Source organism: Bradyrhizobium sp. 2S1 (assembly GCF_011516625.5).
Taxonomy (GTDB): domain Bacteria; phylum Pseudomonadota; class Alphaproteobacteria; order Rhizobiales; family Xanthobacteraceae; genus Bradyrhizobium; species Bradyrhizobium septentrionale.
The window spans coordinates 2229197-2286867 of sequence record NZ_CP147717.1 but is presented as its reverse complement, the minus strand read 5'-3'; the positions used below and the strand labels follow the sequence as shown (position 1 = coordinate 2286867).

The window sequence follows — 57671 nt, the reverse complement described above, 5'->3', positions numbered from 1 at the left end:
AGGAAGCGCAGAACAAGGCGAGCGCTGCGGCGCGGCGCACCGAGCTGATTCGTTTTGCCGACGAATTCGAATCCGCCGTCGGCGCGATCGTTTCCAACGTGTCGGCTTCCGCCGTGCAGCTCGAGTCGGCCGCTGGCACGCTGACCCGGACTGCGGAGACCACGCAGAACCTGTCCAGCCAGGTCGCCGGCTCCTCCGAGGAGGCCTCCAGCAACATGCAGTCGGTGGCTTCGGCGACCGAGGAATTGTCCGCATCCGTCGACGAGATCGGCCGCCGCGCTAAGGAATCCAGCCAGATCGCCGATTCCGCCGTGCGTCAGGCCGAGCAGACCGATGCGCGGATCGGCAAGCTCTCGCGTGCTGCGCAGGAGATCGGCGACGTGGTCAAGCTGATCACGGCGATCGCCGAGCAGACCAATTTGCTGGCGCTGAACGCCACCATCGAGGCCGCCCGCGCGGGCGATGCGGGCCGCGGCTTCGCGGTGGTCGCCTCCGAGGTGAAATCGCTGGCGAGCCAGACCGCCAGGGCCACCGACGAGATCTCCAGCCACATCGCGGGCATGCAGGCCGCGACGCAGGAATCCGTCGTCGCGATCAAGGAGATCGGCGGCACCATCGGGCAGATCTCCGGGATCGCGACCAACATCGCGAGCTCGGTCGAGCAGCAGAGCGCGGCAACGCAGGAGATCGCGCGCAGCGTGCAGAACGTCGCACAGGGCACCCAGGAAACCGCATCGAGCGTCACCCAGGTCAACCGCGGCGCCACCGAGACGGGAGCGGCCTCCGAAGAGGTGCTGAACTCGGCACGCTCGCTGTCGGTCGAAAGCTCGCGGCTGCGCGAGGAGCTCGACCGTTTCATGGCGAATATCCGCGCGGCGTAAGCGCGCTGGCCTATCAATTATCGTCGTCCCGGCGCAGGTCGGGACCCATAACCACCACTCATTATTGTTGTACGTGCAATTCGCCGCGCGCCCATTGCCATGGCCGCGGGTCCCGGCCTTCGCCGGGACGACAAGACCGATCCCGCTCCAACTGTTCTCTGTGATACGGCTGTTTTCCTTGCTTATCCGCATTGCGGGAACCCTGGCCGGCCTGCGGCGTTGACGTCGCGTGGCGGGCACACCGTTTGCCGCAATCCTGGGAGAGTGAACCTTGGAACACATCGTTCCGGGGTTTTTCTCATTGGTCCAATCTAATGAACTTGCAGCGGACACAATTGAGCTCTGCGAAAACGACGGACGGGACTGCGTCGCCAGTTGCACAGAGCGACGACCGCGTCATCGAGACCTCGATCCCGCTTCGGCTCGACAATCTCGCCTGGAGCGGCTTCCACACCCGCGTCGTGCTCGCGCTCGGCATCACCTGGATTCTCGACGGGCTCGAAGTGACGCTGGCCGGTGCGCTGTCGGGTGCGCTGAAGGACAGCCCGGCGATGCACTTCACCAACGCCGATGTCGGCCTCGCCAGCAGCGCCTACCTCGCCGGCGCCGTGCTCGGCGCGCTCGGCTTCGGCTGGCTCACCGACCGGATCGGCCGCAAGAAGCTGTTCTTCATCACGCTCGCGGTTTACCTCTCGGCGACCGCTGCGACCGCGCTGTCGTGGAACGTCGCGAGCTACGCACTGTTTCGCTTCCTCACCGGTGCCGGCATCGGCGGTGAATACACCGCGATCAACTCGACCATCCAGGAACTGGTGCCGGCGCGCTATCGCGGCTGGACCGATCTCGTCATCAACGGCAGCTTCTGGATCGGCGCCGCGATCGGCGCGCTGAGCGCGATCGTCCTGCTCGATCCCGCATTGCTTGCGCCGGACCACGGCTGGCGGATCGCCTATTTCACCGGCGCGGTGCTTGGCCTCTTCGTGCTGCTGATGCGGATGTGGATTCCAGAAAGTCCGCGCTGGCTGATGATCCATGGCCGCCCCGAAGAAGCCCACAGGATCGTGGCCGATATCGAGACCTCCGCGCTGGGCCACGAGCAGTCGAGCGAAGGCTTCGAGAAAATCAAGCTTCGGATGCGCGATCACACGCCGTTGCGTGAGGTCGCGGTGACGCTGTTCTATACCTATCGGCAGCGCTCGCTGGTCGGGCTGACGCTGATGGCCGCGCAGGCCTTCTTCTACAACGCGATCTTCTTCACTTTCGCACTGATCCTGACCGATTTCTTCGGCATCGCCGCCAGCCATGTCGGCTGGTACATCCTGCCCTTCGCTGCCGGCAACTTCCTCGGCCCGCTGCTGCTCGGCCGCCTGTTCGATACGGTGGGCCGCCGCACCATGATCACGCTGACCTATGGCATCTCCGGCGTGCTGCTTGCGTTGTCCGGCTATCTGTTCTCGATCGGCGTGTTGAGCGCGCAGACCCAGACCATCGCCTGGATGGTGATCTTCTTCTTTGCGTCGCCGGCGGCGAGCGCCGCCTATCTCACCGTCAGCGAGACGTTTCCGCTGGAGGTCCGCGCGCTCGCGATCGCCGTCTTCTATGCCGTTGGCACCGGCATCGGCGGCGTGATCGGGCCGGCGCTGTTCGGCGTGCTGATCGATACCGGATCGCGCAGCAGCGTGTTCGCCGGCTACCTCCTGGGGTCGGCACTCATGATGGTCGCCGCAGCCGTCGCGTGGCGCTATGCCGTCGCGGCCGAGCGAAAATCGCTCGAATCCGTCGCGCGACCACTGGCATTTGTGGAGTAGACTAGTACCCAGAATCAGAGCTGAGTGATACGGCGGCCTTTGAAACGGCGTTGACGGACCTTTTTCTTGGTCCAGACGAAGGGCTCGGCTCTGTCGTTGTATGCGTTGACGTAGGCATCGATGTGCTCCTGAAGCTGCGTGAGGCTTGTGAAGGAGGTGCCGCTGAGCGACTGCCCCTGCAAGATCGAAAACCATACCTCGACCTGATTGAGCCAAGACGCACTTGTCGGCGTGAAATGAAATTGCACGTTGGGGTGGGCCTTGAGCCAATGCTCGTTCTTCTTGTGGGTGTTGAGGTTGTCGAGGATGACGTGAAGCTTCCGGTTCGGAAAAGCCGCGGTGACGCTGTTCATGAAGTCGAGAAACTCGACGCGGCGTCGGCGTTTTGAATGCGCCGCGATGATCTTTCCGGTGGCGACTTCGAGCGCCGCAAACAATGTTGTGGTGCCATGCCGCTTGTAATCGTGGCTCTGGCCGGTCAAGGCGCGGCCATTGGGCAACTTCAGATAACCCTGCGCTCGCTCCAAAGCCTGGATCGAGGGCTTCTCGTCCACGCACAGCACAATGGCCTTCGCGGGCGGGGCGACATAGAGGCCGACAACATCGGCGGCTTTGGCCGTAAAGTTCGGGTCGTTGCTCTCACACCAGGACTTACGAGCCGCGAGGTCAATCTTGTGGCTGCGCAGGAACCGCCAGACATATTGGACGTCAACATCGCCCAGCGCCCCGGCCAGCAGGGGCCCGGTCCAGCGTGCGAACCCGTCCGGCGGCGGCTTGTCCAGCAGCTTCAGAATCCGCTTGTCGGTGGCCTTCGTATAGATTGGCTGCTTGCCCGGTCGCGGCTTGTCTTGCAGCCCTTCAAGGCCTTGGTCGGCATAGCGATGCCGCCAAAGGCTGACAATCCGCGGCTGGACCCCAACTTCCTTGGCGATCGACCGAGTGCTGCGTCCATCCGCCGCCAACAGAACTATCCGCGCCCGCTTCAAATCGCGCTGCAACGTCACCGGGGAGCGGCAACACGCCTCAAGCACCTTGCGATCTTTCCTCGAAAGGTGGACTTCTCTTGCTTCGGGTATCATCCCGACCTTGAATCACGACTCACGCTTTAAGAACAGTAGGTACTAGGATGAAGCATGATTTGGCCGAAATGCCTGTGGATGATGATATCACCCCTGACCACGCGACCGACAGCATGCCGGCGCCGGCGTCGCTGATCCCGCCGCTGCGACAGACCGCGGTGCTGCTCGATATCGACGGCACGCTGCTCGATTTCGCGCCGACGCCGCGCGAGGTCTGGGTACCGCCGGAGTTGTCGACGACGCTGAAGCGATTGCATGAGCGCACCAACGGCGCGCTGGCGCTGGTCAGCGGCCGCTCGCTCAACGACATCGACCTGATCTTCGCGCCCGACCAGTTTCCCGCGATCGGCGGCCATGGCGCCGAGATGCGGTTGCAGCCGGACAGCGAGGCGGTCGCCGCGCACGCGCCGCCGCTGGACAAGGAATTGAAGCGCCGTCTCGCCGCGATCGCCAAGCTCAGCCCCGGCATTCTGCTCGAGGACAAGGGCTATTCGCTGGCGCTGCACTATCGGCTGGCGCCGCATGCGGAGAAGGCGATCTATGAAGCGGTGTCGCTGATCCGCGCCGAGCTGCCGAATGCGCCGATCGAGGTGCTGCCGGGCAAGAGTGTCTGCGAGATCAAGAATTCCGGCTTCACCAAGGCGACCGGTGTGCTCGAGCTGATGACGCATGAGCCGTTCAGGGGACGCCGCCCGTTCTTTATCGGCGACGACGTTACCGATGAGACCGTGTTCGGCATCATGCCCGATTTCAATGGCCTCGCATTCTCCGTCGGCCGCCGCGCAACCGGCGTCGCCGGACATTTCGACCGGCCGAGCGATGTGCGCGAATTCCTCGCGCGTCTGCTCGAAGACGATAGGGACGTCAGCCTGTCCTAACCAAATCATCTGCATCGCACGTCGCGTCGCGCACTCCTGAATGCGGTTGTTTTGCGTCGTGACGTGCATCTCGCATGAATTTTTCTTTTCGCGAGTTCCCGCGAGTTCCGTGCGCGTTCGCCAGAATTTGGTTTCAATTGGGAGATTCCTTGATCAGGAACCATCTTGATGAATGGTTGTTAATACGCGAGTTGACCAACAGGAGGGGACCTGGTGAACCTCGTCGTCGTATCGAACCGCGTCTCGCGCGGAAAACCCAATGAACCCATGACGGGGGGGCTGGCTGCGGCATTGTTGCCGGTGGTGGAAAAGACAGGGGCAATATGGGTCGGTTCCAGCGGACGTGTCCGCGACGGGAACCACAAGGAACCTTTCGCAGAGGTCGAAGCTCTCGGTGCGGGCGCGCTGGCGATGCTCGATCTGCCGGCCGCGCACTATGGCGGCTATTACGAAGGCTTTGCCAATTCGGCGCTGTGGCCCGCGATGCATTCGCGCGCCGATCTGATTCGCGCCTCGCACGAGGACTACACGAGCTATCGCGAAGTGAACGCGTTCATGGCGCGCGCGCTGCTGCGTTTCCGCAAGCCCGATTCCGTGTTCTGGGTCCAGGACTATCATTTCCTCGCGCTCGGCGCCGAGCTGCGCGATCTCGGTGTCACACAGCCGATCGGCTTCTTCCTGCACACGCCATGGCCGGCGCGCGCGGTGATCGCAGGCGTGCCCAACCATCGCGAACTGATCGAAGCGATGCTGTCCTACGACCTGATCGGCTTCCAGACCGACGAGGACTGCGAGAACTTCCTGAGCTACGTGCAGCACGAACTCGCGTTCGAGGTACGTGACGGCGTCATCAACTCGTCGTTCGGCCACACCCGTGCCGCGGTGTTTCCGATCGGCATCGATCCCGGCAAATTCGCGCAGCAGGCGACCAAGGCGATGATGCATCCCGACGTGACGCGGTTGCGGCGCAGCCTCAACGGCGAGAAGCTCGCGATCGGTGTCGACCGGCTCGACTATTCCAAGGGTCTCGTCAACCGCATCAAGGCGTTCGACAAGATGTGGACGCTGCACCCGGCGCTGAAGCGCTCGGTGTCGCTGCTGCAGATCGCAACGCCCTCGCGCGGCGCGATCGAGGCCTACGGCAATCTGCAGAGCGAGGTGGCGAAGCTCGTCACCGACGTTAATGGCGAGCATGGTGAGGTCGACTGGACCCCGATCCGCTACCTCAACAAGGGCTTTGGCCAGGGCGTGCTCGCAGGCCTCTACCGCACCGCGCAGGTCGGCGTGGTGACGCCGCTGCAGGACGGCATGAACCTCGTCGCCAAGGAATATGTCGCAGCCCAAAATCCGGCGGATCCCGGCGTGCTGGTGCTGTCGAAATTCGCCGGCGCGGCGAACGAACTCGACGCTGCGCTGCTGGTCAATCCGCACGACATCGACGGCATGGCGCGCACCTTGGCGACGGCGCTCGCGATGCCGCTGACCGAGCGGCGGATGCGCTGGGAAGCCATGATGGAGAAGCTCAACAGCGGCACCATCCAGCAATGGTTCGCGGACTTCATCGAGGCGCTGCAGGATACGCACAGTGCGGGAAACGCGGCGCTGCCTGAGCCACCAAGCCTGTGGCCGCGCCGCACGGCGGATCTTGCCGCGCGATATCACTAGTCGCATCGCATAGCAGGATGGGCACGTTTGCGCTTGCCCGTCCTCGTGCATCGTCGTCGTCCGATTCAACTGTCAAACAGCATGTTCGGTGTCATCACCCGCGCATGCGGATGATCCAGTATTCCAGAGACGCAGCGATTGAAACGATAGGCCGCGGCGTACTGGATCGCCCGGTCAAGCCGGGCGATGACAGGTGTGGATGAGGACGCAGCTTCGCATTCTCGCGACATAATCTGCCCGAGCTTTGCTCTTTCGTTCCGCCCTCTCTTGAACAGAGGGCGCAGGGAAAGCCGGGTGCCGATTGCACCCATGGGCCCTGTGCAACAAAAAAGCACAGGGGTAGGACCACAGGTGTAACCGGAGCAATTCCGGCTTTCCCTGCGCGATCGGTTACGGCTTATTTCGCGCTCTCCCCGGCGAGACTGTGCTTGTTTGTCACCGCCTCGCGAAGATGCTTCGCATCTCGCGGGGGTCACCGGCCGCTAGGGCGTCAGGACCACACGACTTCACCGTCCGCTTCACGCGCATTCGTCGACTGCGCGCTCGGCGTCCACCGCATCTCACCGCAACACCCGTGACGATGCGCAGCGCCCCTCGATCGGGTGAGATGGGAGATTCATACACTGAGTTACATTTCTGATAAAGCGAAATATTTTTGCGCGAGGGGCTTGCGCCGTCGGGCAACTCAGTGGCAAGGGACTGCGGCTCTATCGACCCCGTCATTCCCGGGCGCGCAATTGCGCATCTGAGGGCAGCCCGCAGGGTTGAGCCCGGAATCCATCGGAGCACGGAACAAGCGGCGAAATGGATTCCGGGCTCATGCTTCGCATGCCCCGGAATGACAGAGGACGGATCGGTCGGCTGTATCAATTGATTTGCGCCGGTCTTTGACCCGCAGCCGGCCAAAATCTCTCGCAGAGGCAAGCGAGGCCGCGGCGCGCGGCTGCCGTCACCGCAAATTTACCCAATCTTTTCAATCCATTGGGGAAATTTCGCGCTCCGGCCCCGCGCTCCCTTGCAAAATCCGCCCCGGCCCTTCAAGAGAGGGCCTCCCGGAGAGATGGCCGAGTGGCTTAAGGCGCACGCTTGGAAAGCGTGTGTGCGGGAAACCGTACCGTGGGTTCGAATCCCACTCTCTCCGCCATTAAACATTGATTTTGTTGGTGTTTTGCTGCTTCTTTGGACGAAACCCATCATGGAACCCATCAATGGGCGGGCCGATGGCTCGCCTCTGCGCGTGATCGCTGTCGGAGGTTAGGGCATGGAAAAGCTGCTCAACCTCAAGCAATGGCTGACCGTTTCCGACGCCGCGCGTCATTTGGGCATTCTGTTTGGGGAGGATGTTAAGGAACCCGACGTGCTGCGGCTCGCCTTGGATGGTCACCTGACCCTCTCTGTCGATTTCGTAAATCATACCGTAGGCCGTTGTGGGGCGCGCGTTCCTATTTCACAAGCGGCGCGTCGCGTTATTAGGACCCTAGATGGAAAAAATGAGATCCATACGTTCGCCGGTCTGGCGATGGATGATGAGTGGGTAATTGAGTGGACCCCCGAGATAGTGCCGATCGACGGCGTATGGGATTTGACGATGCTTGGGCCTGAGCGGATAGACGTTGAACATGAATATCAGCGGTTGACAGGTGGTCCAGGCGTAACACTGCAATCGTTAGAAGCCCCGCTTGTTTGTCGGGAGGACGGAACCTACTGCCAGCTCCAGTCGCACTTCAGCGACAACGAATTTTTCGATCCGAAGTCGTTGAAGGAACCGTACGAACACCCGGCTAACTATTACCCTGCTGGAGGGCTTCCTGGGGATAGCGTTCTCGTCGTCCGCACCTCGGCGCTGCGTGATCTGGTTTCGCGGGTCTCAAAACCGATCGAAGGGACCGAAAAACCGATCGAGAGACGCGAGCGCAATACCTTGTTGGTAGTTATCGCCGCTCTGGCTAACATGGCCAAAGTTGACGTGTCGAAGCCATCCGCTGCGGGCGCGGCTATAGAGAGCAAAACGGCTCAAATGGGTGCTCGCGTTGCAGCCCGTACCATCGAAAATCACCTGAAGCGCATTCCTGAAGCATTAGATAGTCGTTCCGAGGAATAGGCTTCAGCGCAGTTGCGGAAACAGTGGACGCAATTGCGTCAAGTCGCATGACAAATAGGTTTTCTGCCAAGTCGCAGCACAGCGATTCAAGGAGCATCGCGACATGGCAACAAACCACAACTCGTTGGGCTCTCTGCCCGAAAGCGGCTACGTCCGCCAATCCCAGCTGATCCCGTCTATTTTCCCATTCTCATCGGCGACTCTATGGCGAAAGGTCAAGGCGGGCACTTTCCCAAAGCCGGTCAAGCTTGGACCACGCATCACGGCGTGGCGCGTTGAGGATATCCGTGACCTCATCAAGCGTCTGGGACGCTAGTTTGGGTGGCGAACCGGCGACACTCCGCGCGGCGAGTCAAGCGCCTGCGCACGTATAACGTCAGGGAAGCGGCCAAGGTCACTCGCGCGACTCCGGCGACGATCCGGCATTGGCTCAGGGATGGACTGCGTCCGGTCGAGGACTGCTACCCGACAATCATCCGCGGTAGGGATTTGATCGAGTTCCTGAAGGAGCGCAACGCCAGTAGGAAACAACCGTGCGGACCGGGCAGGCTCTTCTGCCTGCGGTGCAAAGAACCTCGACGACCGGCTTTCGACGAGGTCGAGTTCTGGCCAGATGGACCCAGGCTCGGCAGCTTGCGGGGCCTTTGCCCGATTTGTGCTGGCATCATGCACCGGCGGACCTCGATCGCTCGGATCGGTTCGGCGGCTGGCAATCTGCGGATTGCATTCCCACAGGGCGACCCACGCCTAAGCCAGTCGGCTTAATTCCACTGCAATTTTCACTCTGAAGGGGGGTGACATCACATGCCAAAGTATTGTCCCGAAAATGAGCGCGTGAAGCGTGGCTACACTTTCTTCCTTCAGGCCGCGAGTGGAAAGCAGGACGCTACGATCGACATCGCTCTACGGGCCATCGAGCGCTTTGAGGTCTCGACCGGTCGAAAGCCGTTCAGCAAATTTCATGTTGAGCAGGCTAGATCGTTCCGCGCCGTCTTGGTAGACCAAACCAGCCTAAACGGCGGTCCCCTTAGCGCCGCGACGATTACGACCACGCTCAAGCACCTGCGCAACTTCTTCCTGTGGCTGTCGCGGGAGCCTGGATTTCGCTCGAAGCTCAACGCAAACGACGCAAACTATTTCACCCCTAGCGACCAGGACCGGCGGATCGCTGGAGCCCGTCGTGAGGGGCCGGTGCCGAGCTTGGAGGAGATTTTGAAAGTCCTGCGGGACATGCCCGGCAAGACGGCGATCGACAAGCGAAACCGGGCTGTTATCGCGTTTAGTATCCTAACCGGCGCTCGGGATGGCGCGTTGGCGTCCTTGAGGTTGAAGCATATTAACCTCTCTGCTCGCACCGTGTTTCAGGACGGCCGCGAGGTCAACACAAAACGCAGGAAGACCTTTACAACGAACTTCTTTCCGGTCGGCCCGGAGCCGTTCGACGTCGTTGCGGACTACGTTGGACTGCTGAAGCACGAACTTGGCTTCGGTCCTGACGATCCGCTTTTCCCCGCAACGCAAATGGCTCAAACAGAACACCGAAACTTTGCCGCTGTCGGCTTGGCGCGGACCCATTGGCGCACCACCGGGCCGATCCGCCGGGTTTTCCGCGATGCCTTCGCTGCCGCCGGGCTCCCCTACGTCAATCCCCATGCTTTCCGGAAAACCCTCGTCCGGCTCGGTGAAGCCCTTTGCCGATCCCCTGAGGAATGGAAGGCGTGGAGCCAAAATCTCGGACATGAGTGCGAAATGACGACCTTTGTCGGATATGGCGAGGTCCCGGGGCACCGCCAAGCCGAAATCATCCGCGCCCTCGCCAGACCGACACAGGCGAAGATCGAAGGGCTCGATATCGACGCATTGGAAGCCTTCCTAAAAAGTGCAAAGGCGAGTTCTTGGGCGGGTGCAGGTTGCACGGCCGATGATCCCGGGAGATAAGCGATCTAAGAAGGGTCTTCGGGCGGGCAGACGGATACCCCCGTCAACTCGCACCTAGAGGGGGCTCGATGAACGCGGTCGAAATCGAGGAAGCCATTTCGGCGCTCGCCGAGCAGCCCTTCGACAGGGGCGAGTTCCCGTTCGCCTTCCTGCAAGCCTTCGGCAACAAGGAAACCACCATCAAGCGGTTGCGCGCCGGTGCGTCGAACAAGTCCGACTTGGGCGGCGTCCTGCAAACAAACAACATCCATATCGCCGTCGCAGCGCCGGGCGCCGTCGGCAACACCCTCGCCGCGCTGAAAGCCAGCCCGGCCACGGCCAGGGGGAAGGCACGCTTCATTCTCGCCACCGACGGCGCGCCCAAGGGGTGTGCAGCCCAAACGCTAGTACCCAGAATCAGAGCTGAGTGATACGGCGGCCTTTGAAACGGCGTTGACGGACCTTTTTCTTGGTCCAGACGAAGGGCTCGGCTCTGTCGTTGTATGCGTTGACGTAGGCATCGATGTGCTCCTGAAGCTGCGTGAGGCTTGTGAAGGAGGTGCCGCTGAGCGACTGCCCCTGCAAGATCGAAAACCATACCTCGACCTGATTGAGCCAAGACGCACTTGTCGGCGTGAAATGAAATTGCACGTTGGGGTGGGCCTTGAGCCAATGCTCGTTCTTCTTGTGGGTGTTGAGGTTGTCGAGGATGACGTGAAGCTTCCGGTTCGGAAAAGCCGCGGTGACGCTGTTCATGAAGTCGAGAAACTCGACGCGGCGTCGGCGTTTTGAATGCGCCGCGATGATCTTTCCGGTGGCGACTTCGAGCGCCGCAAACAATGTTGTGGTGCCATGCCGCTTGTAATCGTGGCTCTGGCCGGTCAAGGCGCGGCCATTGGGCAACTTCAGATAACCCTGCGCTCGCTCCAAAGCCTGGATCGAGGGCTTCTCGTCCACGCACAGCACAATGGCCTTCGCGGGCGGGGCGACATAGAGGCCGACAACATCGGCGGCTTTGGCCGTAAAGTTCGGGTCGTTGCTCTCACACCAGGACTTACGAGCCGCGAGGTCAATCTTGTGGCTGCGCAGGAACCGCCAGACATATTGGACGTCAACATCGCCCAGCGCCCCGGCCAGCAGGGGCCCGGTCCAGCGTGCGAACCCGTCCGGCGGCGGCTTGTCCAGCAGCTTCAGAATCCGCTTGTCGGTGGCCTTCGTATAGATTGGCTGCTTGCCCGGTCGCGGCTTGTCTTGCAGCCCTTCAAGGCCTTGGTCGGCATAGCGATGCCGCCAAAGGCTGACAATCCGCGGCTGGACCCCAACTTCCTTGGCGATCGACCGAGTGCTGCGTCCATCCGCCGCCAACAGAACTATCCGCGCCCGCTTCAAATCGCGCTGCAACGTCACCGGGGAGCGGCAACACGCCTCAAGCACCTTGCGATCTTTCCTCGAAAGGTGGACTTCTCTTGCTTCGGGTATCATCCCGCCCTTGAATCACGACTCACGCTTTAAGCAAAGTCGGTACTAGCATGGAACCTTTACTGCCAAACGTCAGCGACACTCATCGAGAAGGCTCGGTTCGCTTCCACGTCGGCAACGAACTCATTCCAAACGTCCCGTCCTAACTTACGCGATGCGAAAGCGCCCGCCATCGCGACAAAAGATTTCAGAACCTCTGTTTGATCGAGTAGAAATTCATGGATTGTCGGTTCGATGCCGCGCCCATACGCCAGAAACAACGCTTCGCGATAATTTGCCTTCCCTCGATAACGGAGTGCTTGATGGACGAAGCCGATACTGCGTCCGGCAAGTCGCTTGTCTCTCAGTTCACGAGCCGGCTTTTTCTTAAAATTATCTACATTGAGTTGTTTAAATTCACTGGTCTTTCTTACGTCTTCGGTTGCCTTCCAAGCATACCATTTTGCGCTGCCTGACAGATAGGCGCACGCTGCTCCTCTCGCCTCACTTGAAGACATCGGCGTGATGAGCAATTTGCCAGTGCTCTGGCCTCGATATACATCCAGCTCAGCTTTGTATGTTGCCTCAATTAGGCTGGACACGCGCCAATCAAAGGGCGGTAAAGCAAGATTGCGCGCCGCGATCTCCGCATCCCAAATCCTAGCTGTCCCCGCGTGATCTTCTTGGAACGAACCATTCTGCGCAGCAATCATCGCACTCGCCGCATTTGATATTCCGTAGTACCACGCGAGAATGCCTATTCGGCAGAAGTCTGCTGCCGGTCTCAAGTCTTTCATTTTGTTCAGGGCTGACAAATGATGGAGGCTTAGAAACAGTTGCTCTAGAATTGTATTTTGGACCAAATTGTCCATCTCTCGTTTGCCGAATGCTGCATAGGCGTGTGATGCAGACTGAAAATCGACTCCCCTCTCAGAGAGCAGTAGCTTCAATGAACGCATCCAATTTACGGTAGAGGGCAAAGCAAATTGCGGGTCTGGCTTGCCTTCTGGTTCGTTGATTGTGCCTTGCTCGATAATTCTTTTGTAAAGCATTCAGGGCTCTCATTTCCCAATCATTGAACTTCATTGATATCGCCGGTAGTCATTGCTTCGTTCATGACTTCTTGTTCTTGGCCACTAACTAAATCACGCAACGCACCGGGGCCCCGATACCTTCAACTTGCCGAATGCGAGGATGCGGCGTCCGCGAAACACATCGCGAATTTGATGGTCCTCAAGCGCGGCCAGTGCCTGACCGGAAACGAAGCGCTTGATGGTCTCACCGTTGACCCGAAACGATAGAACCGATCTCCTCGTAGGGTTTGTTTTCCGGCTTGAGGATGGTTCTGATGTTGCCGATGGTGCGACGTGCGATATCAGGCGTGATGTCCAGCGAGGGCTACATTGACAGCATCGAACGCGACGGCTGGGGCAAGCCAATCGTTCGCGTGCAGCTTTCACCGGCAAGTCCGGAATACCGTAATCGACCAGCGTTTTGTCGAGTCCGTTGGTGACACGCCGAAACATCTTCTCTGCGCGGCCAAGGGGCGCATCGGAGAAATAGGATGGACGCTCGTTCGTCGTCTCTAACTGCAAAAGGCCAATGGCGGTTTGTCGTGCAACGATCTCCGCGCGATGGTCGATGTTGGTCCCGAAGTCGTGGGCGAACGGCGCCACCTCAAAAGAGATAGGACTGTTCGTCGTCGCATTCACAACGCGCCAGTCGATGGCAGTGGCGCCATAAGAATGCCCGGTTCTTGATGCAGAATGTTCGCTCATCGGCTATTGCGGTCTGGGAACGTTGACCGGAAAGGAATATATCTGTTCGAAGTTTCCGTCGGTGACGTGGCCGACGCGCCATTCGGTGAAGTAAACAGCATCATGCATCGCCACGTCGTTCTCGGCTAAGCCGGTCTCGACATTGAATGTTCGATTGTAATGGGCATTCTCATAACCACGAATAAATCGCTTATTTCCGGCACAAATCAGGAATGAACCAACGGCCGATCCCGCCTGCACAGCGCTCGACAAGGCGGGTCTCAATACCGCTCGCGGTAAGTAGACGAACGTCTGCGTCAGGCCGTCGGTTTGAATCCAGCCGAATTGCTTATCTCGCGACCTTGGGCCTGGAAGCGAGATGATAGCTCTTTTGTCATCGGCAACTGCGACGCAAAGTCCAAATGCCCCGCCAGTGCTTAGATCGAACATGAAGAAGCCGCCCGGCGGAACTCCATCAAAGTTGGTTATCACTCCGCTGAAATCGACTTGCATGCAAATCACTCCTTTGAAATCTTCCCATTGGGCTCGCTTACTGGAGCTGGCGAAGATTGCTCGCGCGCCCCGCGGAAAACGTCGATGAGGCGGGACAAAAAGTCGTTTGCGACATTTGCCCTTGGAGGCGGCGCCCGATGAGCGGAATCTATATCCAATAGGGCGAAGACGTTCTCAGGCTTTCCGTCGACTCGTCGCCATATTGCACGGTCGTTAAACCAAAGCTCTGCCTCAAACCGGTAGACCTTCAGAGTAGAGCCGGATTCTACGCCGGGATCTGGCGCGCATGTCCTCACCAGGACAGCATTGCTGTTCGAACTTCTTTTGGTGTCATACCTTCGATCTGGGCAATGCGCTTCTTAACTGCGGCGCGCAAGTTAGTAGTCTTTCCAGGCATCGACAGATTCCTGATGCTCCACGGAGTCAGCCCGAAAGGCTAACGGCGCCTGACGGTACAGCATCAACATTGGATCGGCTCCTACCTATTCTAGGGGGCGCGGTCGGCGGGTTCGCGGATATCTCGCGCCGCACGGGCAGATCGGCAGCCATGAAGTCAGCCAGCCGCGCCTGCTCGGCGGCGATCAGGGTGAGACGCCAGCGACAATCAGGATGAGAGTGGCGCGTCAATCAAGATGAGACAAGGCAGCCGAGTGGGCGGATCATTGACGCTGGCCGCGGGTTTGGCAAGGCTTGATTGACGCTGCGCGACAATCACGCAGGATTGCCAGCGTCAATCGTTGCCTTGTCGAGTTCGTTGGGGGTCGTATGAACGGGCGGCCGGCCTGGACCGCGCTTGCGATCGAGGGCAACTTTTCGACGGTAACTTTCGACGTTCATCTCGAGGATCGTGGCGTGGTGGACCAAACGATCGATGGCAGCCAACGTCATTGCCTGGTCCGGGAAGATACGCCCCCATTCGCCAAATGGCTGATTGGCCGTGATCAGCAGCGAGCGTCGTTCGTAGCGGGCGGCGATCAACTCGAACAGCACACTGGTTTCCGCCTGATCCTTGCTCACATATGTGATGTCGTCGAGGATCAGGAGGTCATAGCGATCGAGTTTGGCGATCGCGGACTCCAGCGCCAGCTCGCGCCGCGCGACCTGCAGCCGTTGCACCAGATCAGTGGTGCGCGCGAAGAGAACGCGCCAACCGTTCTCGACGAGAGCCAGGCCGATCGCCGTGCCGAGATGGGTCTTGCCGCCGCCCGGTGGACCGAACAAGAGCAAATTGGCGCCGGCCTTCAACCAGGCGTCGCCAGCGGCGAGCGCCATCGCCTGTGCCTTTGATAGCATCGGCACACTTTCGAAGTCGAAGGTGGCGAGCGTCTTGCCGGCGGGCAAACGCGCTTCCACCATGTGTCGCTCGATCCGACGGCGGGTGCGATCGGCCGCCTCGTGCTCGGCAAGGGCGGCGAGGAAGCGGGCGGCAGGCCACCCTTCCTTGTCCGACTGTGCAGCGAGCTTCGGCCAGATCGCCTTGACGCCCGGCAGGCGGAGCTCATTGAGAAGCAGCTCGACACGGGCAGTATCGACGGAGGTAGCGATACCAGTCATGCGTAAGCGCTCCTTTCTACGCACCTATGCAGTTGAGCGCGGGGATGGGATGAGGTGTCCACCATGAGCGAGGTGGACACGATCGATGATCACTCCAGAAGAACCTTTGAGACTTGAGACGGTCGGCGTGTTGCGCAATGGCCGGCGTCGCTATGATCCGGCCAGCAAACAGCGGCTGGTCGAGGCCTGTCTGCAGTCTGGCGTGTCGCTGGCGGGGCTTGCGCTGCAACACGGCGTGAACGCGAACCTGCTGCGCAAGTGGGTGGCCAAGCGACAACTTCAGAACGGGGATGGCCAGCCGGAGGCGCGGGCGCCGATTGCGCCAGCCTTTATTCCGGTTCGCGCGCCGTCGCCGTCGCCAACTCGATCTGCTGGCGCGATTGCGGTTTGCGCGACGGAGCGATCCTGTGCAGGGCGGCTGACGGCATCGATGCCCAACGGCGTGACGCTTTCGCTGGAAGGCGGCGACGCGCAGTTGCTGTCGGCGGTGATTGAAGCGCTGGGGCGTTGCGATGTTCCGACTGGCGTCTGATCTTCGGGTCTACCTTCACCGCGAACCGATTGACTTCCGGGCGGGCATCAACAGCCTGGCGATCGTGGTCGAGCAGTCGATGGGGCTGGATCCGTTCCAGCGCGCGGTGTTCGCGTTCTGCAATCGTCGCCGCGACCGGATCAAGCTGCTGATTTATGATCGGTCAGGATTTTGGATGCTGCTGAAGCGGCTGGAGGCCGACAGATTCCACTGGCCCCGAAGTCAGGAGGCGGTGCTGACGCTGACGACGGAGGAGCTGCACTGGCTGCTTGACGGCATCAACATCGCGGCGGTGCGTCGTCATCCGGTGCGGCAATATCAGAGCGTGGGCTGAGCGTGTTCGATGCGGGCGGCGTCATCGGGCTTCGGCATGGCCGTTCTCAGATGACGCGGCCGAAGACATGACGAAGACATGGGAGCCCGGTTGACGCGGCGGCATGACTTCGATTCAAGACTCCGATGAGTCGCAAGCCCACGACGCACGAACTGGAAGCCTTGATCGCGGCGCACGCGGCCGAGATCGCGGCGCTGAAGGCCGAAAACGAGAAACTCGCACAACGCGTGCTGCATCTAGAGGAGCAGTTGCGCCTGGAGCGCCTGCACCGGTATGCGCCGAAGAGCGAAAAGCTCAAGGAGCGCATCTTCAACGAAGCCGAGCAGGCCGCCGCTGAAAGCCGGGACGACGACGATGTCGAGGCGGTCGCCGTGCCGGACACGGGATTGCCGGAGGCTCCAAAGCCGGCGCCGAAGGCACGCGGCCGCAAGCCGCTGCCTGACGATCTGCCGCGCCAACGCGTCGAACACGATCTGGGTGAGGATCAAAAGGACTGTCCGTGCTGCCATAATCGGATGCATCGGATGGGCGAGACCGTCACCGAGCAGTTGCACGTCGAGGTCAAGGCGTCGGTGCTGCAACATGTGCGGTTCAAATATGCCTGCCGTCACTGCGAGCGCACCGCGCTGAACACCCCGATTGTGACCGCGCCGATGCCGGCGCAGCCGCTGCCGGGTAGCGTCGCCACGCCATCGACGCTGGCGCTGGTGCTCGCCAACAAATACGTCGACGGCACGCCGCTGTACCGTGTGGCGGACGCGCTGGGGCGCGCCGACGTCAGCATCAGCCGCGGGACGCTGGGCAACTGGGTGATCCGGGCGAGCGAGTTGCATCTGCATCGGGTCTATGACGCGCTACAGCAAAAGCTCATGTCGCAGCCCCTGGTCCACGGCGACGAAACCTGGGTCCAGGTTCTTAAAGAGGACGGCCGTGATGCGCAGGCCAAATCCTTCATGTGGGCCTATCGCAGCGGCCAGGACTGCGCGCAGCCGGTCGTGCTGTTCGATTACCAGCCCGGTCGCGGCCAGCAACATCCTCAGGCCTTCCTGGCCGGCTATCGCGGCTTGTTGATGAGCGACGGCTATGACGCCTGGCGCACGCTGACAGGCGCGACCCATCTCGGCTGTATGGCGCATGCGCGCAGGAAATTTACCGATGCGCTCAAGGCCAGGACAAAGCCTGGCGGTCCGCCATTGCAGGCGCTCAAGTTCTTCGAGGCGTTGTACGAGGTCGAGAGGGTGGCGCGCCAGACGCCGCCCGACGGCGAAACGCGCGCCGCATACACCTTGCGGCTGCGCCAGCAGCATAGCCTGCCGGTATTGGCCGCCTTCCGGACCTGGCTCGACGACCAGGCGCCGAAGGTGCTACCCGAAAGCTTGACCGGCAAGGCGATCGCCTATGCACGCAACCAATGGGATTATCTGACCCGTTACACCAGTGACGGTCTCGCCCCGATCGATAACAATGTTCTGGAGCGCGACATCAGGCCGTTTTGCACCGGACGAAAAAGTTGGCTGTTCAGCGACACCGTTGCCGGCGCCAAGGCAAGCGCCGTGATCTACAGTTTGGTGCTGACATGCCGGGCATGCGGCGTCGATCCCTATGCATGGCTACGTCACGCGCTCACCGAATTGCCCCAACGCGCGCCAGACGCCGATATCGAAGATCTGTTGCCGTTCAATTGCACCGCTCAAAAAAACCTGCCAGCTGACAACGACAGCGGCTGACCGTCAAACGCTCAGGATCAATCAAGCCGTTCCGATGATCCCGCTGGGCCCCGGCGCCACGCGACGCCGCGGCCAGCCGCGCGCGCAGCCTGTGCAGTAAAATGCGCGCTTACAGTCATGCAGCCTCTCCCAGGTTCGAGCGGCCTGACATGACGCTGACGCAGGCGAGTTCATCGTAGACGTCGAGCGGCGCCAGCTTGACGGCGACTCGCGGGATCGAGGCCGCCTCAGGTCGGAAGCGGTCGCGCAGCGCGGCAAGATCGGGTAACTGTCCGGCGTCCAGATCCATCGCGATCACCTCGGCGAGTTCTGCTTCGCAGGCGCGCTCGTGAGCCAGCGCCAGAAGCTCGACCGTCACCTTGCAAGCGCGCCGGTCATCACCATGCTCCCGCAAGGTCTCGAACAGACGTTTGTAAGCTGCACGCGGGAAGAGTTGGTCGCGATAAACGAGATTGAGGAGCGCCATTGGCTTGCGCCGCAGGGCATGGATGACGTGCCGGTAATCCACAACATGACCGCCCTGGCGCTCGGACACAGGCCGACCGCGCCGCAGCGTCACGACCGGCGTGACACCAACGAAGCATTCGAGCCGGTCGTCGAAGATGCGCACGCGCAGGCGATGGCCGATCAATCTTGAAGGCACGGTGTAGAACACGCGCCGCAGGATGAAGCCGCCTGACGACGTCACCGGGATCACTTTCTCCTCAAAGTCGGTCGTGCGGCCTTTTGGCAGCGGCGCCAAGGCCTCCTTCTCGAGCGCGATCGGCTTGGCGACGTTGGCGTTGCGCCGGCCGACAATCTCGTCGACAAAAGCACGGTAGGCATCGAGACTGGCGAAGTCGCGCGTCCCTCGCAGCAACAGCGCATCTTCCAGTGCCCGCTTGAGATGGCCGTGCGCGCTCTCGATCGAGCCGTTCTCATGTGCGATGCCCGCATTGTTGCGCGTTGGCGCCATGCCATAGTGGCCCATCAGCCCGGCGTAGCGCTGCGTCAGATCCTCCCGTGCGTCGGCGGCCAGATTGCGGAACGCTGCCGACAGGCTGTCGCTGCGATGCTCCCGCGGCACGCCGCCAAGCGCCCACAGCGCGTTCTGCAAGCCCTCCGCCAGGGCGACGAAGCTTTCGCCGCCGAGCACGACATGGGCATGCTCGAAGCCGGAGAACGCCAACCGGAAGTGATAGAGCCGGTGATCGAGCGGCTCACCCGCGATGGTAATACCGAGCGCGCTCACGTCGGTGAAGTCGGACAGACCCAGGCGACCGGGCTCGTGCTGCTGGCGGAAGATCACGTCTTGTTCTGGGCCGTTGAGCGCCCGCCAGGCGTTGATGCGCCGCTCCAGCGTGCGGCGGATGTTCGGGTTCAACTCGTGATGCCGTCGGCGCAGCTCGTCCAGCACGCCGATCACGCGGATGCCGGGCGCAGCCTTCAGGATCGGAACGATCTCGGCGTCCCAATAGGGCCCGAGCGGATCGGCCCGGCGCCGGCCCCTCGGCGTCTTCTTCTGTGAGGGCGGGCGACAATCGCCCTCGATTCGATACGCGCTTGCCTTCGAGAACCCCGCCTTGGCCGCGGCGGCCTCGCGGGACAGTGTCAATCGGTAGGTCATGTACAGCCTCATCTGGCGGTCGGTGATGTCAAGGCCAGGCAAGGCATCGATTCCCTCTTGTCGAGACGAATCAACAGCTTGCACCAGCCGCACCCGGCCGCCAGACGGGTCCAAAAACGCGCGACGCCGATGGGGACGGTCCTCCGGTCGGGCTGCGCCCTCCCTTCGGTCCGTCCCCATCGGCGCAGTCTCACCTTGATTGTCGCTGGCGTCTCACCCTGATCGCCGCCGCGCAGAAGCGTCCGGCGCGTCGAAAAACGTGCTCACGATCCTCTGAAATCGTTGCTCACCATACGCTGAAATCCGTGCTCACGATCCCGCGAAACACGCATCGATATGTTCCGCGCGCGCATGTTCGCGATCTGCTGCGGCTACGAGGACGCCGACGACCTCGATCATCTGCGGTCCGATCCCGCATTCAAGCTGGCCTGCGGACGGCTGCCGGACACGGGTCGCGATCTGTGTTCCCAACCGACGCTGTCGCGGCTGGAGAATGCTCCGCGCCTGCGCGACGTGATCCGGCTGACCTACACTTTGGTCGACGCATGGATGGATAGCTACCCGCGCGAGCCGGCATCCGTCACGCTCGACATCGATGATACCTGCGATGTCGTCCACGGCCATCAGCAGCTCTCGCTGTTCAACGCTCATTATGACGAACGCTGCTTCCTGCCGATCCACGTCTACGACACGGAGAAGAGCCGGCCCGTGGCGGTCGTCTGCGGCCCGGCAAGACGCCGGGCGGCGTCGAGGTGCGTGCCGATCTGCGCCGCCTGATACGGCATATCCGGACGCGGTGGCACAACACGCGAATTACGTTCCGTGGCGACGGGCACTATGCCCGGCCGGAGGCAATGGCGTGGTGCGAGACCAACGGCATCGACTACATCTTCGGTCTGTCCGGCACCAAGCCGCTCGCCAGAAAAGTCGACGAGGCCGCCGACGACATCCGCACGCGACGCGTCATCGAGAACCTGCCGGTTCTGCGTGGCTATACCGAGACGCGCCACAAGGCCAAGTCCTGGGATCGCGAACGGCGTACCGTCGCCCGTATTGAGGCGACGATGCCCGGCCTCGACATCCGTTTCGTCACCAGCCTCGATGTCGGCTCGGCCGAGTGGATCTACGACAGCCTGTATTGCGCGCGCGGCCAAGCCGAGAATCTGATCAAGCTGCATAAGACACAGCTCGCCTCCGATCGCACCAGCTGCCGTTCGGCGCTCGCCAATCAAGTCCGCCTCGTTCTCCACACCGCCGCTTAATGGCTGATGCTGACCGTGCGCGACGCGATTCCCAAAGCCCGGGAATTGGCCACAGCCGAGTTCGCGACGCTGCGCTGGTTCCGGTCCTTCGTGCCCGGGGGCCCAGGCCGTCGGCGTGAGCCGCTCCAGCCTGAGCTATCCGCCCATGGCGACATCAGCCCCTGAGTCGGTTCTGCAGTGCCTGCCGATTGGCAACGAGGTTGCTGAGGTTCAGCAGGTCTGGCTCCCGTCCTTGCTCCAATTGCCTAACCAGCGCCCGCGTGCCGTCCACCACGAAGACGCCGCAATCATACCCGTTCCGCTGCTGGGCCATGCCGGCTCGCTCGAGGCGGAGGTGCAGCCGACCTGCGAGATGTTCTGCATCCTTGTTGTTGAGTCCCCCGTAGGAATCGTAGTGATAGGCGACCGGCCGGCCCCGGTCGCGGCGATCAACGAACAGCAGCGACCAATGGTTGCCGAGGCTATTAGGATCTTCAGGATTGGCATTAATCACGGGCAGGAACAGGAAGTCGGCTGTATCGTTACCATTATCGTAGACGATGCGCTGGAATTCGGTTCGCACGACGCCATCGTCGTTAGAGCGCAGATAATTTAGGACGATGAGGGGATTCACGAACCGCGTCCGGGCGGCGAGATCCGGATGGTACCTCTGCAAATCCTGCTCCTGGAGCCGGTAATCCCTGTCGATATGCTCGTCGCCCAGCCATTCCGTGTCCTCGAGCACCAGCCCGTGGCCGTGGGAGGAGGCTGTCGGACCTAAAGCCCCGATCTGAGCATCAGCGGAGGTGCTCGGAAACGGCCGTACAGAATTAGCATCGTCGCGTGGTTCGGACGGCGTGTGCGCATCCAGATCAACAAAAGACTCAAGACCGCCGTAGGTGTCTGACGGAGCCCTGCTGGTTGATGGTGAGGCCGGCTCTTGCATCTGCCGCCGCGCCAGCTCCTCGCGCAACCACGCCAAAGCTTCATCATCCGAGAAGGCTGGCGCCGGAGAAAGCCCCTGCGGCGAGCCGGGCTGTCGAACGCCCTGGTGATGACCCGGTACTGGCCCGGCAAACGGCGGCGGAAAGTCAGGCGCCGGGCTCCAAGCATTGTCACGCAACTCGAACGGTGCGGGCGGATTCGGATGAACCGCGGCCTCAAGACCGCCCTCGATGTCTGAAGGAGCCCTGGCAGAGTGCGCTGACGCTGCTTCCAACGCGCCCGCCTCGTCGCAAAGGTAGGCATGCAGCGCGGCCACACATTGATCCGCGTTCTTGTTGTCACGCTTTCCTGGGATGATGGTGAGATCGGCAAGTTGATAGAACGGTCCGCGTTCGCGGATTAGTTGCGTGATCTTGTCCCCCCGGTCCTCGGTCTGCAACAGCGGACGGGTGGTGTCACGAGCAAGGCGTTTTCTGATCTCGCCCGCGTCGGCATTGAGCCAGATCGAGAGCCCCTTCTCGGCGACGTGGCGCCGCGTCTCCTCACGCATGAACGCGCCGCCACCGGTGGCGAGCACCGCGGGTCCCCGCTCGAGACACTCCGCGATCAAACCCGCCTCGAGGTCCCTGAAATGCGGCTCTCCTTTGGCCGTAAAAATGTCTGATATCGACATGCCTGCCGCCGTCTCGATTTTTTTGTCGGAGTCGATGAAGGGCAGCCCCAGTCGTCGCGCAAGATACGGACCGATGGTGGATTTGCCGCAACTGGGCATCCCGACGAGCACGATCGGCCGCCCGTCGAGGGCCGCGACAACCTCCTTTGCAGTCGGTGATCGCTCGGCCGTCCTTGTCTGTTGGGCAGATCGCGCCGCGCCGACACCAGCTGTAGGTGCTCCTTCGATGGACCAATGGGAAATAGCTCCAACACCCTCCGGGATCGCAACTTCTTTGCAGACCTCGCGCACGCGCTGCGTGAGCTGCTCCATCTTACGGTCATCGGGTGCATCGCTTCTGCGCAGTCGCTGGAGCTCCTTATAGGTATCGTGATTGGCCAATTTGGCCTGGTAGCTGCCCGGCGTATGAAACTCCGCCTCGAAGCGGTAGCCATCCGGCGTGGCGAGCACAGTCTTGATGCCGACAATGGTCGGAGCGCTCACCCTGAACCAGTTTGCTGTGCTGATTTCGGTGTAGCCTTGCTCCTCAAACGACAGAATGGCTTTCCGGAAGGCCTTTGCAAAATCCTTATCGGGTGCTTCGAAGACATGGCGCACGGCGCTGCTGATCAGCTGTGAGGCGCCTTCGGGGACATCATTCACAACCATGAGTTGGTCTCTGAGGGAGCTTTCCGACCTCAATCGATGGTCGAAATGGGGCATCTTCACATCGATGCCCGTGTGCCGGAGATCCTTGGCAACCTGAAGCGCCGCTGCAGTGATCGCCTTCTCTTCGACTGCGGCGCGCGCCACCTCGGTTTGGGCGCGCTCCGAGGCCTGCTCGCGAGTTAGCGTCAATGTGATGGCAGAATCCTCGGCAGGCTGCCGGTCAAAGGGGCGGGGCAGAATCCCTTGCTCCGCAGCAAGGTTGATCGAGGCCTCCATGATTGAAGCCGCCAATGTGGGATTGTCCTTCAGATCCTCCAAGGTCGTGTCGACATTGAACATCCCGTGATTGAGGGTCGTCGCCATGCTCTTGACATAGGGCACCGACTTCAGGCCCGGCGTCTGCTGCAGGAGCCTCTGGAGCCCTTGGCTTTTCTTCATAAACAGCTGGACGCTGGTGTCGGATTTAAAGGCATCCGTTCCGACCTTGATGCCGAGGCTCAGGAGGTTGCTTGCGCTTTGCACGAGGTCATCCGCACTGTACCCATCCGGCCGCGGACTGATGCGCGGAGGATAGTTGTCGAGCACGGCCTGGATACGGTCGCGCGGGTGCGTCGCCGCCGGATAGGTCTCCGCCAGGTCTGGGAAAAGCTCCGCAAGCGCCGGGCTCACCGTCAACTTGGTATCGCGCGCGCTTTCGACTGTTTCGACCAGCACCTGCTCATCCAAGCTTGCTGCCCATGCCTCAAGGTCGGTGACGAGTAACTCGGCAATTTCGTGGGCGACTGCATGGTCTGCAACCTTGATTTCGGGCCTCGCTCTGTCGAGCATTTGCTCGACATCCTGGGCGCTCACCTGCTCCTGGTTCAGTAATTGACGGATGTCGCGCTGAAGTTCGTGATGAAGCCCCTCGTAAGTTCCAAACACTGAGCGCTCGGCAAACCAACGTCGTGCTTGATGGGACTGCGCCAGAAAGCTCCGCTGCAGGCCGCTATAAATCTCCAAAGTATCCCGCGTCGCCGCGAGGATCTGGCTGGCACGACTGAATTTGTAATCATTGCCCTCGATTGCCGGCGTATGGGACTTTGGCGGCTTGAGCGAGCGGACCCCGCGGGCCTGCTCCTTGTCATCGAACAGGCGAACATGCTCATAGAGCTGCGGCCGATCACCGACGATAACGATCGTATCTCCGTCGAAATCGCCGTCGAGTTTTTTCTGCTCACCGGTCGGGACGGCGACCAACGAGCCCGGAGCGAACACCTCGGTCGCCTGCAGGATACCGACGCAGTCGACCAGCGTGTCCGCCTTGACGCGGTCCTTGCGCTCGGTCCAGTTCGAATGGCACTTGACGTCCTCGGCCGACATCACCAGGCCGCGATCGGTGTAGTCGGCCGGCCACAGCTCGTCCGGCACCACGATCAGAATGCCTTTGGCAAAGAAGCTCGGATCGTCGGCCGCCAGCTCCTCCCGCGACTTCTCAGCGACGCTGAAACTATATTGCATGGCCACGCATCTATCGAGGAATGCCGCAGTCGGATCCCCATCAGCCGCCGACTTGACGCGCTCGTAGGCAAGCGGGCGCAGGTTGGGGGCGTCATAGGGAGATCGCCCGATCAGCACGCCTCCCGTTCCCGTCAACGTCTCGCTCTTGCACTCTGGCACGTGGAGGTAATCGTCACTGGACGGGACGGCAACCGCGCCGGAACCGTCGATGTGGCCTGCTGTCACCGTACGAAACAGCTGCTCGCCTATCAGGCTTTCCCCTCCTCTGCTCTCCAGCCAAGCCTTGGCTTTCTCGCGCGCCTCGCCCGCCACTCGCTCACTCCGCGGATAATGTTGCAGCGCCGAGCTCGGTACGGACGATCTCCTTCCTTCGCCATAGGCCGGCATCCGATCGGGACCTTCCTCCGGGCCGGCACGGCGAACGGCGAGCATACGCTCGGCCAGCGAGGCCTTGATGAAGCCACAGCCGTCATGCGGTCGCAGAGCAATCGGGCCTTCCGGTCCGGTCAGTCTGAAGGGATGCGCCTCGTTGGCCGGGCGGTCCGGCGCCAGCAACAGCTTGAAGGCGCCCTCGAGCGCGTAGTCGTGAGGGCCCAGATCCTTGATTGCAGGTGGCGCCGCAAACCCCCTGCGCTGAGTGTACCAATAGGCCTCTTTGAACGGCGCCCAGGCGCGCGATAGCTTCTCGAATGACGTGCCCGGAGCGGTTTCGGCATAGGGAATGGCGAGCAGCTTTCCTCCCGAAGATGCTACCGCCGGTTTGGCTGGAGCATTGGCGGCGATTTCGAGCACGGTCGGTTTTGGTGCCTTTAACTTGCTGCCGCCGAACAGGTCCATGCGGTAAGGCACACCCTTGTAGGTGAGCGTGCGCGCCAGCATGAAGGCGCTCGGTTTTGCTGGCAGCTGCACGGCGACCACCTCTATCGCCCCCGAGGTCAGCCGATGAAAGATCGAGTATCGTGTCTCGGGCTCCGTGGCGAGGGGGCGTCCCTGCATGTCCACCACCGGCAACCGCATTAGACCTGCCTCGCCCTGTGGGGGCCTCGGCTCGTGATCCATGGTTCGCAATACCTCGTGGACATCGAATATGGACGCAGGATGCTTGTCCAGGATCGTTGCCGCGTTCTGCTCGACGAATGCGTCCAGCGCATCGACCGGGCTTTCCGCCTCGATCTGTGCGATCAGGTTCCAGCTCATGTTGGAAAGATCGCCCTGGATGAGCTCGCGCGTACTAGCCAGGGTCTCTTTGGTACCGTGCCGCAGCTCTTGCTGCCTCTTGCGCAAATCGGCCTTCTTGCCCTCGATAACCGGCCGCTTGAACATGTTCGCCAGGACCGCACGAGCCTTGATCACCTGATAGATCGAGAGCGCAGGACCGCGACTGGCGAGCGGCCCACGGATTCGCTCTGCTGCGCTCGCATTGAAGTGTGCCTCGATCTTTTGCTCCACGACCGGCTGGAGATCGTTCAGCAAGTGGAGAGCCACTCTGCGGTGCCAGCGCAGGTGCGGGCTGCGCGCCAGCGGCACCAGCGCGGCACAGAGATTGCCCATGGTCTCGAGGTTATTCTCAGCGGCAAAACCGGGGGCACGATGCAGTTCGTTGAGCCGATCCAACCCGGTCGAGGCGAGTGAACCCAGATCCTCGAACAGCCGGGCCTTCGCCAAGGCCTTGAAAATGGTGGCGATGGTCCGAACATCGCTCTGCTCCAGCCGATCATTGTCGTAGTGAAGGTGATGGGCCAGCTGATGCAAGCGATCCTTCAGCAGAGCGGTCTCTGTGATCTCTCCCGCCTCCTCCCCTCTCACGATACTTCGCCCCAGGGCATTGGCGATCATGCCGAACTGAGGCGTCGTGAAGGCACCGAAGCGTTGGCCTGCCCGGCCTAGTCCGCGTGCGATGTCCACCAGCGCCCGGTGACACGCTGCGTCGTCCGGCCATTTGCTGAAACCGTTCACCAGGTTCGCCAGCTCCTGCGGGTTAAAACGCGAGAGCTTGGACGGCACCTCACCGGCGATTGCGACGGCAGCCTCGCGACAGCCCGCCGCGTCCGGCCATTTGCTGAAACCGTTCACCAGGTTCGCCAGCTCCTGCGGGTTAAAACGCGAGGGCTTGGACGGCACCTCACCGGCGATTGCGACGGCAGCCTCGCGACAGCCCGCCGCGTCCGGCCATTTGCTGAAACCGTTCACCAGGTTCGCCAGCGCCTGCGGGTTAAAACGCGAGAGCTTGGACGGCACCTCACCGGCGATTGCGACGGCAGCCTCGCGACAGCCCGCCGCGTCCGGCCATTTGCTGAAACCGTTCACCAGGTTCGCCAGCTCCTGCGGGTTAAAACGCAAGAGCTTGGACGGCACCTCACCGGCGATTGCGACGGCAGCCTCGCGACAGCCCGCCGCGTCCGGCCATTTGCTGAAACTGTTCACCAGGTTCGCCAGCTCCTGCGGGTTAAAACGCAAGAGCTTGGACGGCACCTCACCGGCGATTGCGACGGCAGCCTCGCGACAGCCCGCCGCGTCCGGCCATTTGCTGAAACCGTTCACCAGGTTCGCCAGGTGCTGCGGGTCAAAACGCAAGAGCTTGGACGGCACCTCACCGGCGATTGCGACGGCAGCCTCGCGACAGCCCGCCGCGTCCGGCCATTTGCTGAAACCGTTCACCAGGTTCGCCAGGTGCTGCGGGTCAAAACGCAAGAGCTTGGACGGCACCTCACCGGCGATTGCGACGGCAGCCTCGCGACAGCCCGCCGCGTCCGGCCATTTGCTGAAACCGTTCACCAGGTTCGCCAGCGCCTGCGGGTCAAAACGCAAGAGCTTGGACGGCACCTCACCGGCGATTGCGACGGCAGCCTCGCGACAGCCCGCCGCGTTCGGCCATTTGCTGAAACCGTTCACCAGGTTCGCCAGGTGCTGCGGGTCAAAACGCAAGAGCTTGGACGGCACCTCACCGGCGATTGCGACGGCAGCCTCGCAACAGCCCGCCGCGTCCGGCCATTTGCTGAAACCGTTCACCAGGTTCGCCAGCTCCTGCGGGTTAAAACGCGAGAGCTTGGACGGCACCTCACCGGCGATTGCGACGGCAGCCTCGCAACAGCCCGCCGCGTTCGGCCATTTGCTGAAACCGTTCACTAGGTTCGCCAGCTCCTGCGGGTTAAAACGCGAGGGCTTGGACGGCACCTCACCGGCGATTGCGACGGCAGCCTCGCGACAGCCCGCCGCGTTCGGCCATTTGCTGAAACCGTTCACCAGGTTCGCCAGCGCCTGCGGGTTAAAACGCGAGAGCCGGGACGGCACCTCACCGGCGATTGCGACGGCAGCCTCGCGACAGCTCGCCGCCGCGGAATGTCGGCCGAACGATAATGCGAACAGAGAAAGTGCGATGGGATCGATTTGCTTCATAAGCGCCCTGTCGAGGCGCGACAACCGAACCGCTAAGGCCTGGCAAGCTCTTTTGCCGGCCTCACCTCCAGCTTCCCGGCTCACCACATTGCATGTCGTGGCGTACCCCCATGAGGACCGGATATTTTCCTCCAACTGCGGCACAAATCGAGCATCGAAACGGAAAGCTGCGGTTTGCAGAAAGTCTGAAAGATCCTGCCTTCCCAGCTGCTTGCTGTAACGTACCACTGCGCGTGAGAAAACGCTGATGTCGCGAGCGCTGGCGATTTCCCTTAAGGCGGCATTTAGTAAGGCGGCATTTAGTTCATTAGAATGTCTGAAATACCCTTCCGGCACTCCAACTTGGACATTCTGCAGGGCAGCATTGTCGACATGCGACCTCCCGGTTCGGCCTCTTCGGTCAGAGATGGATTGGCCATACGGCGCCAGCCTGCCTGCTTGCGGGCGTTCGGCGGCTCGATCGGCGCGTCGCCGGTCACCATCCGAAGCCGATGGAGTAGTTTCCAGATTGGCTGCGCCACGATAAGTTCCATGGGCTCGCTCCGAGCTCCCAGGCTGGAATGGTTGCGCGGGCGCATCGGCGACGCGCCACCTTCCTGGTCTGCCACTTCCCTCAGACACGGACTGCGTATCCAGTGGGCGTCTGCTCGCGTGCGAGCTTTCAGCCTCTCGATCGTCGCGCCAGGACTCCTCGCCACTCGGACGCAAGAAGCCCGCATCTGGCCTTGGTCTCCCACTGTACGTTCTATAAGGCCGCTGCAGGCCCGGGGTTTGGACATTCTGGGTAGGCGCATCGTGGGCGTGTCCCCCTTCTGGTCCACCCCCCCCGTGCGACGGGAGAGGGCGTCCTAGCGAGCTTTCCGCCTCTGGATCGTCGCGCCGCAGCGCCCCATCAGTTCGCGACGAGCCGGATTCCGGCAAGGAGCGCAAACGACGACGACTTCCACGGATTGCGCCCTGCAGCGCGACCCCAAAGAGCGGATGTGCGCCGGAGGAGGGAACAGCAAATCGGCCTGCACCGCTGTCGCGCTGCGTGCTGCGAGAATCCGAGGGACCTGAATCCTGAAGCTCGGAAGGCATCCGATCCACAATGGAACTGAACGATTGCCCCTCTTCACCAGGAGCACAAGCCGGTCCAGAGCTGGAACCGTCAGCGCCTCGACCTTCACCGGCACCAAATTCCGAAATGGGCGATCCGCGCCCGTCAATGCGTCTCATATTCTTTATCCAATGTACTGGATGCCTTGCCCTCACGAGTGCGACAGCCACTTGTCGGCTCGACCGCTTGTCCTCGTTGTCTGATGAGCTACCGAATGGGTTCGCCGAATCAGCGACCTCCAAACACGCGGAGCCCTTTAATCGCATGCCCCTTAGGCATAAGAGACTTCGAGCTCGCGGTGAACGTCAAGTGGAGCCAAGTGCGTCCCCTTTTCGCTGCCCGTTTGCTAACCGATCTCGCCGTGATTCCTGCGCCCTTCGATAGCCCATCGGCAACGCGACAGCTGTATTGAAGACTGACAATGATGTGCCCATTCCGATCACCTAGGAGCTTGTCTGGATAGTCGCTGTTCAAATCTGGTCGGGTCTGATTCAACATTGGGCGATGAGCAAGTATTTTCGGCCTTGGAACATCGATCAGACGCTGCTTCTGCCGCCGAATGTGCAGGACTTCGTGCCGAAAGGCCATGTCTCGCGGTTTATGGTTGATCTGGTGCGGGAGAGCCTCGATCTCAGGGAGATCATGGGCAGCTATGTGAGCGGGCTTGGGCAGCCGCCGTTTGATCCGCGGATGATGGTGGCGCTGCTGCTGCATAGCTATGCGAGTGGGCTGTATTCGTCGCGTCGGATTGCCAAGGCCTGCCGGGAGCGGAACGATTTTGTGATGATCGTGGCGCTGGATGCGCCGGATTTTCGGACGATCAGCGACTTTCGCAAGCGACATTTGAAGGCGCTCGGCGCGCTATTCGTGCAGGTTCTGAAGTTGTGCGAGACGGCCGGGCTGGTCAAGCTCGGTCATGTCGCGCTGGATGGTACGAAGATCAAGGCGAACGCGTCGAAACACAAGGCGATGAGTTATGAGCGCATGAAGAAGCGCGAGGCGGAATTGAAGGCCGAGGTCGCTCGCATGCTGGCGGCCGCCGAGGCGGCGGATGCCTCGGAGGATGAGACTTTCGGCAACAGCGACGAACTGCCGGACTGGACCGTCGACAAGCAGAAACGGCTGGCGAAGATCCAGCAAGCGATGGCGGCGCTGGAAGCGGACGCCAAACTGGCGGCGGAGGAAGAGCGCCGCATCGAGGCCGAAAAGGAACAGCAGCGCCAGGCCGAAGGCCGCAAGAAGCCGGGCAAACCGGCGGCGCTGCCATCGGAGGAACCCAATCCCAAGGCGCAACGCAACTTCACCGATCCGGAAAGCCGCATCATGAAGTCGAAGGATGGCTTCGTTCAGGCCTATAATGCCCAGGCGGCCGTCGATGCACATGCCCAGATCATTGTCGCGCAAGAACTGACCCAGCACGGCAGCGATCAGGGCCAGTTGGTGCCCCTGATCGAGGCCATCGAGAGCAATCTTGGCCGCAAGCCGCGGCAGGCCTCAGCGGATTCCGGCTACTGCAGCGAAGCCAATCTCGAAGCGCTCGACACACGCAGCATCGATGGCTATGTCGCGCCCGGACGCGCCAAGCACCCGACAGTAGCGAACGGAAAAGTCGGCGGCCCGCTGACACAGGCCATGCGAAAGAAGATCGACGATGGCGGCTTCGAAACACCCTACCGATTGCGAAAGCAAGTGGTGGAGCCGGTGTTCGGGCAGATCAAACAGGCAAGAGGCTTCCGCCAGTTCCTGTTGCGGGGCATCGAGAAAGTGCGCGCCGAGTGGACAATGATCTGCACCGTCCATAACCTCCTCAAGCTGTTCAACCTCGCAAACGCAGCCTGAGCCTGCTACTCTACAACAAATGCCCGTCACGAAAACATATCTGGACGGGCTCCTAGAGGCTGGCTCGCGATCAGTTTCATGCATGGTGCAGTCGAGCGACGGACAGCAAGCGCCCCCCCGATCAAGGCCAGTAAACCGAAAGTAGAACATAATACGGCTGCTCCATTCGTCAGTGCTTTCGCGGGCTGCGCGGACTTATACAACTTGACGCAAGGTCCGATTCAAGCTCTCCGCTCTATGTCGCGTGGATGGTACTCATGGACTTTCGCCCCTCTTCCGCGCAAGTGTCTTGCAGCAACAACTTGATGCTGCTGTTGGCCCTAACTAAAGCCCGTAGCCGAGTCGTCGGCAAGGACGGGTGTGTTTCGGCATGGAATAAGGGAAGCAGCGTTCGTCATAATGAGCGTTGAACAGCGAGAGCTGCTGATGGCCGTGGACGACATCGCAGGTATCATCGATGTCGAGCGTGACGGATGCCGGCTCGCGCGGGTAGCTATCCATCCATGCGTCGACCAAAGTGTAGGTCAGCCGGATCACGTCGCGCAGGCGCGGAGCATTCTCCAGCCGCGACAGCGTCGGTTGGGAACACAGATCGCGACCCGTGTCCGGCAGCCGTCCGCAGGCCAGCTTGAATGCGGGATCGGACCGCAGATGATCGAGGTCGTCGGCGTCCTCGTAGCCGCAGCAGATCGCGAACATGCGCGCGCGGAACATATCGACAAGGCTGTGCACGACCCGCGTCGGATCGCGCCGATCCGGGAACACCCGGGCCAAATTGTCGGCCAAGCCGAGACGCCGCTCGGCCATCGCCAGAAGCATCACGCCCCCGTTCGAGGTCAGCCGACCGCCATCGAAGGCAGCTGTGACTTTCTTGGCGTGAACGGCTGGAAACGAGAAGGGCAGAATCGTATCATCGGTCATGGCGGGCCTGGCGTTCGCGGTTGAGGTGATGGGGTTGGCTTTGCAACCGAATCCTACGCCGCATCAGCGCTTTACACCACGCTCGCCAGCCTCTCAGGCGCACTCTGACGAATAAGACGGGTTAGCAATCCGGCCATGACTTCTCCGAAGAGGCCCTTCTGAGTCACGACGGGGAAGACAAATCGGGTATACAATCGTAGACGCGCTACCATCGCCCGCATCAGGATGAAGGTCGATGGCAATATCTGCGTGAAATGCGGTATTATGGCCCAAACGCCACAAGCTAAATTGTCTGGCTGAAGCCACCCCTTAAGTGAACGGTCCCGGTCGGGGCTTGGGGGCTTCAAAACCGGGACCGCCCAGGGCACGCCGCCAGCGCGGAAGGCGCCCCACATTCTAAGGTTCTGGTTCCTCGGAGGTTCCAAGCGCCTCGTTGCTCTCCGCCAACAATCTTTTTGTGGCGATGATCAATCTTATACAGACGACTTCGATCTATTCTGAACGCCTAGATTTCCTCCAACACCACGCCTTCCAATTCCATCGCTCGCAATGCATGCGAGGAAGAACGTCGGTGGCGTTTGCGCCATAATACCGGTGAAATGTTTCTCGCGCATCCAGATGAGCTGATTCAAAGTATGGACGAAGTGTCTCACATAGAGCGCCATCGTCGCTTTTCTTTTGCTGGATCAGAAGGTGTCCAAAGCTGCCGTTCACCGATGGATGAACATCCAGCCAATCTTTCAGCTCAGCAATCGGCGGAGAAACAGTGTGCATTTGGGCAATGGGGTCTGGAATATATTTCGTAGTGACTTCTTTTTCCGCGTTTTGCTTTCATTCTCGTCATGGTGGCGCAGCTAAATAATACAACTGTGTGTAGCTCTTTTGATCATCTATCGTGTGCGAGGGCTGCGCCGCTGCGCTGTTTGCGAAAAAGGGAGATAGCTGTCGCCATTCAAGATTTAGCGATTGACGGGGGAATGCCGCAATGCTGCATAGGCCGCAGCAGCAAACCGCTGACGACCGATCAGCGTGCATTGTCATGCCGTATGTTAACCACTCCGCCTCTTGATTGCGTCCGCTCACAGAACGTTGCCCAGTCAGCCATTAGGCGGCGCCGTTTCTCAAACAGATCCCCACGGCGATAAGCAGCTTCTACCCTATCGCCAATAGCGTGCGCTAAGGCCATTTCGGCGACATCGCGAGGGTAGTTGGTACGCTCACTCGCCCAATCGCGGAATGTAGAGCGGAAGCCGTGCGGCACGGCAGCTACCTTAATTCGGCGGACCACCGCTGACGGCGTCATATCTGACAGAGCGCCGCCCCGAGGCGCCGGGAACAAAAGGTCAGTCCCTGCCATCCGGGGAAGCGCATTCAAGAGCGCGATGACCCGTCGTGACAACGGCACCCGGTGTTCGCGACCCATTTTCATACGGTTTCCGGGAACCGTCCAGACGGCAGCCCTCAGATCGACTTCTGCCCAAGTCGCGCCCCTAACCTCGCCGGATCGAGCCGCTGTCAGGATGGCAAATTCAAGCGCGCGCGCTCCAATGCCCTTGGTTTGGCTTAGGCGCTGCATAAAGCCGCCTATCTCGGTGAAGGGCAACGCGGCATGATGTTCGACATCTGCAACCTTGGAAGGGCGGGGCAAGAGCTTGTCCAAATGACCGCGCCAGCGGGCCGGGTTGAGCCCGTCGCGATAGCCCCGCGCCGTTGCCCAATCCAGCACCTGTTCAATCCTTCCGCGCAACCGAGTGGCAGTTTCGGTTTTTTTGGTCCAAATGGGTTCAAGAACGGCTAATACCTGTGCCAACCCCACATCCCGCACCAAGAGCGTACCGATCTCCGGATAGGCGTAGCTCGCCAGTGTGTTTCGCCACTGCTGGGCGTGCTTGGCGTTGCGCCAGCTGGACTCGTGTGCTGCGATATAAGACTGAGCCGCTTGCTCAAATGTCACGTCCTTGGCAAGGGACGCCCGAAGGGCGCTAGCTGCCGCCCTCGCTTCTGCGATGGGATCTTTCCCGCACCTAATTAGCGAGCGCGCATTGCGCGCTGCTTCGCGTGCTCCAGCCAAGGTCACGTCAGGATATCCGCCCAGGCCCATGTCGCGCCGCTTGCCACCTATCGTAGCGCGCAACACCCACGTCCGGCCGCCGGTTGGCAATACCTGAAGGGCGAGCCCTGCAACGCCCCCCACGAAGTGAAGGCCGGGCGAGGTAAGCCGTGAGACAGTGATAGGCGCTAGTTCTCTCGCTTTGTTTCCCATCTGAAATCACCCATCGCCACACCCATCAATTGGGCTGCAATCAGATGATGCGACATGATGCGCTTTGAAGCTACAAAATTCTATAACTGCCTTCAAAATAGGGATTTTTGAGGCAATCTGATCTGCTGTGAAGTTATATCGCGGCGGACACTCTCTCCGCCAGCCGGCTGGATGTCCTCCAAAATGGGCGCTTTCTACAAACCAGCTTGGACAAGCAGGATCGTTCTTTCCACGCTTCATCGCGAACGGGTCATGGTGCCACTGGGCCAAGCCAAGCTTGAGCTGAGTGATCGCTGCGGCCACTATCCGCCATGGGAGCAGCGGGACGCGTTCGTTGATCTCGGCACGTCATGACGGGAGCCATGCGGCCATGAGACGGCGCTCATTTGTCCTTGCAGTTATCGCCGTCGCGCTGGCAGGTGCTTCATTGCTTTGGGCGACGGCGCGTACGACGACGCGAATCGCTTTCCCGCCCTTCGGTTTCGGCCGACGCTTCCGCGGAGGCAAGAGGCGCTGCGGCATTTGAGGGCGCAGGCTTCGGTGGAATAAGCCTGGACGCGCTGCAAACCCATGCGTTGCCCTGGCGGCTCGTCGCTGCCGCTCTGGTGCTCGACGCCCAGGCGCGCGATAGAAGTGTGCCGTTGGCTCGATCGACACTGGATGCGACACTGGCTGGCTTTGGCTTTCTTCCTGGCGCCGAGGTCGCCAATCGCCCCCTCGGCGTTTCGAAAAGCTCCAGTGAATTGCCGCTTGGATTTTCCTACGGCGATCTGGCTCCGCTTGCCGGGACAAAAATCCGCGTGGCCAATCTCGGTTGCGCGGCATGCCACGCCGGCGTCACCTACGGAGCGGACGGAACGCCTGATCCGCGCCGGACATGGCTTGCCATGCCCAATACTTCCCTGGATATCGAGGCCTACACGCTCGCGGTCTTCCGTGCCACGCGCAACGCGATCAAACGCCCCGAACAGTTGATTGCCGCCGTCGACGTCCTTTTTCCGGATATGAGCTGGGGCGAAAAACAAAGCCTGCGCTGGTTTGTGCTGCCGCTGGTCGAGCGGCGTATTGCCGATCTCGGCAACATCGAAAAGCCGCTGCCGTTTCCGAACGGCACGCCGGGCAGCACCAATGGCGTCGCCGCGCTCAAATTTGCGCTCGGCGTTCCCCTCGCCGGCAATGGCGCTGGCGATGCAGGGGTCGTTTCGATTCCCGACCTCGGCAGTCGGGTATGGCGGACAAGGCTGCTCGCGGACGGAGCTTATGCCGTGCCCGGCTCGGCGCGTCAGATGCCGATGACGGCAAGCGGGCTCGACGATCCGCATCTGAAGTCGCTTGCGACGATCATGACTTTCTTTACCGTTCCGAGCATGGGCGTGCATCCCGATGCCGCTCTCGGCAATATTACAGAGGCCGTCGACGTGATGGCCTTCCTCAAGAGTTACAGGCCACAGCCATTTCCCGGCGCCATCGACAGGGATCGGGCCGAACACGGTCGCCAGCTCTATGCCACGCAGTGCGCTGCTTGCCATGGACGGTACGATGCGAACCTGACCCCGCGCCTTGTTGAATTTCCCAACTGGATCGGCGATGTCGGCACCGACGGATTGCGCGCCAAACTATTCGATGAGCCGCTCGCAGCGGCGATCAACCGGACCGGCTATCGATCGAAGATCGCGGTGGCCCGGGGAGGCGACTATGCGGCCCCTCCGCTGACCGGCATCTGGGCCTCAGCGCCCTATCTGCATAACGGTTCGGTGCCGACGCTCGCTTCGCTGCTGTCTCCGGATACGCGACCCCGGCGATTCAATGTCGGCGGTCATGCGCTTGATTTCGAGCAAGTAGGGCTCAAGCTCGACGAGACCGGTAACTATCCCGGCGGTTACAAACCTTTTTCGATGCCGGCCTTGATAGACACGGCGACGCCAGGCAGGAACAATAGTGGGCATCGCTTCGGAGAGAAGCTCGATGCAGGCGACAAGCGCGATCTTATCGAGTATCTGAAACTGCTCTAGCTTTTTGTTTTGACGCGTTTTCTTCACGCGAACCGGGGGCCATCCCGGATCAAGTCCGGGACAGGCTTTCGCTCGAAAACGCTCCGGTTCAGACCGTCACATCGTCGCGGGTCATGACAATCCCTTGCGAAATAGGTGCAGGCGCTGCAACGGGCGCGCACCCAAACGCTCCATTTGGCGAAGACTCGCAGCGTTCACGTCGCTGATCCAGGTGACGCCAAGCGATTCGTAGCCGGCATCCTTCAGGGCCGTCACCGTGCGGGCCAGCATCGCGCCCATCACGCCCTGCCCATGAAGATCGGGGATCACCGAATAGAAGATGATGACCGCGCGGCGGCGTCGCAGCCGATAGCGCAGATAATGAAACGGCGTCAGCAGACCGATCCGCGATCGCGTGGCGGCAAGCAAGCCGTTGAGATCCGGAATGCACACGATCGTTCCGACGGGACGGCCGTTCTTCAAGAGCACCGAAGACAGACGGGGATCGAGGATCGACATCATCTCGCCGGCCTGAAACCGGAATTCGTCTGGTGTCAGCGGCACGAACATGGGATTTTTATCGAAGCCGCCGTTGAGCACCAGACGTGCCTGCTCCATCCGCTCCGGAAAGCTGCGCCGTTCGATCGGCGCGAAGCTGAATCCCGCGGAAGGGTCGAGCGCGCGCGTCTGTGGCGCCACAGCCCGGATATCGAGTTCGAAGGTCGTCATCGGAAAGAACGGTTCGAAGCCGTTGGCGGCAAGCAAGGCCGGAATGTGCGGCGGATTGACGACCATGTCCGTATAGGCGCGCGCACTGAACCCGTCGGTCACGACACCGGCTTGTTGCATGGCCGTCAGGTTGAAATTCCCAACCAGTTCCGTCTTGCCTGACTGGCGGGCAAACGAGGCGGCCGCGTCGAGCAAGGCAGCCGCAGCCTCCGCGTCGTCGGCGCAGTCGAAGAATCCGAACTGGGCTCGATTGGTCCCGTGTCGCGTATTCGATTGGCCATGAACGTGCGCGATGATGCGCCCGACCGGGCGACCCTGTCGGTGTGCGGTCCAGAAGCGAAACGGATTGCCCGAAAGCCAGAGCGGGTTCGCCTTGGCATCGAGCATGCGCAGGATATCGCCGCGTAACGGAGATACGTAACCATCGCCGGGTCGATAGGCGTGAAACGGCGCTTCGAAGAACGCCCTGCTGTCTCCAACGCGAAGTTCGATCATTTTCACTCGTCACGATCAGCCGCGACTCGATGTCGGGTTCTGGATCGAGCCCATTGTGTAGCAAACGATCTTCATTCCCAGGTTAACTTGAGCCCCAAACTCCTCACGGCATTGAGGCCAAGCGCCGGAGGCGAAGCCAAACCTTTCCGGCCGTCGCTCAAACGGTAGGTTGGGGCCCAGAAGGGTCGAATTGATCGAGCGTTTGCCCATCGCAGCGCAGCGGCGCTCAGGCCGAACTGGCCTCGCGGCTGGCGGCCGTCAGGGTTGCTAAGATCGAAAGCGAGTTGAAGGCAGTCGCGCGCTGCCCGCGACGTGTCGCCGTGACCCCGGGCCGCGCGGCCGGCCTGAAGCCGTTGATTGCTAATCAATCAAGCAACTGTTAGAATAACAAAATGTGAATTCCGCCGCGTCGCAACACGATAGAAGCGGCGTCGACCCGCACGTCCAGGCAAATCCATTCTCAACTGGGGCGCAGACTCCAGGCGAATGCCAACCAGGGGAGTGACGAATGTCCATAGGCACGACGAGCGTCGACAGCATTCACAGCCAGGGGCAGAGCGGTGCTCTCGCGCAGCTCTATTCGAAGATCGGCTGGCGCATCCTGCCATTCCTGATGTGGGCTACGTCGTCGCGTTTCTCGACCGCATCAACATCGGCTACGCCCAGCTCCAGATGAAGCAGACGCTGACCTTCAGCGATGCGACTTACGGCTTCGGCGCGGGAATCTTCTTCGTCGGCTACTTCCTGTTCGAGGTGCCGAGCAACCTGCTGCTGGAGCGCATCGGCGTCCGCAAGACCCTGCTTCGCATCATGTTCACATGGGGCATCGTCGCGGTCGCCATGGCCTTCGTTCAGACACCCACGCAGTTCTATGTCGCGCGCTTCCTGCTCGGCGTGCTCGAAGCCGGCTTCTTCCCGGGTATCATCCTGTACCTGACCTACTGGTATCCCTCGGCCCGCCGCGGTCAGATCATAGCGATGTTCATGACCGCGACGGCGATCGCTTCGGTGATCGCCGGTCCGCTGTCCGGCGCGACCATGAAGTATCTCAACGATATCGATGGCTGGCATGGCTGGCAGTGGCTGTTCATCTCGCAAGGATTGCCTGCTTCGATCCTCGGCCTCGTCGCCTATTTCTATCTTCCTGACAGACCCGAGGATGCGAAGTGGCTGACCGCCGACGACAAGGCCAAAGTCCGCTACCAACTCGACCATGATCACAAGGACGTCGAGTCCTCGTCTCACGCCAACTTCTGGCAGATGATCAGGGATCCGAAGGTCTACGGCCTGGCGTTCACCTATTTCCTGCTGCTGGGCGCGACCTACACGATGGTGTTCTGGATCCCCTCGCTCATCAAGAGCTGGGGCGTCGCCGACCTGTTCCAGGTCGGGCTGCTGGCCACCCTGCCGCAGATCGCGGGCATCATCGGCACCGTGCTGATGGGGCGCCATTCGGACAAGACGCGCGAGCGGCGCTGGCATTACGTCGCCTGCGTCGTGGTCGCGGCGCTGGGACTGATGACCATCACCTTCTCCCACGGCAATCTGCTGGCTTCGGTGATCGGTCTGACCTTGGCGGGACTGGGCTTCGTCTCCGCGACGCCGCTGTTTTTCACCACGACCACCGAGTACCTGTCCAAGGCCAGCGCCGCGGGAGGCATCGCGCTGATCAGCAGCCTCGGCAATCTCGGTCCGGCAGTTGCCCCGTCGGTGACCGGCTACATCACGGCGGAAACCGGCTCTTCGCTCTATAGCACCTACCTGATCGTGGCGGCGTATATCCTCTCAGGCCTGCTGCTGCTGGCGATCGTCAAGGTGGCGGATCCGACCGACGATAAGTCCTGACGCCGGCAAGGGCGGACGCCGCTGGTGTGCCGCCCTTCGCGTTGCGTCAGGCAAACCCTACGCAGTCGTGGCGAGCCCACCGTCGACCGGAATGACCGCGCCACACACAAAGCTGCTGGCGCGCGACGCCAGGTACAGCGCGATCCCCGCCATATCCTCCGGCGCCCCCATGCGTTTCATCGGAGCGTCGTCAACGACCTGGCGGGAGCCGTGTTCGTCGATCGCATCCGTCATCTTGGATGGGAAATAGCCGGGCGCGATCGCGTTGACCGCGATGTGCTTCGGCGCGAGGAATTTGGCCATGATGCGGGTGAGGTGATTGACCCCGGCCTTCGACGCGGCATACGAGTAGGCTTCGAGATGCGTGGTGCGGATGCCCTCGATCGAGCCGATGTTGATGACCCGCGAATAGGCCTTCTCGGATCCTGCCGCCTCCAACAGATCGAGCAGCTTCTGCGTCAGGAAGAAGACCGACTTGACGTTGAGGTCCATGACCTTGTCCCAGCCGTTCTCCGGAAATTCGTGGAATTTCGCGCCCCAGCTCGCGCCGGCGTTGTTGACGAGGATGTCCAGCTTCGTTTCACGCTTGCGCAGTTCAGCGGCGAACCGTTCGATCTCGTCCATTCGCGACAGATCGGCCGGAATGGCGATGCATTCGCCATGTTTGGACAGTTCCTCGGCCAGCGCCATGCAGGCGTCGGCCTTGCGCGCGGTGATGTAGACCTTGGCGCCGTTCTCGACATAGGCGCGGGCGATCATCTCCCCCAAGCCGCGGCTGCCGCCGGTCACCACCGCGATCTTGCCCTTCACGGAAAACAGCTCTTCGATCTTCATGCGTCGCTCCTGAAAACTGAAACGTCCCTGGCGTCGATGGCCGTCAGCCGACGGCACCCGCCGCGCGCATCTGTGCGATCGCCGCCGCGTCGAAACCGGCTTCCTTCAGCACGTCGTCGGTGTGTTGCCCGACCGAGGGCGGCATCCGGGGCTGCACCTTGTCCACTCCGCGCAGCGAGATCGGGCTGTCGATGGTGCGGGTCTCGCTTCCGGCAAACGGCACCAGGATGTCGTTGTCGAGCAATTGCTGGTCGGTCGGAATGTCCTCGGGCGTCGCCACCACGTCGAACACGATGCCGGCTGCGGTCAGGCGCTTGCGGAATTCCGCACGGTCGTGCTTCTCGAATTCCTTGTCGAGCAGCGCGATCAGCTCCTTCGAGCGGGTCAGGCGGTCCACCTTCTTGGCAAAGCGCGGATCTTCGATCAGGTCCTCGCGGTCGAGGCACTTCATGAAGTCCGGCCACTGCTTCTCCTCGTTGAGGATGGTGAGGATCAGCCAGCGGCCGTCGCGGCACCTGTAATAGTTCGTCAGCGCATTGAAGGCGACCTCGCGCGCGGGGCGGTCGGTGAAGGTCGCGCCGCACAGCGCGGCCTGCGCGTTATAGCCATTGGCCCACAGTCCGTTGGCGACAAGGGAAGAGCTGACCTCCGTCCCCTTGCCGGTGAGCTGGCGCTGGTACAGCGCCATCACGATGCCGGAGAACAGCGTGAATCCCGCGGAGTGATCGCCCATGCCGTTGGCCGGACGCACCGGCACGGATTGCGACGAGGCCCGCACCGTATCCATCAGGCCGGAGCGCGCCCACCATGCGGTGACGTCGAAGCCGGGCTTGGTCGCCTCGGCGCCCTTGTCGCCGTAGCCGGAAAACGAGGCGTAGACCAGCCGGTCGTTCAGCCCGGCCAAGGCCTCGTAGCCGATGCCGAGCTTCTTGCGCGCGGAAGCAGGATAGTTGGTGATGAAGACGTCGGCCTGCGAGGCGAGGCGCTGGATCACGGCGCGGCCCTCGGGCTTGGCCATGTCGACGGCGAGGCTGCGTTTGTTGCGCGAGCCCAGCATCCACGCATAGTTCTGGTCGCTCCTCGGGTGGCCCGGCAATTTGGTGAGATGGCGGTAGGGATCGCCCGAACCGGGCGGTTCGATCTTGATGACGTCGGCGCCGAAGTCGGACAGGACCGTGGCCGCCGCCGGCGCCGCGATGAAGCTGCCGCAATCGATCACCTTGAGGCCCTCGAACAAAAGTCCCATCTCGTTCCTCCCCTGGTTCACGTCCCGCTTTGCCCGGATGACGCGATGGCATCGCGCGCTACTGGTCGGTCGCGACCGATCGCAGTGCCCGGATGATCGCGAGCTGCTTGGCGTCGCGCTCGTTTTCCAGCTGCTCCGCCGGGCGTGCCGCGAACGAGGCTTCCGCCTGAGCGATGATCTTGTCCTGCGCCGCCTCGTTCAGATCGACAGGCGCCATGTTCTTCCAGGCCTCGTTGAGGCCGGGGCCGAACTGCTTGAAGAACGACCTGAAGCCGCCGGCGCCGCCACCGAGGTGGAACGAGCGGAACGGGCCGTCAGCGGCCCAGCGCAGGCCGATCGAACTGGTGACGATGTCGTCGAGCTCGTCTACCTTCACGACGCCCTGGATCACGAGATAGCAACAGTCGCGGAAGATCGCGCGCTGCAGGCGGTTGGCGACAAAGCCCGGCATCTCCTTGCGCACGACGCGCGGTACCTTGCCGAGCGCGGTGTAGAAGGCGACGGCGTCGGCGACCGCGTCCTCGCTGGTCTTCTCGCCGGGCACGACCTCGACCAACGGGATCAGGTGCGGCGGATTGAAGGGATGGCCGACCAATAGCCGCTCCGGCCGTGAGCACTTCAGCGCCTGTTCCGTCGCGGTCTTGGCCGAGCTCGACGACAGCAGCAGGGCCTTGTCGCCGACGACCTTGCTGATGCGTGCCCACAGATCCTGCTTGAACTCGATCCGCTCCGGGCCGTTCTCCTGCACCAGGTCGGCGCCGGCGACGGCGGCTTCGAGATCGGGTTCGAACCGCAGCTTCGCCTCGAGGTTCGCGGTCGGAAGTCCGAGCGCCTCCAGCGTCGACAGATTGTTACGGATGTAGTCGCGGACGAATGCATCCACATCGGGGCGCGGATCGTTGACGACGACCTCCAATCCGTGCGCCAGGAACACCGCCGTCCAGGACGCGCCGATCACGCCGGCGCCGATGATCGCGGTCTTGCGGTAGCGGTTGAGGATGTCCTGCTGGGCGTTGGGCATGATGGCCTTACTCCCTCACTGCGGCTGGCGCAGTGTCGGTCAAATAGTCGTAGATGACCGCGGCCGGCGACAGGGTGAGATCGGTGAGAATGTGGGTGGCGGATATGATCTCGCGCACCGGCAAATCGGCCAGCGGGGCGAGCACGTGCTCGAACAGCTGCAGGCGCGCCGGGCCCCGCCACGCGCCCTTGACTTCGATATTGGTGATCTGCGTGCGCACCAGTTCGCAGATGCGCGGACGTTTGGTGTAGCTCGGCAGGATCTTGAGCATGTAGGTCGGAACGCAGATTTCCTGCCGTGCCTTTTCCAAATCGTAGGGCTTGTGCTTGTAGCCCATTGTGGCACGCGCCACGCTCAGCACGCCGTAGTCCAGCGTGCCGGAATCGACGAACAGTTTCGCCGAGCCAAGCTTCTTCGGAAAGGCGCTGAGCTCGCGGCCGGCGGCGATCGCCGGCAGATTGTCGAGATACATGCCGATGATGTACTCGCCCTACTCCTCACCGTGACGCACCACGGCGGCCTGGCCGCATTCGACATAGGAGCCGTAGCCGGTGGTGTCAGGCATGTTCATCACCTCGAAGCGGACCAGCGGCTCGTCGACCTCGAGCGGCTCCGGGACCTGCCTCACCAGTGCTTCGCGGTCCGTGCGGTAGGTGATGTTGAGATATTCGCGCGAGGTGAAGCGATGGGGGCCGGGAACGAAGGCCGGCGCGCCGGTTGGGGTGGTGTACTGCCTGAGAACGTCTTCCTTTTTCATGGTGATGTCCGTTCCTGAGTTCCGGTGCGTCAGTCGGTGTCGGCCGTGTCTCGCGTTCCTGTCTTATTTCCCGGCACGAAGATCGGCCAGATTTGCCGCTGAGTCCATCCGGTCAGCCGCCGGCGTCGGCTGGCGCGAACGCTGAGATCAGAAATCAGGTGGTCTTGCCGTCGATCGCCCCGCGCGCCTCGGCGATGCTTTCACGGATCCGGTTCACGATGGTGGTCGACGCCCCGGCGCCCGACTTCTGCACCAGCTCGGCAATGTCCTTGGTGTTCTTGACCACCGCGTCGAAGGCGCGCCGCGCGAGCTCGGCTTGCTTGGCCGCAATTTCCTGCGGTGACCCCTGCGGCTTGAATTCGGCGATCAGCTCGCGGCTCTGGCGCGTCACGTCGGTGAGAATGTCCTGCTGCAGTGCGAGCAGCGCGCGACCGTCCTGCGAGAGCGCGAGCGTCGATGCCTGCATCGCCTCGACGTTCTTGCGATGGGTCTCCAGCAGGGCGTCGTAATCGATCTTCGGCAGGTTGAACTGCTTGCCGATCTCGGCAAACATATCCATGATCGTCTTCTCGGCCATTGTTCCCTCCTTGCGATCGGTGTTTTTGCTGCGTTGCGTCAGGCCGATCTGCGACCTCAGCCGTCGCCGTATTTTGCCCGCAGCGCCTTCTTGTCGATCTTGCCGACGCTGGTCTTGTCGAGCGCGTCGACGAACAGGATGCGGTCCGGAATGGCGAAGCGGGAGATCACGCCCTTGTCGGCGTAGCCCTTGACGTGCGCCTGCACCGCGCTCTTGTCGATGCTGTCGGCGGAACCCGTCACCAGGATCGCCAGCGGACGCTCGCCCCATTTCGGGTCGGCGACGCCGATGATCGCCGCCTCCTTGAGGCCCGGCATATGCATCAGGATATCCTCCAGCTCGATCGACGAAATCCATTCGCCGCCGGTCTTGATGACGTCCTTCATGCGATCGGTGATCTGGACCACGCCATGGGCCGACATGGTGCCGATGTCGCCGGTGTGAAGATAGCCGCCTTCCCAGAGCTTCTCGGATGCGGAGGGATTGCCGAGGTAACCCATGGTCAGCCAGGGCGCGCGGACCACGATTTCGCCGGAGGTCTTGCCGTCGTGCGGGACGTCCTTCATCGCGTCGTCGACAACGCGGAGATCGACCAGCGGGACGGGCGTGCCGGTCTTGGTCCGCAGTTCGGCCTCCGCGTCGGGATTGCCGGTCAATTCATGCTCGCGCAGTTGCGCGATGGTCAGGATCGGGCCGGATTCCGACATGCCGTAACCGGCGAAAATGTCGATGCCGCGCTGCATCGCAGCCTTGGCCAGCGCTTTCGACAGCGCCGAGCCGCCGATCACCATCTTGAGCTTCGACAGGTCGACGTCGTTGCTGTTCGGCGCCGAGAGCAGCATCTGGAGGATGGTCGGCACGCAATGGCTGAAGGTCACGCCCTCGGTCTTGATGAGATCGAGCAGCAGGTCGGGCTGATAGCGGCCCGGATACACCTGCTTCACGCCGGCGGCGGTCGCGGCATAGGGCAGCCCCCAGCCATGGACGTGGAACATCGGCGTGATCGGCATGTAGACGTCTTCGCGGTGGAAGCGGCCTTGCCGGGCCGGCGAGCCGAAGCCGACCAGGTCGATCAGCGTGTGCAGGACGAGCTGACGATGGCTGAAATAGACGCCTTTCGGAACGCCGGTCGTGCCGGTCGTATAGAACATCGTGGCACGCGTGTTCTCGTCGAAATCCTGGAACGCGAAATCGGGCGACGTCTTCGCCAGCAGCTCCTCGTAGCGACCGCCGACCTTGCCGGCCGTCGCGGGGAACGTGCCGTCATCGGAGATCAGGATGATGCTCTCGACGGATTCCAGCTTGTCGCGCAGCTGCTCGACAAGCGGCAGAAACTCGACATTGACGAGCAGCAGTTTGGGACGCGCATGGTTGAGCGTGAACAACACCTGCTCCGGCGACAGGCGAATGTTGACCGTCTGCAAGGTCGCGCCCAGCATCGGGATCGCGAAATAGCACTCCAGATAACGCGGGCTGTCCCAGTCCAGCACGCCGACAACGTCGCCGCGCACGACGCCCTGCGCCGTCAGGGCGCCCGCCAGCCGGCCGATCCGGTCGTGAAGGTCGCGGTAGGTGTAGCGACTGATGTCGCGATAGACGATCTCCTGGTCTGCCGCTTGCGTCATCGGAGCGTGCAACAGGTGCTTGATCAGCAGCGGATACTTGTAGGCTGATGGCGTATGCTCGATCAGGAAATCGGACATGATGCGCTCCGGGGATCTGGAAGGCGTTGGCCTGCGCCGGCAGGTTCATCGCAGCGAGATATTTGGAGAAGGTCTGCGCGAGCAGGTTCTGCGCCGCGAGAGATTGGTTATCCGGTTCGTCGCCTGGCCGAACTCGGCGGCCTTGATGGCATCGGCGCCGGGCGAATTGCCCGCATCCTCCCGTTGGCGCAGCAGGTCGCGCCAAACGTCTCCGAAATCCGGATTGGTCCCGTGGCTCACGGCGCTCCTCCTGGTGGCGGATCGTTGTCCTGCCGATCGCTTTCGCCATAAGCTCACCCGAGGCCGAAAGTCTCCGGGGAATGCCGCTTGGCGAAGCTTTTTCTTATTCTATCGCTCGCTTGATTGAATAGCAAGTCATCGCGGTTTGTCGGTGGATCATGCTCCGCCAGAAGCCTGGATCGGATGACTACTTGTCCGGGCAGACCGCGATGCCGGCCGCCCCGAGCCGGGAGGCAAGACGCGCCGAAGGAGCCGCATCTGCCGAAGGGCCAGATGCTTCGCTCCGCCATCGCCTTCGGCGAGCCCGGCTTGCGGTTCAAGGGAAGACGTCGTGGGCCGACCACGGTCGCGAAGTCTGGAAGGCCGCACAACGGACCCATTGCGCCCGGCGGCAATTCTCGACAACATGGGCTCAAAAGTGTAGATGGGCGGCAATCGAAAGCGGCGAGGCTGGTTGTTTCCGTTGACGGCTGACAAGAGAATGACGAAGCCCAAAGGGCGCGCGAAGGGCGGCGAGAAGAAGCCGAAATCGCTGCGGAGAGGGCCCGACCGTCGCCGGCAGATCATCGCTGCCGCATCCGGGCTGTTCGCCCACAAGGGATTCGAGGGCACGTCGATCCGGGAGATCGCCGCGGCATCCGGCGTGCTGTCAGGTTCGCTGTATTATCACTTTCCTTCAAAGGAAGACCTGCTGTTCACGGTGCATCAGGAGAGCCTGACGGCGATGCGCCGCGAGGTCGAAACTGCGATCGCCGGGGTTACCGATCCGTGGGCGCGGCTCGAGGAAGCGATCGTCGCGCATTGCCGTATCCTGCTCGGCGGCAGCGTCACCCGCGCCATTCTCACCCCGCCGCGCTACTACAATCTTCGAGGCGTCCGGAAGCTGGTTCGTCAGCGCGACGAGTATGAGCAGATCTTCGCTCGCCTGATCGATGAACTTCCGCTCAATCCCGACTGCGACCGGCATGCCTTCCGCCTGTCGATGCTCGGCGCCATGAACTGGACCGTGTTCTGGTTCAAGGCAGGCGGCCCGCTCAGCGTCGACCAAGTCGGCCGCCAGATCGCCCTCATGGTCCGCGGCGCTGCGATCGATCGCTCCCGAAAGCGATAGCCGGCGCTGCACGCCGCGCCTGCCCTTCGCTTGGCGATTCCGGTCTCCCGATCATCCACTTACGAGGAAAGAACGTCGAAAAGCTCTTGCGGCTTGACGCGGCCGAATAAATTAGTCTACTTATGCAAGTGACAGGGAGCACCGGCTGTCCGCCGGAAAGTTTCCGGGATTCATCGGCTGGGCGCCGGGGAGGTTACGTGTCGGAGGACATCCACATCGAGCGCCGCGACGGCATCGTTCACGTCATTCTGAATCGGTCTGCCGTGAAGAATGCCGTGACGTTGGCGATGTGGCGCGAAATGGCAGAGATCTTCGCGGGCTTTGCCGGAGACCGGGAGGTTCGCGGCATCGTCCTTCGGGGAGCGGGCAAGGATTTCTCGGTCGGTGCCGACATTTCCGAATTCGAAGAGATCAGGGACGACAGGCATCAAAGCGCCGCCTACGAGGTTGCTGTCGACGCCTGCTCGGGTGCGATTGCGGTGCTCGGAAAGCCGGTGGTGGCCGCGATCTCCGGCTATTGTCTCGGCGGCGGCTGCCATCTCGCGTTGGCGTGCGATTTCCGCTTCGGCGATCGAACCGCGACGTTCGGCATCCCCGCAGCCAGGCTTTCGATCGTCTACGGCCTGCATAGCGTGCAACGCCTGCTGGCCCTGACGGGAATTTCGAACGCAAAGCGAATCCTCTACTCAGCGGACCGCTACCCAGCGGAGCAGGCGCTGTCGATGGGATTGATCGACGAACTGCACGAAGACGCAGGCCTCGCGGCGGAGGGCTTTCTGCAGCGGTTGGCGGCCAATGCGCCGCTGTCGATCGCCGGCGCGAAGTACATGCTGAACCGGCTTTCGATGGGCGCCGGCGCGCTCGATCCGGCCGCGGCGCAGCGGCTCATCGACGAAGCCGCCGACAGCGAGGACTTCAAGGAAGGCCGCCGTGCGTTCGCGGAGAAGCGGTCGCCGCGGTTCCGCGGCGCGTAGGTCCGGAAGGGAAACAGCTTTGGAGGGCACCCAATGAAGCCTGCCCAATTCGACTACGTCGTGCCGTCGACGGTGGAAGCCGCCGTCGAAGCGCTCGTTGCCGCGAACGGCGAAGGCAAGGTGCTGGCCGGCGGTCAAAGCCTGATGCCGCTGTTGAACTTCCGGATGGCGCGTCCGACCGTGCTCGTCGACCTGAATCGCATCGAGGGATTGTCCTACATTGAGGACCGCGGCGACCGCATCGCCATCGGCGCGCTGACGCGCCATCGCGAGCTGGAACATTCGCCGTTGATCGCCGCGAAGCTGCCGGTGATTGCGGCGGCGATGCGTCACGTCGCGCATCTTGCGATCCGCAACCGCGGCACAATCGGTGGCAGTCTGTCCCATGCGGATCCCGCTGCCGAACTCCCGATGCTCGCGACATTCTACGACGCCGAGATCCTGGTCCAGGGGCCTTCGGGCCGCCGGAGGATCACCCCAAAGGAATTCTTCGTCGACGCCCTGACGAACTGTCTTGAGCCGGAAGAGATCGTGGTGGAGGTCGCGTTTCCGATCCTGAAGCAGGACGGTTGGGCGTTCGAGGAGGTCGCGCGCCGGTTCGGCGATTTTGCGCTCGCCAGCATCGCCGTCTCCGTGCTCCGCGGCCCGTCCGGATTGGCGGCGGCGCGCGTCGCGGTGATGGGCGTGGCCGATACGCCGCGGCGGCTGAAAGAGGCGGAGGAGGAACTCATCGCGTTGGAGCTCGACGACCGGATGCCCGATCGCTTCTCCGAGATCGTCGTCTCCCAGGTCTCGCCGAACGACGACCTCCATGCATCGGCCGACTACCGCAGGCATCTGCTCGCACAACTGGCGAAACGGGCGTTGCAGACGGCGTTGGCGATGAGGGGCTGATCGGATGACAAGCAGCGTATCGGTGACCGTGAACGGCGAGAGCTACGACGTCTCGGATGTCGAGCCGCGCATGCTGCTTTCCGATTTCTTGCGTGACCGGCTTGGCCTGACCGGAACGCATGTCGGATGCGAGCACGGCGTGTGCGGTGCCTGCACGGTTCTAGTGAACGGCGACAGCGCGCGATCCTGCCTCATGTTGGCCGTCCAGGCCAACGGCGCGGAGATCGTTACGGTCGAAGGGCTCGGATCGCCGGAAGAGCTCAATGAGCTGCAGGCTCAGTTCCGCGAGCACCACGGGCTGCAGTGCGGCTTCTGTACGCCGGGCATGCTGATGACCGGCGAAGACCTGCTCCGGAAGTATCCGCTCCTAACCGACGAGGATATCCGGGAGGGGCTCTCGGGCAATCTCTGCCGTTGCACCGGATATCAGAACATCGTCGCGGCGATCCGAAGCGCCGCCGCCAAGCGCACGGAGAAGGCGTCATGAAGCTGAACTTCCTCGCCGCGGGGCGCCTCCGTATGAAGAAGAGCATCTACGTGCCGGACGCCGACCGCAGCGAAACCATCGATCTTCCCGTCAGCAGCGCGTTGATCCGGCACAAGCAGGGCAACGTGCTGTTCGATACCGGCTGTCATCCGTCCGTGGTCGACGATGCCGAGGGCCGGTGGGGACCGCTTGCCAAAGTCATGAAGCCAACGATGAACGCAAGCGAGACCTTGCTGCCGAGTCTCGCATGCAGCGGCCTCGAACCCGGCGACATCGATATCGTCGTGAATTCGCACTTTCACCCCGACCATTGCGGCTGCAACCAGTTCTTCAAGAAGGCGACGATCCTGGCCCACGCCAAAGAGATCGAAGCCGCTAACGCGCCGCGTGCCGAGGCGGTCGGCTATCTCAGGGACGACTGGGACTACGGACAGCCGATCGAGCCCGTAAGCGGAGAGAAGGATTTGTTCGGCGACTCCAGCGTCGTGCTGGTGCCGTTGCCGGGCCACACGCCGGGGATGCTCGGTGCGCTCGTCAGCCTCGACCGCGACGGCTGGTTTCTACTGGCGTCCGACGCGGTCAGTCTGCGGCAGAATCTCGATGCAGACGAAGCTCCGCGAAATACCTGGAACGTCGAGCAGCAGTTGAAGACCTTCCAGGAGATCCAGCGAATCGAGAAGAGCGGAGCCACGATCATCTGTGGCCATGACGACGCGCAGTGGCGGACCTTGCGCAAGGGATCCGAAGGCTATGAATAGCGATCGGCGCGCAGGTCCCTCCGACGTCCTGAGGCCGCGGAACGTCGGTGCGCCGATCAAGCGCACCGAAGACCCGCGTCTTCTGACCGGGAACGGCGAATACACGTCGGACCGGAAGCCGGACCGGCCGCTTCATCTGGCGTTCCTTCGCAGCGGTCAGCCGCACGCGCTTATCGTCCGCATCGATAGTGCGGCGGCACAGGCTGCGCCGGGCGTGGTCGCTGTGCTCACAGCGGAGGACATTGCCGGCGATTTCAAGCCGGTGATCCCGTTCTCGCGGATGCCGAACTACTACGCGACGCCGATCGTGCCACTTGCTTCCGGGAAGGTCCGCTATGTCGGGGAGGCCGTCGTCGCGGTCGTTGCGACATCGCGGTACCTGGCCGAGGACGCGCTCGAATTGATCGACGTCGAGTACGAACCGCTCGATGCGATCTCTCGGGCTGAATCAGCCATCGCTGATGGTGCGCCGCTGCTGCACGAAGCCGCCGGCACCAATGTGCTGATCGCCCGCGAATTCAAGAAGGGCGATGTTGCAGCCGATCTGAAGGCCGCCGCTGTCAAGGTTGGCGGCCGTTTCGAGATGACGCGCAAGGCGCCGCTGGCGATGGAGCCGCGAAGCTACGCCGCGGAGTACGACAAGCGCCGTGATGCCATCACGCTCTACACGTCGTCGAACATTCCCGGCATCGTTCGCGACGCGATCTCGGAATCGCTGGACCTGCCGGGGCATCGCCTGCGGGTGGTCGCACCTGATGTTGGCGGGAGCTTCGGGTCGAAGGGATCGCTCTATCCCGAGGAACTCCTGATCTGCATTGCGGCGCGCAGGCTTCGTCGGTCGGTCAAGTGGACGGCGGACAGGCTCGAGGACGTCAGCAGCAGCAGCCAGGCGTTCGCCGAAATCGTCGATGCGCAGATGGGGTTCGACGCGGATGGCATCGCGACCTCGCTGCAGGCGGACGTGATCGGGGACGTCGGTGCGTTCTCGATCTATCCATGGACCTGTGGTCTGGAACCCGTTCAGGTCGTGAGTTTCCTGCCGGGGCCCTACAAGATCGGATCCTACAGGGGCACCGTGCGCGGCGTTGCGACCTGCAAGCCGCCGACCGGCCCGTACCGCGGCGTCGGCCGCCCGATCTCGACCTTCGTCGCCGAACGGCTGATGGACCTCGGAGCGGCGGCGCTCGGCATTGATCCGCTCGAAATCAGGCGCCGGAATCTGGTCCGGGCAGAGGAGTTTCCGTACCGGATCGCGTCCGGGATTATCTGGGACAAGACCGGCTTCATCGAATGTCTGGAAGCCGCTGCGGAGGCGGCCGGCTATGACCAGCTTCGCAAGGAGCAGGCCGACGCGCGCAAGCAAGGGCGCCTGTTCGGCATCGGTATCGCTTCCTACGCCGAGTTGACGGGCATCGGCTCGAGGATCGCGGTGGCGCCGGGCATGCCGATCAACACCGGCTCCGAAACGGCAAAGATCACCATCGACTCGACCGGAGCCATTACCGCGGCATTCGGTGTCGCCTCGCATGGCCAGGGCCTCGAGACCACGTTGGCCCAGATCGTCGCCGACGATCTCGGAGCCCGGTTCGAGGACGTCCGCGTCATCCAGGGCGACAGCGACGAGGTGCCGATGTCGACCGGGACCTACGCAAGCCGCAGCGCGGTGCTCGGGGGCGGCGCCGCGAAGCACGCCTCCAGGATACTTCAGGAGAAGATCAAGCGGGTGGCCTCGCATCTCCTCGAAGCCAACGCTGACGACATCGAGGTGAGCGAAGGTAAGGCCGTTGTGCTTGGCACCGACCGCACCGTGACGTTCAAGCAGATCGCCAAGGCGGTCTATTCCGACATGAAGACGCTGCCGGTCGATGCACGTGAGGAATTGAGCGCCACCTACACCTACGATCCGATCAACGGGACGACCGCGGCCGCCACGCACATCGCCGTGGTCGATCCGGTGACATGCTTCGCGCGAATCCTCAAATTCGTCGTCGCCGAAGACTGCGGTCGCCTCATCAACCCAATGATCGTCGATGGTCAGGTGCATGGTGGCGTCGCGCAGGGCATCGGCGCCGCGTTGTTCGAGGAGCTGATCTATGACGAAGACGGCCAGCTCCTGACTGCGAGCCTCGTCGACTACATGATCCCTTCCGCGCCGGACATACCGTTCATGGACGTCGTTCATGTCGAGAGCGTATCCGCCGCGGCGGGCGGCTTCCGGGGCATGGGCGAGGGCGGCACGATCGGCGCGCCGGCGGCGATCGCCAACGCGATCGCCGATGCGCTGTCGCCGCTCGGTATCGGTGTCGCGATCCTTCCGATGACGCCGGAGCGCATTTTCAAACTGATGGAACAAGCCAAGCTCAAATCGAGAGGAAAAGCAGATGAGTGACTTGAAAGGACGCGTTGCCCTGGTGACTGGAGGCGGACGGGATGTCGGCGCAGCCATCTCCCTGATGCTGGCAGAACGCGGCGCGAGCGTCGCCGTCAACTATCACAGTTCGAAGGCGGATGCCGAAGCGGTGGTCGCCGAGATCGGGAAGGCCGGCGGCAAGGCGAAGGCCTACCAGGCCGACATCGCGGACGCCGACATCGTCAAGAAGATGATCGCGGACATCAAGAGCGATTTCGGCGGATTGGACATCCTGGTCAACAACGCCGGCCTGGTGTTCCGCAAGCGGTTCAGCGAGAGCACGCCGGAGGATTGGAAGAAGCAGATCGACACCTGCCTCTATGGCGCGCTGAATTGTTCCCACAGCGCAGGCCCCCTGCTCGAGGCGTCGGGCCACGGACGGATCATCTCGATCATGGGCGACTCTTCCAGGGTCGGCGAATCCGGCTTGGCGCTTGGTGCCGCGGCGCGCGCCGGCACGATCGCGCTGATGAAGTCGCTGGCGCGCGAATGGGGCCGTTCGGGCGTGACCGCCAACTCGATTTCGCTCGGCCTGATCGAAACCGCGCACGACAAGACCTGGGTCGATGCGAACCGCGAGAAGCTGGTCAAGGCTTACGCGATCCGCCGTCTGGGACTGCCCTCCGACGTCGCGCCTCTGGTCACTCTGCTCGCCTCCGATGCCGGAAGCTGGATCACCGGGCAGGTGATCAGCGTCAACGGCGGATACAGTATGGTCTAGGGAGGGAGGCATGCTTCACGTCGATCTGATCGCGCCGATTGCGACGCTTCTCGAGCGTCACGCGCAGCAACGCCCGGGCCAAATAGCGTATTGGGATTCGTCGCGATCCGTCACCTACGCGGCTCTCACCAGGCGGACCGCGTCGATCGCGGCCAACCTGACGAAGGCCGGTCTGCGCGACGGCGACAGGATCGCGATCTACCTGCCGAACGGCGTCGATTGGATCGAAGCATGCTTCGCCGCCTTGCGCGCCGGCGCCGTCGTTGTCCCCATCAGTTACGATGCGGCGGAGGGGGAGATCAGCTATCGGCTGATCGACGCCGGATGCGGATTCATCGTCACGACGCCTGCCAGAAAGGATACGATTCACAAGGTCTGCCGCGATTCCTCCATCGCGCCGGGTGTGATCTTTGCGGGAGCGGATGCCGAAACGGAGAGCGTTTCGTTGGCTCGCCTTGCGGCTGACGATGCCGCAGCGCCCTCCGATCCCAATGATATCGATCGTTCGTCGTTCATCATCTACACGTCGGGGACGACCGGACGGGCAAAGGGCGTGCTGCTGTCGCTACGCAGCATGCTTTGGATCGCTGCGTCCTGCTGGGCGCCGATCGCGGAGTTGAACGAGAAGGACGTCGTGCTGTCGCCGTTGCCGCTGTTCCACTCCTACGGCCTCAATCTGTCCGTGCTCGGCGTGCTCGCCGTGGGCGCGAGCGAGCACATCATGGAGAAGTTTTCGCCCCAGCAGGCGCTCGACCTGCTGCAGACGGGAAAGTATTCGGTGCTGCCAGGCGTGCCGACCATGTTCCACTATCTCTTGTTGCGTGCCCAGGAGAGCGGTGTCGAGCGCCTCGGCGCGGTCCGGCTCTGCATCTCGGCCGGCGCCATCATGCCGGCAACCCTCAACCGCGGATTCGAGGATCGCTTCAAGACGGGGCTGCTCGACGGATACGGCATCACCGAGACCGCCACCATGGTGACGATGAACTGGCTGCACGGCGCACGACCGATGGGATCGTGCGGGTTGCCGGTGCCCGGGCTTGCCGTACGGATCGTCGATCCGTCGTCCGCCGAGGACGTTCCGTTCGGCGAGGAGGGCGAGTTGATCGTCCGCGGACCGAACCTGATGCAGGGCTATCTCAACAAGCCGGCGGAGACCGCGTCGGCGCTGCGCAAGGGCTGGTATCACACCGGTGATCTCGCGAAGTCGGACCCGGCGGGCTATCTGACGATCACAGGCCGGATCAAGGAGCTGATCATCCGCGGCGGTCAGAACATCGCGCCCGCCGAGATCGAGGAGGTCGTCGTCCGGCATCCCCATGTCAAGGACTGCGCCGTGGTCGGCGTGAAGCATGCGACGCTGGGCGAGGTGCCCTGCCTCTTCGTCGTTGCGAAGGACAACGAACTCGATGTGGCTGCGCTGCTGGATCATTGCAGGGCGCATCTGTCGGCCTACAAGATTCCCGAGGCGACCCATCTCGTTGGCGAAATTCCAAGGACCGGCTCCGGGAAGATCATGCGCTTCAAGCTGGTCGAAGCGTTGAGCCAGGCGTGAGCGCAAGGACGCCGTTCAGTCGACTGATCGCGGCCCCAGGGCGCCGAACGATTTGGGATCGTAGGTCAGCCGGTAGCGCATATCCGCGGCGACGATCGGCTGTTTGCAGCGGTCGCAATCCACCGAAGCGTTGAAGTCGTGTCCGCATTTGAGATGGGTGAGCAGCAGTGGGGGCTTGCCTTTGGAGAGCCAGCGGTCGCCCCATCGCAGCATCGCGATGAAGGGGCCATAGAGATCCAGTCCCATCTCGGTCAGAAGATATTCGTAGCGGTCGGGGGAGCTCTGGTACTGCCGGCGGTAGAAGACGCCGTTGGCAACCAGGCGGTTGAGCCGATCGGTCAGGATGTTCGGCGCGATCGCGAGCTCGGTCAGGATCTTGTCGTAGCGGCGGTTGCCGAAGAATCCCTCGCGAACGACCATGAAGCTCCACTTGTCGCCGATGATCTCCAGGGCGCGCGAAACCGAACTTGGGCGCCCGAGCATGAACCGGCTCCCGTCGGAAGCCCGTCTGGTGTTGCGGCCCGGCTTGGCAGGACGTCGTCCGGCGCCGGGGCCGTCCCGGTACGTCGCATCGCGCGCGCCGACGCTTTCGCCGCAATGGGAGCACGTGACGATGGGGTGGCTGTCGCAACCGCAATTGGTGTGGATCAGCGTCAGCGGAGGGGGCTTGCCCTTGGATAGCCAACGATCGCCGAACTGCATGAGGGCGATGAAGCTCGGATAGAGATCGAACCCCATCTTGGTCAGCCGGTATTCCTTGCGTTGCGAGGAGCCGGGCGCGACCTGGCGGAAGATGGCGAGCTGGGTGAGCTTCCTCAGCCGGTCGGTGAGCGTGGCCCGCGGGATGCCGAGCGCCGAACGGAACGCTTCAAACGTCTGCGTTCCGAAGAACGCTTCGCGGATGATCAGGAATGCCCAGGCATCGGAGACGATGTCCAGCGTGCGCGCGACCGAACAATTGCGTTCGGTTCGACCGGCGGCCGTCCGGTCCGCAGTCGCCGGTGACCTCGGTTTGGCCGAGGCTTTGGTGCTCTGAATCTTGGCGGCGGCGGGCATTCCGGAAAGTCCATCCATGCAGCCACCGCGAGTGCGGCGGCCCCGAAAGTAGCGCACCTCTAGCACATCGGCGCGATTGACTCGCCCGAAAAATCAGTCTAGTTATGCATGTAATAAAAGTCGAGTTATGCTAGTTAAAGAAATATAGAAATCGGCGGCATGTGACCCCGGGGAGGAACGTCATGAACCTGAAAGTAGCGAGCGTCCTGGTCGCATCCGTTGCGACGCTGGTGGTCATCAATGGCGGCGCCGCCGCCCAGACCGCGGCGATTTCGGACGGCGTCGTGAAAATCGGCGTGCTGACGGATATGTCCGGTCAGTTCTCGCACGAATCCGGCGAAGGAGCCGTTACGGCGATCAAGATGGCCGTCGAGGATTTCGGCGGCAAGGTTCTCGGCAAGCCGATCGAGGTCGTCGTCGCCGACCACCAGAACAAGCCCGACACCGCATTCGCGCTGGCGCGCAAATGGTTCGACGTCGATCACGTCGACATGATCGGCAACCTCATCAATTCCTCGATCGCGCTCACGGTCTCCGGGCTGGCAAAGGAGAAGAACCGGATCGCCATCATCAACGGGTCCGGATCATCCCGGCTGACCGGGGATGCGTGCACGCCGAATAGCGTCCACTATGCGTACGATACCTACGCTCTCGCGCGCGGCACCGGCACCGCGCTCGCCAAAGAGGGCAAGAAGTCGTGGTACTTCCTGACCGCCGACTACGCATTCGGGCACGCGCTCGAAGCCGATACCTCGGCGGTCGTGAAGGCGATGGGCGGCGAAGTCGTCGGGGCGACCCGCTATCCGCCCGAGACGTTCGACCAGTCCTCTTTCCTGCTCCAGGCGCAGTCGTCGAAAGCGCAGGTCGTCGCGCTGGCCGGCTCCGGCAACGTGCTGGTGAACTCGATCAAGTCGGCCCAGGAGTTCGGGATCCAGCACGGCGGACAGACGCTCGCGGGGCTTCTCGTCTGGATCACTGACGTCAAAAGTCTGGGCCTCAGCGTGGCGCAGGGGCTGGTGCTGACAAACGCCTTCTACTGGGACCGCGACGACGAGACGCGGGCGTGGTCGAAGCGGTTCTTCGAGCGCATGAAGCGGCCGCCGCATATGGGCGACGCCGGCGACTATTCGTCGACCATGCACTATCTGCGGGCCGTCCAGGCCGCGGGCACCGACGAAGCGCAGGCCGTCATGAGCAAGATGCGCGAGCTGCCGGTCAACGATTTCTTCGCCAAGAACGGCAGGATCCGGGAAGACGGCCGCATGGTCCACGACATGTACGTCTACGAGGTCAAGAAGCCGTCGGAGTCGAAGGGCGATTGGGATTTCTACAAGCTTCGCGAAGTTATTCCCGGCGATCAGGCGTTTCGCCCGCTCAAGGACAGCGCATGCCCGCTGGTGAAGAAGGGTTGACACAGATCGATAATACGGGCCGCGATGCCGTTGCATTGCGGCCCGCACCGATGGAGGCATCGTGATGGATCAGGACGTCGTCGCCGGCGGCTCGGCCCAGTTCCGCAATCCGATCCGGTCCGGCTCCGAATATATCGAGAGCCTGAGAGGGCGGAAGCTGAAGGTCTATCTGATGGGTGAGGCGGTCGAGGAGCCGGTCGACCATCCGATCATCAGGCCGTCGATCAACGCGGTCGCGAGGACCTACGACCTCGCCAACGAGGATCCCGAACTGGCGTCCGCGGTCTCGCCTCTGACCGGGGACCGCGTGAACCGATTCCTCCACATCTCTGCAAGTCCCGGCGACCTCGTCATGCAGAACAAGATGCAACGCCGTCTCGGGCAACTGACGGGCACGTGCTTCCAGCGTTGCGTCGGCATGGATGCGCTCAATTCGCTGCATTCGGTGACATACGATTTGGACGAGGAGCACGGCACCGGCTATCACGCGCGGTTCAAGCAGTTCCTCGCGCGCGTGCAGCGC

The 57671-nt window shown here is 62.2% G+C and carries 41 protein-coding genes, 1 tRNA gene and 7 pseudogenes (2 of these 49 running past the window's edge); 26 read left to right on the top strand and 23 right to left on the bottom strand.

Annotated features, from left to right (window positions below; all coding sequences use genetic code 11):
• Positions 1-881: pseudogene (locus HAP54_RS10830) on the top strand (methyl-accepting chemotaxis protein) (its annotated part extends 451 nt beyond the left edge of the window); the annotation flags it as partial.
• Between the two features lie 314 nt (positions 882-1195).
• Positions 1196-2689 carry an MFS transporter gene (locus HAP54_RS10825; RefSeq protein WP_166299888.1) on the top strand — a complete coding sequence of 498 codons (1494 nt, stop codon included), beginning with the start codon at positions 1196-1198 and terminating at the stop codon, positions 2687-2689.
• Positions 2690-2703: 14 nt separating this feature from the next.
• Here HAP54_RS10825 and HAP54_RS10820 read toward each other — a convergent pair whose 3' ends face one another.
• The gene (locus HAP54_RS10820) at positions 2704-3768 is read right to left on the bottom strand and encodes an IS630 family transposase (RefSeq protein WP_166204319.1); all 1065 of its coding nucleotides are present in this window, start codon (positions 3766-3768) and stop codon (positions 2704-2706) included.
• Between the two features lie 47 nt (positions 3769-3815).
• Between HAP54_RS10820 and otsB the strand changes: the two genes are divergently transcribed.
• Together otsB and otsA are read left to right on the top strand one after the other, a co-directional pair.
• On the top strand, positions 3816-4646 hold the full coding sequence (gene otsB, locus HAP54_RS10815) for a trehalose-phosphatase (protein ID WP_166299886.1): 831 nt from the start codon (positions 3816-3818) through the stop codon (positions 4644-4646).
• A 213-nt stretch (positions 4647-4859) separates the two neighbouring features.
• Complete coding sequence (gene otsA / locus HAP54_RS10810; protein ID WP_166299884.1) at positions 4860-6311, top strand: alpha,alpha-trehalose-phosphate synthase (UDP-forming); 1452 nt, start codon at positions 4860-4862, stop codon at positions 6309-6311.
• 65 nt (positions 6312-6376) lie between these two features.
• Here the strand turns inward: otsA and HAP54_RS10805 are convergent, their stop codons facing one another.
• The gene (locus HAP54_RS10805; protein ID WP_166293471.1) at positions 6377-6622 is read right to left on the bottom strand and encodes a hypothetical protein; all 246 of its coding nucleotides are present in this window, start codon (positions 6620-6622) and stop codon (positions 6377-6379) included.
• Positions 6623-7365: 743 nt separating this feature from the next.
• On the opposite strand from HAP54_RS10805, the gene HAP54_RS10800 reads away from it, so the two are divergent.
• From HAP54_RS10800 to HAP54_RS10780, 5 genes and pseudogenes are all read left to right on the top strand, one after another.
• Positions 7366-7455, top strand: a tRNA-Ser gene (locus HAP54_RS10800).
• A 117-nt stretch (positions 7456-7572) separates the two neighbouring features.
• Positions 7573-8412 carry a hypothetical protein gene (locus HAP54_RS10795; protein WP_166299882.1) on the top strand — a complete coding sequence of 280 codons (840 nt, stop codon included), beginning with the start codon at positions 7573-7575 and terminating at the stop codon, positions 8410-8412.
• 103 nt (positions 8413-8515) lie between these two features.
• Entirely contained in the window at positions 8516-8728 is a 213-nt protein-coding gene (locus tag HAP54_RS10790; RefSeq protein ID WP_166299880.1) for a helix-turn-helix transcriptional regulator, read from the top strand.
• 488 nt (positions 8729-9216) lie between these two features.
• Positions 9217-10350: a tyrosine-type recombinase/integrase gene (locus HAP54_RS10785; protein WP_166299878.1), complete on the top strand. Its 1134-nt coding sequence runs from the start codon at positions 9217-9219 to the stop codon at positions 10348-10350.
• A 68-nt stretch (positions 10351-10418) separates the two neighbouring features.
• Positions 10419-10706: pseudogene (locus HAP54_RS10780) on the top strand (type IIL restriction-modification enzyme MmeI); the annotation flags it as partial.
• A 40-nt stretch (positions 10707-10746) separates the two neighbouring features.
• Here the strand turns inward: HAP54_RS10780 and HAP54_RS10775 are convergent.
• The 5 genes from HAP54_RS10775 to istB form a co-directional block, all read right to left on the bottom strand.
• Positions 10747-11811, bottom strand: coding sequence for an IS630 family transposase (locus HAP54_RS10775; protein WP_166204319.1), 1065 nt, complete (start codon positions 11809-11811; stop codon positions 10747-10749).
• A 56-nt stretch (positions 11812-11867) separates the two neighbouring features.
• Positions 11868-12839, bottom strand: a complete 972-nt coding sequence (locus HAP54_RS10770) for a hypothetical protein (RefSeq protein ID WP_166299874.1) — start codon at positions 12837-12839, stop codon at positions 11868-11870.
• A gap of 93 nt (positions 12840-12932) precedes the next feature.
• On the bottom strand, positions 12933-13565 hold the full coding sequence (locus tag HAP54_RS10765) for a hypothetical protein (RefSeq protein WP_166299872.1): 633 nt from the start codon (positions 13563-13565) through the stop codon (positions 12933-12935).
• Positions 13566-13568: 3 nt separating this feature from the next.
• On the bottom strand, positions 13569-14057 hold the full coding sequence (locus tag HAP54_RS10760) for a hypothetical protein (protein WP_166299870.1): 489 nt from the start codon (positions 14055-14057) through the stop codon (positions 13569-13571).
• A 711-nt stretch (positions 14058-14768) separates the two neighbouring features.
• Positions 14769-15611 carry an IS21-like element helper ATPase IstB gene (gene istB, locus HAP54_RS10755; RefSeq protein WP_166214584.1) on the bottom strand — a complete coding sequence of 281 codons (843 nt, stop codon included), beginning with the start codon at positions 15609-15611 and terminating at the stop codon, positions 14769-14771.
• Between the two features lie 85 nt (positions 15612-15696).
• Between istB and tnpA the strand changes: the two genes are divergently transcribed.
• From tnpA to tnpC, 3 genes are all read left to right on the top strand, one after another.
• The gene (tnpA, locus tag HAP54_RS10750; protein WP_166205731.1) at positions 15697-16143 is read left to right on the top strand and encodes an IS66-like element accessory protein TnpA; all 447 of its coding nucleotides are present in this window, start codon (positions 15697-15699) and stop codon (positions 16141-16143) included.
• Positions 16124-16477: an IS66 family insertion sequence element accessory protein TnpB gene (tnpB, locus tag HAP54_RS10745; protein WP_166205730.1), complete on the top strand. Its 354-nt coding sequence runs from the start codon at positions 16124-16126 to the stop codon at positions 16475-16477. Before tnpA ends, tnpB begins: the two co-directional genes overlap by 20 nt.
• A gap of 125 nt (positions 16478-16602) precedes the next feature.
• Positions 16603-18204 carry an IS66 family transposase gene (gene tnpC / locus HAP54_RS10740; protein WP_166205729.1) on the top strand — a complete coding sequence of 534 codons (1602 nt, stop codon included), beginning with the start codon at positions 16603-16605 and terminating at the stop codon, positions 18202-18204.
• Positions 18205-18319: 115 nt separating this feature from the next.
• Here tnpC and istA read toward each other — a convergent pair whose 3' ends face one another.
• Positions 18320-19852 (bottom strand): IS21 family transposase, encoded by a 1533-nt coding sequence (istA, locus tag HAP54_RS10735; protein WP_420869925.1) that lies wholly within the window; start codon positions 19850-19852, stop codon positions 18320-18322.
• Between the two features lie 294 nt (positions 19853-20146).
• Between istA and HAP54_RS10730 the strand changes: the two are divergent.
• Positions 20147-21072: pseudogene (locus tag HAP54_RS10730) on the top strand (IS1380 family transposase).
• 154 nt (positions 21073-21226) lie between these two features.
• On the opposite strand, the gene HAP54_RS52455 reads toward HAP54_RS10730, so the two are convergent.
• From HAP54_RS52455 to HAP54_RS10720, 3 genes and pseudogenes are all read right to left on the bottom strand, one after another.
• Positions 21227-22897, bottom strand: coding sequence for a shikimate kinase (locus HAP54_RS52455; RefSeq protein WP_414646217.1), 1671 nt, complete (start codon positions 22895-22897; stop codon positions 21227-21229).
• A gap of 12 nt (positions 22898-22909) precedes the next feature.
• Positions 22910-28213, bottom strand: a pseudogene (gene xopAD, locus HAP54_RS10725) (XopAD/skwp family type III secretion system effector); the annotation flags it as partial.
• A gap of 299 nt (positions 28214-28512) precedes the next feature.
• On the bottom strand, positions 28513-28746 hold the full coding sequence (locus HAP54_RS10720; protein WP_166218334.1) for a hypothetical protein: 234 nt from the start codon (positions 28744-28746) through the stop codon (positions 28513-28515).
• A 1070-nt stretch (positions 28747-29816) separates the two neighbouring features.
• On the opposite strand from HAP54_RS10720, the gene HAP54_RS10715 reads away from it, so the two are divergent.
• On the top strand, positions 29817-31151 hold the full coding sequence (locus HAP54_RS10715; RefSeq protein WP_166202952.1) for an IS1182 family transposase: 1335 nt from the start codon (positions 29817-29819) through the stop codon (positions 31149-31151).
• Positions 31152-31532: 381 nt separating this feature from the next.
• On the opposite strand, the pseudogene HAP54_RS10710 reads toward HAP54_RS10715, so the two are convergent.
• The 3 genes and pseudogenes from HAP54_RS10710 to HAP54_RS10700 form a co-directional block, all read right to left on the bottom strand.
• Positions 31533-32072 (bottom strand): annotated as a pseudogene (locus HAP54_RS10710) (IS1380-like element ISNha3 family transposase); the annotation flags it as partial.
• Between the two features lie 1024 nt (positions 32073-33096).
• A complete protein-coding gene (locus HAP54_RS10705; RefSeq protein ID WP_312022837.1) occupies positions 33097-34026 on the bottom strand; it encodes a site-specific integrase in 930 nt (309 codons plus the stop codon).
• A gap of 48 nt (positions 34027-34074) precedes the next feature.
• Positions 34075-34335 (bottom strand): annotated as a pseudogene (locus tag HAP54_RS10700) (Arm DNA-binding domain-containing protein); the annotation flags it as partial.
• Between the two features lie 392 nt (positions 34336-34727).
• On the opposite strand from HAP54_RS10700, the gene HAP54_RS10695 reads away from it, so the two are divergent.
• Entirely contained in the window at positions 34728-36347 is a 1620-nt protein-coding gene (locus tag HAP54_RS10695) for a c-type cytochrome (protein ID WP_166299866.1), read from the top strand.
• Positions 36348-36458: 111 nt separating this feature from the next.
• Here HAP54_RS10695 and HAP54_RS10690 read toward each other — a convergent pair whose 3' ends face one another.
• Positions 36459-37550, bottom strand: a complete 1092-nt coding sequence (locus HAP54_RS10690) for a GNAT family N-acetyltransferase (RefSeq protein WP_166299864.1) — start codon at positions 37548-37550, stop codon at positions 36459-36461.
• A 486-nt stretch (positions 37551-38036) separates the two neighbouring features.
• On the opposite strand from HAP54_RS10690, the gene HAP54_RS10685 reads away from it, so the two are divergent.
• Positions 38037-39395, top strand: coding sequence for an MFS transporter (locus HAP54_RS10685; protein ID WP_175619405.1), 1359 nt, complete (start codon positions 38037-38039; stop codon positions 39393-39395).
• 57 nt (positions 39396-39452) lie between these two features.
• Here the strand turns inward: HAP54_RS10685 and HAP54_RS10680 are convergent, their stop codons facing one another.
• The 7 genes and pseudogenes from HAP54_RS10680 to HAP54_RS10650 all read right to left on the bottom strand — a co-directional run bounded on the left by HAP54_RS10680 (position 39453) and on the right by HAP54_RS10650 (position 45773).
• Positions 39453-40229, bottom strand: coding sequence for an SDR family oxidoreductase (locus tag HAP54_RS10680; RefSeq protein ID WP_166299862.1), 777 nt, complete (start codon positions 40227-40229; stop codon positions 39453-39455).
• 43 nt (positions 40230-40272) lie between these two features.
• Positions 40273-41475, bottom strand: coding sequence for a CaiB/BaiF CoA transferase family protein (locus HAP54_RS10675; protein ID WP_166299860.1), 1203 nt, complete (start codon positions 41473-41475; stop codon positions 40273-40275).
• A 58-nt stretch (positions 41476-41533) separates the two neighbouring features.
• On the bottom strand, positions 41534-42496 hold the full coding sequence (locus tag HAP54_RS10670; RefSeq protein ID WP_166299858.1) for a 3-hydroxyacyl-CoA dehydrogenase NAD-binding domain-containing protein: 963 nt from the start codon (positions 42494-42496) through the stop codon (positions 41534-41536).
• Between the two features lie 7 nt (positions 42497-42503).
• A pseudogene (locus tag HAP54_RS10665) lies at positions 42504-43253 on the bottom strand (acetoacetate decarboxylase).
• A gap of 154 nt (positions 43254-43407) precedes the next feature.
• Positions 43408-43830 carry a phasin family protein gene (locus tag HAP54_RS10660; protein WP_166299856.1) on the bottom strand — a complete coding sequence of 141 codons (423 nt, stop codon included), beginning with the start codon at positions 43828-43830 and terminating at the stop codon, positions 43408-43410.
• 56 nt (positions 43831-43886) lie between these two features.
• Positions 43887-45533 carry a fatty acid--CoA ligase gene (locus HAP54_RS10655; protein ID WP_166299854.1) on the bottom strand — a complete coding sequence of 549 codons (1647 nt, stop codon included), beginning with the start codon at positions 45531-45533 and terminating at the stop codon, positions 43887-43889.
• A 45-nt stretch (positions 45534-45578) separates the two neighbouring features.
• Positions 45579-45773, bottom strand: coding sequence for a hypothetical protein (locus HAP54_RS10650; RefSeq protein WP_166299852.1), 195 nt, complete (start codon positions 45771-45773; stop codon positions 45579-45581).
• A gap of 481 nt (positions 45774-46254) precedes the next feature.
• Between HAP54_RS10650 and HAP54_RS10645 the strand changes: the two genes are divergently transcribed.
• The 8 genes from HAP54_RS10645 to HAP54_RS10610 all read left to right on the top strand — a co-directional run bounded on the left by HAP54_RS10645 (position 46255) and on the right by HAP54_RS10610 (position 54680).
• Complete coding sequence (locus tag HAP54_RS10645; protein WP_166299850.1) at positions 46255-46884, top strand: TetR/AcrR family transcriptional regulator; 630 nt, start codon at positions 46255-46257, stop codon at positions 46882-46884.
• Positions 46885-47081: 197 nt separating this feature from the next.
• Complete coding sequence (locus HAP54_RS10640) at positions 47082-47858, top strand: enoyl-CoA hydratase-related protein (RefSeq protein ID WP_312022742.1); 777 nt, start codon at positions 47082-47084, stop codon at positions 47856-47858.
• Positions 47859-47891: 33 nt separating this feature from the next.
• Entirely contained in the window at positions 47892-48752 is an 861-nt protein-coding gene (locus HAP54_RS10635; RefSeq protein ID WP_166299846.1) for an FAD binding domain-containing protein, read from the top strand.
• A gap of 4 nt (positions 48753-48756) precedes the next feature.
• Positions 48757-49239 (top strand): (2Fe-2S)-binding protein, encoded by a 483-nt coding sequence (locus HAP54_RS10630; RefSeq protein ID WP_166299844.1) that lies wholly within the window; start codon positions 48757-48759, stop codon positions 49237-49239.
• On the top strand, positions 49236-49997 hold the full coding sequence (locus HAP54_RS10625) for an N-acyl homoserine lactonase family protein (RefSeq protein WP_166299842.1): 762 nt from the start codon (positions 49236-49238) through the stop codon (positions 49995-49997). The genes HAP54_RS10630 and HAP54_RS10625 overlap by 4 nt, the downstream gene beginning before the upstream one ends.
• Positions 49990-52386, top strand: a complete 2397-nt coding sequence (locus tag HAP54_RS10620) for a xanthine dehydrogenase family protein molybdopterin-binding subunit (RefSeq protein ID WP_166299840.1) — start codon at positions 49990-49992, stop codon at positions 52384-52386. The genes HAP54_RS10625 and HAP54_RS10620 overlap by 8 nt, the downstream gene beginning before the upstream one ends.
• On the top strand, positions 52379-53128 hold the full coding sequence (locus HAP54_RS10615) for an SDR family NAD(P)-dependent oxidoreductase (protein ID WP_166299838.1): 750 nt from the start codon (positions 52379-52381) through the stop codon (positions 53126-53128). The genes HAP54_RS10620 and HAP54_RS10615 overlap by 8 nt, the downstream gene beginning before the upstream one ends.
• Before the next feature lie 10 nt (positions 53129-53138).
• Complete coding sequence (locus HAP54_RS10610; RefSeq protein ID WP_166299836.1) at positions 53139-54680, top strand: class I adenylate-forming enzyme family protein; 1542 nt, start codon at positions 53139-53141, stop codon at positions 54678-54680.
• A 15-nt stretch (positions 54681-54695) separates the two neighbouring features.
• Here HAP54_RS10610 and HAP54_RS10605 read toward each other — a convergent pair whose 3' ends face one another.
• Positions 54696-55754, bottom strand: coding sequence for a winged helix-turn-helix transcriptional regulator (locus HAP54_RS10605; RefSeq protein ID WP_224741306.1), 1059 nt, complete (start codon positions 55752-55754; stop codon positions 54696-54698).
• Positions 55755-55918: 164 nt separating this feature from the next.
• Here HAP54_RS10605 and HAP54_RS10600 point away from each other — a divergent pair, with 164 nt between their 5' ends.
• Both HAP54_RS10600 and HAP54_RS10595 read left to right on the top strand, forming a co-directional pair.
• Entirely contained in the window at positions 55919-57148 is a 1230-nt protein-coding gene (locus HAP54_RS10600) for an ABC transporter substrate-binding protein (protein ID WP_166299834.1), read from the top strand.
• Between the two features lie 64 nt (positions 57149-57212).
• A protein-coding gene (locus HAP54_RS10595) for a 4-hydroxyphenylacetate 3-hydroxylase family protein (RefSeq protein ID WP_166299832.1) crosses the window boundary here: on the top strand, positions 57213-57671 show its beginning. It continues 1080 nt past the right edge of the window; the window shows 459 of its 1539 coding nt (coding positions 1-459); its start codon is at positions 57213-57215; the stop codon falls past the right edge of the window.

What these genes read in the sequence shown, in the direction of transcription:
- HAP54_RS10825 (WP_166299888.1), top strand. Translation starts at nt 1,196, where the DNA reads ATGAACTTGCAGCGGACACAATTGAGCTCTGCGAAAACGACGGACGGG.
- HAP54_RS10820 (WP_166204319.1), bottom strand. Translation starts at nt 3,768, where the DNA reads ATGATACCCGAAGCAAGAGAAGTCCACCTTTCGAGGAAAGATCGCAAG.
- otsB (WP_166299886.1), top strand. Translation starts at nt 3,816, where the DNA reads ATGAAGCATGATTTGGCCGAAATGCCTGTGGATGATGATATCACCCCT.
- HAP54_RS10805 (WP_166293471.1), bottom strand. Translation starts at nt 6,622, where the DNA reads ATGGGTGCAATCGGCACCCGGCTTTCCCTGCGCCCTCTGTTCAAGAGA.
- HAP54_RS10795 (WP_166299882.1), top strand. Translation starts at nt 7,573, where the DNA reads ATGGAAAAGCTGCTCAACCTCAAGCAATGGCTGACCGTTTCCGACGCC.
- HAP54_RS10790 (WP_166299880.1), top strand. Translation starts at nt 8,516, where the DNA reads ATGGCAACAAACCACAACTCGTTGGGCTCTCTGCCCGAAAGCGGCTAC.
- HAP54_RS10785 (WP_166299878.1), top strand. Translation starts at nt 9,217, where the DNA reads ATGCCAAAGTATTGTCCCGAAAATGAGCGCGTGAAGCGTGGCTACACT.
- HAP54_RS10775 (WP_166204319.1), bottom strand. Translation starts at nt 11,811, where the DNA reads ATGATACCCGAAGCAAGAGAAGTCCACCTTTCGAGGAAAGATCGCAAG.
- HAP54_RS10770 (WP_166299874.1), bottom strand. Translation starts at nt 12,839, where the DNA reads ATGCTTTACAAAAGAATTATCGAGCAAGGCACAATCAACGAACCAGAA.
- HAP54_RS10765 (WP_166299872.1), bottom strand. Translation starts at nt 13,565, where the DNA reads ATGAGCGAACATTCTGCATCAAGAACCGGGCATTCTTATGGCGCCACT.
- HAP54_RS10760 (WP_166299870.1), bottom strand. Translation starts at nt 14,057, where the DNA reads ATGCAAGTCGATTTCAGCGGAGTGATAACCAACTTTGATGGAGTTCCG.
- istB (WP_166214584.1), bottom strand. Translation starts at nt 15,611, where the DNA reads ATGACTGGTATCGCTACCTCCGTCGATACTGCCCGTGTCGAGCTGCTT.
- tnpA (WP_166205731.1), top strand. Translation starts at nt 15,697, where the DNA reads ATGATCACTCCAGAAGAACCTTTGAGACTTGAGACGGTCGGCGTGTTG.
- tnpB (WP_166205730.1), top strand. Translation starts at nt 16,124, where the DNA reads ATGTTCCGACTGGCGTCTGATCTTCGGGTCTACCTTCACCGCGAACCG.
- tnpC (WP_166205729.1), top strand. Translation starts at nt 16,603, where the DNA reads ATGAGTCGCAAGCCCACGACGCACGAACTGGAAGCCTTGATCGCGGCG.
- HAP54_RS10720 (WP_166218334.1), bottom strand. Translation starts at nt 28,746, where the DNA reads ATGGAACTTATCGTGGCGCAGCCAATCTGGAAACTACTCCATCGGCTT.
- HAP54_RS10715 (WP_166202952.1), top strand. Translation starts at nt 29,817, where the DNA reads ATGAGCAAGTATTTTCGGCCTTGGAACATCGATCAGACGCTGCTTCTG.
- HAP54_RS10690 (WP_166299864.1), bottom strand. Translation starts at nt 37,550, where the DNA reads ATGATCGAACTTCGCGTTGGAGACAGCAGGGCGTTCTTCGAAGCGCCG.
- HAP54_RS10685 (WP_175619405.1), top strand. Translation starts at nt 38,037, where the DNA reads ATGCCAACCAGGGGAGTGACGAATGTCCATAGGCACGACGAGCGTCGA.
- HAP54_RS10680 (WP_166299862.1), bottom strand. Translation starts at nt 40,229, where the DNA reads ATGAAGATCGAAGAGCTGTTTTCCGTGAAGGGCAAGATCGCGGTGGTG.
- HAP54_RS10675 (WP_166299860.1), bottom strand. Translation starts at nt 41,475, where the DNA reads ATGGGACTTTTGTTCGAGGGCCTCAAGGTGATCGATTGCGGCAGCTTC.
- HAP54_RS10670 (WP_166299858.1), bottom strand. Translation starts at nt 42,496, where the DNA reads ATGCCCAACGCCCAGCAGGACATCCTCAACCGCTACCGCAAGACCGCG.
- HAP54_RS10660 (WP_166299856.1), bottom strand. Translation starts at nt 43,830, where the DNA reads ATGGCCGAGAAGACGATCATGGATATGTTTGCCGAGATCGGCAAGCAG.
- HAP54_RS10655 (WP_166299854.1), bottom strand. Translation starts at nt 45,533, where the DNA reads ATGTCCGATTTCCTGATCGAGCATACGCCATCAGCCTACAAGTATCCG.
- HAP54_RS10645 (WP_166299850.1), top strand. Translation starts at nt 46,255, where the DNA reads ATGACGAAGCCCAAAGGGCGCGCGAAGGGCGGCGAGAAGAAGCCGAAA.
- HAP54_RS10635 (WP_166299846.1), top strand. Translation starts at nt 47,892, where the DNA reads ATGAAGCCTGCCCAATTCGACTACGTCGTGCCGTCGACGGTGGAAGCC.
- HAP54_RS10630 (WP_166299844.1), top strand. Translation starts at nt 48,757, where the DNA reads ATGACAAGCAGCGTATCGGTGACCGTGAACGGCGAGAGCTACGACGTC.
- HAP54_RS10625 (WP_166299842.1), top strand. Translation starts at nt 49,236, where the DNA reads ATGAAGCTGAACTTCCTCGCCGCGGGGCGCCTCCGTATGAAGAAGAGC.
- HAP54_RS10620 (WP_166299840.1), top strand. Translation starts at nt 49,990, where the DNA reads ATGAATAGCGATCGGCGCGCAGGTCCCTCCGACGTCCTGAGGCCGCGG.
- HAP54_RS10615 (WP_166299838.1), top strand. Translation starts at nt 52,379, where the DNA reads ATGAGTGACTTGAAAGGACGCGTTGCCCTGGTGACTGGAGGCGGACGG.
- HAP54_RS10610 (WP_166299836.1), top strand. Translation starts at nt 53,139, where the DNA reads ATGCTTCACGTCGATCTGATCGCGCCGATTGCGACGCTTCTCGAGCGT.
- HAP54_RS10605 (WP_224741306.1), bottom strand. Translation starts at nt 55,754, where the DNA reads ATGGATGGACTTTCCGGAATGCCCGCCGCCGCCAAGATTCAGAGCACC.
- HAP54_RS10600 (WP_166299834.1), top strand. Translation starts at nt 55,919, where the DNA reads ATGAACCTGAAAGTAGCGAGCGTCCTGGTCGCATCCGTTGCGACGCTG.